Source organism: Serratia grimesii NBRC 13537 (assembly GCF_001590905.1).
Taxonomy (GTDB): Bacteria; Pseudomonadota; Gammaproteobacteria; order Enterobacterales; family Enterobacteriaceae; genus Serratia; species Serratia grimesii.
In genome coordinates this window covers 230,485-287,081 of the sequence record NZ_BCTT01000007.1, presented here as the reverse complement: position 1 = coordinate 287,081, position 56,597 = coordinate 230,485, and the positions used below count along the sequence as shown (strand labels likewise).

At 54.7% G+C, this 56,597-nt stretch carries 57 protein-coding genes and 3 tRNA genes (1 of these 60 running past the window's edge); 44 read left to right on the top strand and 16 right to left on the bottom strand.

The window, feature by feature from the left end; genetic code table 11:
- A protein-coding gene (gene aptA, locus SGR01S_RS10685) for an omega-aminotransferase AptA (protein ID WP_061807425.1) crosses the window boundary here: on the bottom strand, positions 1-549 show its start. Its footprint begins 792 nt before the window's first position; the window shows 549 of its 1,341 coding nt (coding positions 1-549); it begins with the start codon at positions 547-549; its stop codon lies off the left edge, out of view.
- 135 nt (positions 550-684) lie between these two features.
- Between aptA and SGR01S_RS10680 the strand changes: the two genes are divergently transcribed.
- The gene (locus SGR01S_RS10680; protein WP_061807424.1) at positions 685-1,614 is read left to right on the top strand and encodes a LysR family transcriptional regulator; all 930 of its coding nucleotides are present in this window, start codon (positions 685-687) and stop codon (positions 1,612-1,614) included.
- A 133-nt stretch (positions 1,615-1,747) separates the two neighbouring features.
- Here the strand turns inward: SGR01S_RS10680 and SGR01S_RS10675 are convergent, their stop codons facing one another.
- A complete protein-coding gene (locus SGR01S_RS10675) occupies positions 1,748-2,875 on the bottom strand; it encodes an iron-containing alcohol dehydrogenase (protein WP_061807423.1) in 1,128 nt (375 codons plus the stop codon).
- A gap of 265 nt (positions 2,876-3,140) precedes the next feature.
- Here SGR01S_RS10675 and SGR01S_RS10670 point away from each other — a divergent pair, with 265 nt between their 5' ends.
- From SGR01S_RS10670 to SGR01S_RS10660, 3 genes are all read left to right on the top strand, one after another.
- A complete protein-coding gene (locus SGR01S_RS10670) occupies positions 3,141-3,899 on the top strand; it encodes a helix-turn-helix transcriptional regulator (RefSeq protein ID WP_037424385.1) in 759 nt (252 codons plus the stop codon).
- Positions 3,900-4,000: 101 nt separating this feature from the next.
- On the top strand, positions 4,001-5,302 hold the full coding sequence (locus SGR01S_RS10665) for an NAD(P)/FAD-dependent oxidoreductase (protein ID WP_061807422.1): 1,302 nt from the start codon (positions 4,001-4,003) through the stop codon (positions 5,300-5,302).
- 21 nt (positions 5,303-5,323) lie between these two features.
- Positions 5,324-5,689, top strand: coding sequence for a cupin domain-containing protein (locus SGR01S_RS10660; RefSeq protein ID WP_037424379.1), 366 nt, complete (start codon positions 5,324-5,326; stop codon positions 5,687-5,689).
- A 38-nt stretch (positions 5,690-5,727) separates the two neighbouring features.
- Here SGR01S_RS10660 and SGR01S_RS10655 read toward each other — a convergent pair whose 3' ends face one another.
- The 4 genes from SGR01S_RS10655 to SGR01S_RS10640 form a co-directional block, all read right to left on the bottom strand.
- A complete protein-coding gene (locus tag SGR01S_RS10655) occupies positions 5,728-6,534 on the bottom strand; it encodes an alpha/beta hydrolase (RefSeq protein WP_061807421.1) in 807 nt (268 codons plus the stop codon).
- 97 nt (positions 6,535-6,631) lie between these two features.
- On the bottom strand, positions 6,632-7,744 hold the full coding sequence (locus SGR01S_RS10650) for a histone deacetylase-like amidohydrolase (RefSeq protein WP_061807420.1): 1,113 nt from the start codon (positions 7,742-7,744) through the stop codon (positions 6,632-6,634).
- A gap of 13 nt (positions 7,745-7,757) precedes the next feature.
- Positions 7,758-8,930, bottom strand: coding sequence for an MFS transporter (locus SGR01S_RS10645; protein ID WP_061807419.1), 1,173 nt, complete (start codon positions 8,928-8,930; stop codon positions 7,758-7,760).
- A gap of 147 nt (positions 8,931-9,077) precedes the next feature.
- Complete coding sequence (locus SGR01S_RS10640) at positions 9,078-9,725, bottom strand: response regulator transcription factor (protein ID WP_037424234.1); 648 nt, start codon at positions 9,723-9,725, stop codon at positions 9,078-9,080.
- A 568-nt stretch (positions 9,726-10,293) separates the two neighbouring features.
- Here SGR01S_RS10640 and SGR01S_RS10635 point away from each other — a divergent pair.
- The 7 genes from SGR01S_RS10635 to SGR01S_RS10605 all read left to right on the top strand — a co-directional run bounded on the left by SGR01S_RS10635 (position 10,294) and on the right by SGR01S_RS10605 (position 17,751).
- Positions 10,294-12,006, top strand: coding sequence for an arylsulfatase (locus SGR01S_RS10635; protein WP_061807448.1), 1,713 nt, complete (start codon positions 10,294-10,296; stop codon positions 12,004-12,006).
- Positions 12,003-13,187, top strand: a complete 1,185-nt coding sequence (locus tag SGR01S_RS10630) for an anaerobic sulfatase maturase (RefSeq protein WP_061807418.1) — start codon at positions 12,003-12,005, stop codon at positions 13,185-13,187. The genes SGR01S_RS10635 and SGR01S_RS10630 overlap by 4 nt, the downstream gene beginning before the upstream one ends.
- A 132-nt stretch (positions 13,188-13,319) precedes the next feature.
- Complete coding sequence (locus SGR01S_RS10625; RefSeq protein WP_037424229.1) at positions 13,320-14,813, top strand: APC family permease; 1,494 nt, start codon at positions 13,320-13,322, stop codon at positions 14,811-14,813.
- Positions 14,788-15,375, top strand: a complete 588-nt coding sequence (locus SGR01S_RS10620) for a DUF3156 family protein (RefSeq protein WP_061807417.1) — start codon at positions 14,788-14,790, stop codon at positions 15,373-15,375. The genes SGR01S_RS10625 and SGR01S_RS10620 overlap by 26 nt, the downstream gene beginning before the upstream one ends.
- The gene (locus SGR01S_RS10615) at positions 15,368-16,150 is read left to right on the top strand and encodes an SDR family NAD(P)-dependent oxidoreductase (protein WP_061807416.1); all 783 of its coding nucleotides are present in this window, start codon (positions 15,368-15,370) and stop codon (positions 16,148-16,150) included. Before SGR01S_RS10620 ends, SGR01S_RS10615 begins: the two co-directional genes overlap by 8 nt.
- A 10-nt stretch (positions 16,151-16,160) precedes the next feature.
- On the top strand, positions 16,161-16,958 hold the full coding sequence (locus SGR01S_RS10610; RefSeq protein WP_061807415.1) for a MoaF C-terminal domain-containing protein: 798 nt from the start codon (positions 16,161-16,163) through the stop codon (positions 16,956-16,958).
- A 4-nt stretch (positions 16,959-16,962) separates the two neighbouring features.
- Positions 16,963-17,751: an SDR family oxidoreductase gene (locus SGR01S_RS10605; protein ID WP_037424220.1), complete on the top strand. Its 789-nt coding sequence runs from the start codon at positions 16,963-16,965 to the stop codon at positions 17,749-17,751.
- Positions 17,752-17,826: 75 nt separating this feature from the next.
- On the opposite strand, the gene hpaR is transcribed toward SGR01S_RS10605, so the two are convergent.
- Positions 17,827-18,279 carry a homoprotocatechuate degradation operon regulator HpaR gene (hpaR, locus tag SGR01S_RS10600; RefSeq protein WP_061807414.1) on the bottom strand — a complete coding sequence of 151 codons (453 nt, stop codon included), beginning with the start codon at positions 18,277-18,279 and terminating at the stop codon, positions 17,827-17,829.
- Positions 18,280-18,604: 325 nt separating this feature from the next.
- On the opposite strand from hpaR, the gene SGR01S_RS10595 reads away from it, so the two are divergent.
- From SGR01S_RS10595 to hpaC, 11 genes are all read left to right on the top strand, one after another.
- Entirely contained in the window at positions 18,605-19,237 is a 633-nt protein-coding gene (locus SGR01S_RS10595) for a fumarylacetoacetate hydrolase family protein (protein ID WP_061807413.1), read from the top strand.
- Positions 19,234-19,998, top strand: coding sequence for a fumarylacetoacetate hydrolase family protein (locus tag SGR01S_RS10590; RefSeq protein WP_037424213.1), 765 nt, complete (start codon positions 19,234-19,236; stop codon positions 19,996-19,998). Before SGR01S_RS10595 ends, SGR01S_RS10590 begins: the two co-directional genes overlap by 4 nt.
- Positions 19,995-21,449 carry a 5-carboxymethyl-2-hydroxymuconate semialdehyde dehydrogenase gene (hpaE, locus tag SGR01S_RS10585; RefSeq protein ID WP_012005080.1) on the top strand — a complete coding sequence of 485 codons (1,455 nt, stop codon included), beginning with the start codon at positions 19,995-19,997 and terminating at the stop codon, positions 21,447-21,449. Before SGR01S_RS10590 ends, hpaE begins: the two co-directional genes overlap by 4 nt.
- Before the next feature lie 181 nt (positions 21,450-21,630).
- On the top strand, positions 21,631-22,488 hold the full coding sequence (hpaD, locus tag SGR01S_RS10580) for a 3,4-dihydroxyphenylacetate 2,3-dioxygenase (RefSeq protein ID WP_061807412.1): 858 nt from the start codon (positions 21,631-21,633) through the stop codon (positions 22,486-22,488).
- 9 nt (positions 22,489-22,497) lie between these two features.
- The gene (locus tag SGR01S_RS10575) at positions 22,498-22,884 is read left to right on the top strand and encodes a 5-carboxymethyl-2-hydroxymuconate Delta-isomerase (RefSeq protein WP_037424210.1); all 387 of its coding nucleotides are present in this window, start codon (positions 22,498-22,500) and stop codon (positions 22,882-22,884) included.
- 10 nt (positions 22,885-22,894) lie between these two features.
- A complete protein-coding gene (hpaH, locus tag SGR01S_RS10570) occupies positions 22,895-23,698 on the top strand; it encodes a 2-oxo-hept-4-ene-1,7-dioate hydratase (protein WP_037424207.1) in 804 nt (267 codons plus the stop codon).
- Between the two features lie 75 nt (positions 23,699-23,773).
- On the top strand, positions 23,774-24,568 hold the full coding sequence (gene hpaI, locus SGR01S_RS10565) for a 4-hydroxy-2-oxoheptanedioate aldolase (protein WP_037424204.1): 795 nt from the start codon (positions 23,774-23,776) through the stop codon (positions 24,566-24,568).
- A 16-nt stretch (positions 24,569-24,584) separates the two neighbouring features.
- On the top strand, positions 24,585-25,955 hold the full coding sequence (gene hpaX, locus SGR01S_RS10560) for a 4-hydroxyphenylacetate permease (RefSeq protein ID WP_037424201.1): 1,371 nt from the start codon (positions 24,585-24,587) through the stop codon (positions 25,953-25,955).
- A 142-nt stretch (positions 25,956-26,097) separates the two neighbouring features.
- The gene (gene hpaA / locus SGR01S_RS10555) at positions 26,098-26,994 is read left to right on the top strand and encodes a 4-hydroxyphenylacetate catabolism regulatory protein HpaA (RefSeq protein ID WP_037424197.1); all 897 of its coding nucleotides are present in this window, start codon (positions 26,098-26,100) and stop codon (positions 26,992-26,994) included.
- Positions 26,995-27,187: 193 nt separating this feature from the next.
- Complete coding sequence (hpaB, locus tag SGR01S_RS10550; RefSeq protein ID WP_037424195.1) at positions 27,188-28,750, top strand: 4-hydroxyphenylacetate 3-monooxygenase, oxygenase component; 1,563 nt, start codon at positions 27,188-27,190, stop codon at positions 28,748-28,750.
- A 17-nt stretch (positions 28,751-28,767) separates the two neighbouring features.
- Complete coding sequence (gene hpaC / locus SGR01S_RS10545; protein WP_037424192.1) at positions 28,768-29,280, top strand: 4-hydroxyphenylacetate 3-monooxygenase, reductase component; 513 nt, start codon at positions 28,768-28,770, stop codon at positions 29,278-29,280.
- Between the two features lie 38 nt (positions 29,281-29,318).
- On the opposite strand, the gene ampH is transcribed toward hpaC, so the two are convergent.
- Positions 29,319-30,461 carry a D-alanyl-D-alanine-carboxypeptidase/endopeptidase AmpH gene (ampH, locus tag SGR01S_RS10540; protein WP_037424189.1) on the bottom strand — a complete coding sequence of 381 codons (1,143 nt, stop codon included), beginning with the start codon at positions 30,459-30,461 and terminating at the stop codon, positions 29,319-29,321.
- 198 nt (positions 30,462-30,659) lie between these two features.
- Positions 30,660-31,418 (bottom strand): FadR/GntR family transcriptional regulator, encoded by a 759-nt coding sequence (locus SGR01S_RS10535; RefSeq protein WP_037424186.1) that lies wholly within the window; start codon positions 31,416-31,418, stop codon positions 30,660-30,662.
- Between the two features lie 235 nt (positions 31,419-31,653).
- On the opposite strand from SGR01S_RS10535, the gene SGR01S_RS10530 reads away from it, so the two are divergent.
- From SGR01S_RS10530 to fucP, 7 genes are read left to right on the top strand one after another with little or no spacing between them, the layout of a single operon-like run.
- Positions 31,654-32,394, top strand: coding sequence for an SDR family oxidoreductase (locus SGR01S_RS10530; protein ID WP_037424183.1), 741 nt, complete (start codon positions 31,654-31,656; stop codon positions 32,392-32,394).
- 59 nt (positions 32,395-32,453) lie between these two features.
- The gene (locus SGR01S_RS10525) at positions 32,454-33,299 is read left to right on the top strand and encodes a fumarylacetoacetate hydrolase family protein (RefSeq protein WP_037424180.1); all 846 of its coding nucleotides are present in this window, start codon (positions 32,454-32,456) and stop codon (positions 33,297-33,299) included.
- 14 nt (positions 33,300-33,313) lie between these two features.
- Positions 33,314-34,591: an L-fuconate dehydratase gene (locus SGR01S_RS10520; protein ID WP_061807411.1), complete on the top strand. Its 1,278-nt coding sequence runs from the start codon at positions 33,314-33,316 to the stop codon at positions 34,589-34,591.
- Between the two features lie 14 nt (positions 34,592-34,605).
- On the top strand, positions 34,606-35,469 hold the full coding sequence (locus SGR01S_RS10515) for an amidohydrolase family protein (RefSeq protein WP_061807410.1): 864 nt from the start codon (positions 34,606-34,608) through the stop codon (positions 35,467-35,469).
- Positions 35,447-36,223 carry an L-fucose dehydrogenase gene (locus SGR01S_RS10510; RefSeq protein WP_061807409.1) on the top strand — a complete coding sequence of 259 codons (777 nt, stop codon included), beginning with the start codon at positions 35,447-35,449 and terminating at the stop codon, positions 36,221-36,223. Before SGR01S_RS10515 ends, SGR01S_RS10510 begins: the two co-directional genes overlap by 23 nt.
- Positions 36,220-36,573: an L-rhamnose mutarotase gene (locus SGR01S_RS10505; RefSeq protein WP_061807408.1), complete on the top strand. Its 354-nt coding sequence runs from the start codon at positions 36,220-36,222 to the stop codon at positions 36,571-36,573. Before SGR01S_RS10510 ends, SGR01S_RS10505 begins: the two co-directional genes overlap by 4 nt.
- 23 nt (positions 36,574-36,596) lie before the next feature.
- On the top strand, positions 36,597-37,826 hold the full coding sequence (gene fucP / locus SGR01S_RS10500; protein WP_037424167.1) for an L-fucose:H+ symporter permease: 1,230 nt from the start codon (positions 36,597-36,599) through the stop codon (positions 37,824-37,826).
- Between the two features lie 17 nt (positions 37,827-37,843).
- Here fucP and SGR01S_RS10495 read toward each other — a convergent pair whose 3' ends face one another.
- Positions 37,844-38,917: a GGDEF domain-containing protein gene (locus SGR01S_RS10495; RefSeq protein WP_061807407.1), complete on the bottom strand. Its 1,074-nt coding sequence runs from the start codon at positions 38,915-38,917 to the stop codon at positions 37,844-37,846.
- A 263-nt stretch (positions 38,918-39,180) separates the two neighbouring features.
- On the opposite strand from SGR01S_RS10495, the gene SGR01S_RS10490 reads away from it, so the two are divergent.
- Positions 39,181-39,465 (top strand): DUF1435 domain-containing protein, encoded by a 285-nt coding sequence (locus SGR01S_RS10490; RefSeq protein WP_037424165.1) that lies wholly within the window; start codon positions 39,181-39,183, stop codon positions 39,463-39,465.
- Positions 39,466-39,547: 82 nt separating this feature from the next.
- Here the strand turns inward: SGR01S_RS10490 and SGR01S_RS10485 are convergent.
- The 4 genes from SGR01S_RS10485 to SGR01S_RS10470 form a co-directional block, all read right to left on the bottom strand.
- Positions 39,548-39,634, bottom strand: a tRNA-Leu gene (locus SGR01S_RS10485).
- Positions 39,635-39,677: 43 nt separating this feature from the next.
- A tRNA-Leu gene (locus SGR01S_RS10480) sits at positions 39,678-39,764 on the bottom strand.
- A gap of 34 nt (positions 39,765-39,798) precedes the next feature.
- Positions 39,799-39,885, bottom strand: a tRNA-Leu gene (locus tag SGR01S_RS10475).
- A gap of 72 nt (positions 39,886-39,957) precedes the next feature.
- A complete protein-coding gene (locus SGR01S_RS10470) occupies positions 39,958-40,902 on the bottom strand; it encodes a LysR family transcriptional regulator (RefSeq protein WP_061807406.1) in 945 nt (314 codons plus the stop codon).
- Positions 40,903-41,021: 119 nt separating this feature from the next.
- Between SGR01S_RS10470 and SGR01S_RS10465 the strand changes: the two genes are divergently transcribed.
- A complete protein-coding gene (locus SGR01S_RS10465; RefSeq protein WP_061807405.1) occupies positions 41,022-42,014 on the top strand; it encodes an aldo/keto reductase in 993 nt (330 codons plus the stop codon).
- 62 nt (positions 42,015-42,076) lie between these two features.
- On the opposite strand, the gene rsmC is transcribed toward SGR01S_RS10465, so the two are convergent.
- On the bottom strand, positions 42,077-43,120 hold the full coding sequence (rsmC, locus tag SGR01S_RS10460; RefSeq protein WP_061807404.1) for a 16S rRNA (guanine(1207)-N(2))-methyltransferase RsmC: 1,044 nt from the start codon (positions 43,118-43,120) through the stop codon (positions 42,077-42,079).
- 191 nt (positions 43,121-43,311) lie between these two features.
- Here rsmC and SGR01S_RS10455 point away from each other — a divergent pair, with 191 nt between their 5' ends.
- From SGR01S_RS10455 to deoD, 13 genes are all read left to right on the top strand, one after another.
- Entirely contained in the window at positions 43,312-43,749 is a 438-nt protein-coding gene (locus SGR01S_RS10455) for a DNA polymerase III subunit psi (RefSeq protein ID WP_037424156.1), read from the top strand.
- The gene (rimI, locus tag SGR01S_RS10450) at positions 43,694-44,137 is read left to right on the top strand and encodes a ribosomal protein S18-alanine N-acetyltransferase (RefSeq protein WP_037424153.1); all 444 of its coding nucleotides are present in this window, start codon (positions 43,694-43,696) and stop codon (positions 44,135-44,137) included. The genes SGR01S_RS10455 and rimI overlap by 56 nt, the downstream gene beginning before the upstream one ends.
- Before the next feature lie 170 nt (positions 44,138-44,307).
- Complete coding sequence (gene prfC, locus SGR01S_RS10445) at positions 44,308-45,897, top strand: peptide chain release factor 3 (protein ID WP_037424147.1); 1,590 nt, start codon at positions 44,308-44,310, stop codon at positions 45,895-45,897.
- A gap of 533 nt (positions 45,898-46,430) precedes the next feature.
- The gene (gene osmY, locus SGR01S_RS10440; RefSeq protein WP_061807403.1) at positions 46,431-47,045 is read left to right on the top strand and encodes a molecular chaperone OsmY; all 615 of its coding nucleotides are present in this window, start codon (positions 46,431-46,433) and stop codon (positions 47,043-47,045) included.
- A gap of 155 nt (positions 47,046-47,200) precedes the next feature.
- Entirely contained in the window at positions 47,201-47,362 is a 162-nt protein-coding gene (locus tag SGR01S_RS23715) for a DUF1328 domain-containing protein (RefSeq protein WP_004955572.1), read from the top strand.
- 58 nt (positions 47,363-47,420) lie between these two features.
- A complete protein-coding gene (locus SGR01S_RS10435; RefSeq protein WP_037424142.1) occupies positions 47,421-47,606 on the top strand; it encodes a CsbD family protein in 186 nt (61 codons plus the stop codon).
- 10 nt (positions 47,607-47,616) lie between these two features.
- The gene (locus SGR01S_RS10430) at positions 47,617-48,738 is read left to right on the top strand and encodes a patatin-like phospholipase family protein (RefSeq protein ID WP_037424137.1); all 1,122 of its coding nucleotides are present in this window, start codon (positions 47,617-47,619) and stop codon (positions 48,736-48,738) included.
- Positions 48,735-49,511 carry a TatD family hydrolase gene (locus SGR01S_RS10425; RefSeq protein WP_073963431.1) on the top strand — a complete coding sequence of 259 codons (777 nt, stop codon included), beginning with the start codon at positions 48,735-48,737 and terminating at the stop codon, positions 49,509-49,511. The genes SGR01S_RS10430 and SGR01S_RS10425 overlap by 4 nt, the downstream gene beginning before the upstream one ends.
- Positions 49,512-49,708: 197 nt before the next feature.
- Complete coding sequence (locus SGR01S_RS10420) at positions 49,709-50,986, top strand: NupC/NupG family nucleoside CNT transporter (RefSeq protein WP_037424132.1); 1,278 nt, start codon at positions 49,709-49,711, stop codon at positions 50,984-50,986.
- Between the two features lie 374 nt (positions 50,987-51,360).
- Positions 51,361-52,140: a deoxyribose-phosphate aldolase gene (gene deoC / locus SGR01S_RS10415; protein ID WP_037424129.1), complete on the top strand. Its 780-nt coding sequence runs from the start codon at positions 51,361-51,363 to the stop codon at positions 52,138-52,140.
- A 69-nt stretch (positions 52,141-52,209) separates the two neighbouring features.
- Positions 52,210-53,532, top strand: a complete 1,323-nt coding sequence (gene deoA / locus SGR01S_RS10410; protein ID WP_061807401.1) for a thymidine phosphorylase — start codon at positions 52,210-52,212, stop codon at positions 53,530-53,532.
- 69 nt (positions 53,533-53,601) lie between these two features.
- Positions 53,602-54,825 (top strand): phosphopentomutase, encoded by a 1,224-nt coding sequence (deoB, locus tag SGR01S_RS10405; protein ID WP_012005115.1) that lies wholly within the window; start codon positions 53,602-53,604, stop codon positions 54,823-54,825.
- A 175-nt stretch (positions 54,826-55,000) separates the two neighbouring features.
- Positions 55,001-55,732 carry a purine-nucleoside phosphorylase gene (gene deoD, locus SGR01S_RS10400; protein ID WP_061807400.1) on the top strand — a complete coding sequence of 244 codons (732 nt, stop codon included), beginning with the start codon at positions 55,001-55,003 and terminating at the stop codon, positions 55,730-55,732.
- Between the two features lie 90 nt (positions 55,733-55,822).
- On the opposite strand, the gene SGR01S_RS10395 is transcribed toward deoD, so the two are convergent.
- Positions 55,823-56,512, bottom strand: coding sequence for a YtjB family periplasmic protein (locus tag SGR01S_RS10395; protein WP_061807399.1), 690 nt, complete (start codon positions 56,510-56,512; stop codon positions 55,823-55,825).
- Positions 56,513-56,597 lie beyond the last annotated feature (85 nt).

Genomic DNA, 56,597 nt, shown 5'->3' with positions numbered 1-56,597 from the left:
ATGCGGCAGGTGATCAGCCTCGGCGCTGGTACCAAAGGCTTTGCGGTTACCGGCAATCCCACCCACGGCAATCCCACCAAAGTTAACACCGTGATAGCCCTTTTCGCGGCCGATAAAGCAGGTTTTTCCTGCCTGACCTTTGGCTCGCCAGTAGGCCCGCGCCATTTTTAATGAAGTGTCTGCCGCTTCGGAGCCGGATCCGGTGAAAAAGACATAATCCAGCCCGGCTGGTGTCATGGCTTTAATTTTATTCGCCAACTCGAACGATAAGGCATGGCCGAATTGGAATGCCGGGGAGTAATCCAATTGGGAAAGTTGTTTATGAGCCGCGTCGGCTATTTCTTTGCGGCCATGGCCTAAACCGCAGCACCATAGCCCTGATAAACCGTCAAATATTTTACGCCCGTCCTGGCTGGTATAATAAACGCCTTCAGCGTGGCTTATCATTCGCGGGTTAGCTTTAAAATTACGGTTACCGGTAAACGGCATCCAATGTGCTTCTAACCATTCACGTTCGGGTTTATTTTTAGGGTGATTTAAATCAGCCATTTTTCCCTCCGGGCGGGAGAATCGATGAGGTTAATTAAATAACCTGGCGTGTTAATGAATTGTTGCTTGAAATTGACTATGTTCTGCTTCTTCACTAATGTGAATAATCATATGTCGAAACTTACTTAAGGTTTTATGCAAGTAAAAAAGCGCGCACTTTTGGGGCAGTTATCGGATATGGACTTGCGGTTGCTGCGAGTGTTTAAGGCCGTGGTTGACTGTGGTGGCATGAGCGCCGCCGAATTGGAGTTGAATATCAGTCTGTCGACCATCAGCAAGCATATCAAAGATCTGGAACAGCGTTTGGGCCTGACACTGTGCCATCGCGGGCGTGAGGGGTTTGCGGTCACTGACGAAGGGCTGCTGATTTACCAGGAAACCATTAATCTCTTGGCGGCAACCGAGGCTTTCCGTCGTGGCGTGGATGATGTGCACCAGCGTTTGGGTGGACAACTGCATGTGGCGATATTTGATCATACCGTCAGTAATCCACAGGCACATATCGGGCGAGCTATTGCGTTATTTAGTGAACAGGCACCGGACGTGTCTTTGCAAATGTATGTGGAGCCGATAAATACCATTGAGCGCGGCGTTATTGATGGGCAATTTCAGGTTGGCATTATTCCCATGCACCGTAGTGCAGAAAGTTTATCTTATAGTTCGTTATTTAATGAGAGGATGTTCTTATATTGCGGTGCGCAGCATGAATTATTTTCTGCTAATCATGAAACGCTGAATTGGGATCTATTGCACAATTATGCCTTTGCTGGATTAGGTTACCATTCGCCGAATATGGAACTGAGCCTGCAACAGCATTTGCATCGCAAAGCGACGGGTTTTGCCCAAGAATCGATAGCGACATTAATCCTTTCCGGTAAGTACGTCGGTTTTCTCCCCGACCACTATGCGGCATTTTTTGTCGCGCAGAAGATGATGCGGGCGATCAAACCCTCGCTGTTCTGCTACCACTGTGAGTATTCCAGCGTATTACGGCGTTCACCCAGCCCGCAACGGGTCGTGAAGCTGTTCCACGAGTGCCTGCTGGCGGCTCATGGAACAGCATGATGTTACTGATCTTTCTTCTTGCCGAAAATCTTGATCAGCACGCCGACCAGTATGCCAATCGCGATGCCGGTGAAAATCCAGCTGATGATACCCATTTCCGATCTCCCGCTATTACTTTGATCTAATTATATAATCATTCGACGCGGAATGCGCCTTCGATCATCAGCTGCCGCTGCGGCGCACTGTAGTCGATCAGTGAGTTCTTGCTGTTGGATTTGGCCAGTGTGACGGCCAGTTCGTCGGCGGAAATGGGCAGATCGTCCTGCCAAAACGTGGCGATGGCGTTGCGGGTAATGAAGTCGATCAGATAGCGTTCCGGGCTGTCTTGTTGTTCGGGGAACAGGCGAGTGGCGAGTTCGGCCATCAGTGCCCGCTGTTGCGGTTGTTCACTCTGCGCTAGCAGCTCGAGAAAGGGCAGCAGCAGACGGCCACACACCTGTCCATGGTGGTAGTCGCGCAATGCGCCAATTTCACCTGCAATACCGTGGATCACACCTAACCCTGCGGCGCTCAGCGTCAGCCCACCAAGGTAGGAAGCTTGCATGATGTCCTCACGTGCCTGAGCACTGCGGTTGAGTGTCGGCCAGGCACGCAGGAAGTGGCGGATACCGGTCAGCGACATCTCACGTGTCATGGCATTGGCGGTTTTGGATAAGTAAGCTTCGAACAAATGGGTGAAGGCATCGATGGCGCAATAAGCCAGTACCTTGTCCGGTGCACCCTGTAGCAGTTGTGGATCCAGGATCGCGGTATGTGGCACAAAGTTGTTATGCCGCAGCGAGGCTTTTACCTTGCTGAAGTGAGTATCTGTGATTACCGCGTTCTGGGTCACTTCGCTGCCGGTGCCGGCAGTGGTCGGAATGGCAATCAGCGGCAAGGTGGCACCACTGATTTTAGTGTCGCCGACTTTTTCCATATAGCGTAGGGTCGGTAACGGGTGTTCAACCAGTGCGGCAAATGCCTTGGCGGCATCCAGTACGCTGCCACCGCCGATCGCGACTACGCGCTGGGCCTTTCCGCGCCAGCGCGCGACCCAGGCGTCGATCTCTTGCGGCGACGCCTCGTGACTGACTATTTCGGTACCGATCAGCAGCGGTGTCAGCGTGTCCGCCAGGGAAGAATACACCGCGCCATTGAGAAATGAGCGGCAGCTAAACAGCAGCGTCGGCTGCGGCTCTGCGGTCAGTAGCGGGATCAATTGGCTGATGCTGCCGTGGCCGAACCAGGTATGGCGGTTGGCGATCGTCAGGCTGGTGGTCATAGTCTCTCCTTGGCGCACGAAAACCACAGCATAAGCCAGCCTCTGCGGCTGAACCACTGCTTTTCGCTGCCTGAAAGACATTCCGTTAATATGTTAACCCAGCATGATTGCTTCAGGGTGCGATAATCTCGCGAAGGTGTGATTTGTTTAACATGTAAACAATTCAGGGATTGCATTTGGCGCTATTGAGTGTTTTCTATAACAAGCAGGCCAGAATGAAGCCGGAGCAAAGTGATTGTTAATTTATTAATGATGGCGGGCGAATATGACTATTCAGGTCGAACGATTATCAGCAGTGATCGACGCGGTGGCGACTCAACGCTTTTATCCTAGCTTGCTGGCCTGGCTGGAAGGCTTTTTCGCCTTTGATAATGCTATTGTCTACGCTTTTGAACGCGGCCAGGCACCACGTTGCCTGATAAAAACCGAGAAGGAAAACAGCGACGCGGTTAACCAACTCTACCAGCAGGGCGCTTATTTGCAGGATCCGTTTTATCAGGCGCTGAATGGCGGTGGGAGTGACGGAGTGTTAACGTTGCGCCAGCTCGCACCGTGCGGTTTTTACCATACTGATTATTACCGTAATTTTTACCGAAAAACCGGCTGGCACGATGAAGCTGGCGTACTGCTGCCCCTGACGACGGAACGCGGGCTGGGGGTGTTTTTCGGCTCGGCGCGTCAGTCTGTGGGAGTACGCTCTCCGCAACTGACAGAGTTGCGCGACGCGCTGACACTGTTGAAAAGTGTCGCTCGCCTGCATGGTGAAGTGATCGCGGCGCCCGCTGCGCCGGACAAGGTGACGGACCATGCCGTGCAGGCACGTTATCTGTTGACGCCACGTGAGCGTGAAATTGTGGATCTGATCCTTGAAGGCTCCGGTTCACAGCAGATCGCCGACCGGCTGTTTATCAGCCTGGGTACGGTGAAAAATCACCGCAAGAACATCTACAGCAAGCTGAATATCGGCTCACAGGCCGAGCTGTTCAGCCTGCTGTTGGCCACACCGCTGCGACGCAGTGCCTGAGTGTTAATTATTTGTTGCGAATGTCCCTAAGGGGACATAGCGACGACGACGTCGCTTGCTGATAATCCGATGATAGAGCCAAGGTCATCGGGAGTGCGGCAGTGAATAATAATATCGAATCGTTAACCTACTACGCGGCAACCAAGAAGTACGATCTGCGCTTCCCGACGCTGGAAGAAGATCTGGACGTTGACGTGGTCATCATCGGTGGTGGCTTCTCCGGCATTAATACCGCACTGGAGCTGGCGGAACGGGGCATCACCAATATTGCCATTCTTGAAGGACGCCACCTGGGCTACGGCGGCACTGGCCGCAACGGTGGACAGGTGATGGCGGGGATCGGCCATGATCTGGAAAAGATCAAACGTCATGTCGGTCCTGCCGGGCTAGAAACTATCTTTAAAATCAGCAACCTCGGTGCCGGGATTATTCGCGAGCGCATCAAAAAATACCACATCGATGCCGACTTCTGTTTTGGCTACGGCTATCTCGGCAGCAACGCGCGCCAGGAGAAAACCCTGCGCAGCTGGCTGAAGGAGTTTAAAGCGGTATCGCCGGATGAAGAGATCGAACTCTATACCGGTGCGGAAGTGAAGCAGGTGGTGGGTTCAGACGCTTATACCTGCGCATTGAAACACATGGGTGGCGGGCACGTGCATTCACTTAACCTGCTGTTAGGGGAAGCTCAGGCGCTGAGCGGCTATGGCGTGAAGATCTTTGAAAACAGCAGCGTGCTCGGCGTGGAATACGGTTCGCGTATTAAGGTACGTACCGCCATGGGATCGGTACGCGCCAACAAGATGCTGTGGGCCTGTAATGGTTTTCTCAACGGCATGGAACCGTTCATCTACAACAAAACCATCAATACCTATGCTTTCCAACTGGCGACCGAACCGCTGCCTGACGAACTGATCCGCCAGATCAGCCCGATTCGCGGTGCTTACAGCGACATCCGTCCGGTGATTGACTATTACCGTGTGACCAATGAAAACCGTTTGCTGTTCGGCAGCGCGACCCGACTGATCGAATACATTCCGGCGGATCTCAAAGCCTGGAACCGTAATCTGATGTTGAAGGTGTTCCCCTATCTGCATGACGTCAAGATCGACCTGGCCTGGGGCGGGCCGCTGTGCTGTAGCGCCAATCTGTTCCCGCAGATTGGCACCCTGCCACAGCACGATAACGTGTTCTACGTGCAGGGTTATTCCGGCTTTGGCGTCACGCCGAGCCATATCGTCTGCAAGGTGTTGGCGGAGGGCATGAGTGAAGGATCCGATCGTTACGATCTGATGAGTTCGATTCCGCACGTCAATATCTTCGGCAAGGACAAACTGCGGCGGGTGATGACCACTGCCGGCAAGGTTTGGCACCAGACATCCGGCTACTGGAAAGGCCGCCGTTAATTCTTATGAGAGGAGAGAGACATGAAACCATTACTGCTGAAGCAAGCGTTGCCTGAATTGCTGGAGATTGGCAGCGTCAGCAACCTCGGTGCCAAGGTAATCGCTGGTGAGCCAAACGTGGGCGTCGCGAGTATTTTTGGTGAGCCAACGGATAACCTGAATTGTGGCATCTTTAGCTGTACACGCGGTACCTTCGTGATGGAGTACCCGTTTGCTGAACACGCCACCGTGTGGGAAGGCACGGCAACGCTGACTGATGAGAACACCGGTAAATCCGTGCAATATCAGGCCGGTGACTCCTGGTTTGTCGAAAAGGGCACGCCGGTGCGCTGGGAAATCACCTCCGATCGTTTTGTAAAACACTACCTGGCGATAGTCGAAGGTTGATCTCGTACTTCCCCCTCTTCGCTGGAGAGGGGGATCCGCTACCCCAGCACCCGTTCAATAAAACTGCCGATCCGCCTCAAGATCTGATCTTTGTTCGTCTCGTTAAAGCTTTCATGACGCCCACCGGGGTTCACCATGGATTCAAAATCGTGGCCCTTCAGCACGTTGATGGCGGTTTGCGACTGCGCCATAAGCACCAGCCGGTCGTCATCACCATGTATCCATAACGTTGGCAATGCACCAAAGCCCGGCCCGGCGTTGATTTTGGCCAGCATTTGCTGCATGCCATGCAAGGTTGGGCGCTTGAATGGGCCGTGCCACACCAGCGGGTCGGCCTGATAGGCAGTGCCAACTGCCGGATCGCGCGACAGGGTGGCGGTATCAAGCGGATCGTCAGGGATCTTCGAGAGATTCAGCAGATCGGAAATTTGGGTTCTTTCGCCAATTAGTGGACCGGAAAGCACCAGCGCACGCACGTTATCACCATAACGCTGAACGTAGCGGGTGGCGATCATGCCGCCCATGGAATGACCAATGACCACCAGTGGTACCCCAGGGTGCAGTTGCTGGAAATGTGCCGCCACGCGGTGAACGTCGTCGACGACGGCGTCATAATCTTCAATTAATACGCGCTCACCCTGTGACAAGCCGTGGCCAACATGGTCGGGGCCAAACACGCGCGCACCTTGGGCTTCCAGCGTGCGTGCTACGTACTGATAGCGACCGAGATGCTCGCCGTAACCGTGTACCAGCAGCGCCAGAAAGCGCGGTCGGTCATGGCCCCAATCATGTACCGCGATATCGCCCTGGCCACCTTTGATAAAGCTAATCTTCTGTTCAGACATATTATTTTTCTCATCGGTAGGATAAACGGAAACCCTATTCAGCGTAGTGGCAAAGCGAGGAATTGGTAGGGGCGCAAGATGCTGCGCCCTGAGGTGATTAGTGAATGAACTGCTGTGCCAGTTGATCAATAGCCTGACGCTGGAACTGATTGAAGGCCTCGCGTGGTTGCTGCTGTTGGATAAACTCCAGTAGCGGATCCTGTACTTCGGTACGGATGCCGCTGAGTTCTTCCATCACTGCCAGACCGCAAAACGGTACGTAGGATTCGGCATAACCGCCTTCATGCACCATCACCAATTTGCCATCGCACAGGCGATCGGCGGCGTCCTGCACCAGGGCTGTCATGTGACGGAAACTGTCACTGTGTAATTGCATACGCGCCAGCGGATCGAGGGCGTTGGCATCGTAACCGCAAGCGACAATGATCATTTCCGGTTGGAATTGTTCCAGCGCCGGAATGACAATTTGGCGCATGGCGTGCAGGTAACCATCATCACCTGCCCCGGCCAGCAGCGGAATATTGATGTTATAGCCTTCGCCCGCACCGGCCCCGCGATCCTGCTCACCAGAGTATCCTGCCGGGAAGCAGCCATCCTGATGCAGTGACAGTGTTAGCACGTCGTCCCGCTGCCAGTAGATATGCTGAGTGCCATTGCCGTGATGGACGTCCCAGTCGAGCACCGCCACCTTGCCCAGACCGTATTTTGCCTTGGCACGTTCGATGGCGATGGGGATATTGGCCAAAAAGCAAAAACCCATCGATTGGTCCGGCAGGCAGTGGTGACCCGGCGGGCGTGACAGTGCATAGGCGTTGTCCAGATCGCCCTGCAGCACCGCCTCGACGGCTGCACAGGCTAATCCGGCGGACAACTTGGCTATCTCGTAACTGCCGGGGCCCAGTGGCGCTTCCTCGCCCAGCATGCCGCCGCCGTTGTCGCTTAACTGTTTGAAGCGTTGTAAATAGTGGGCCGGATGAATGCGTAGCAGGTCTTCATCCGATGCCAGTTCCGCGCTCAGCAGCGTGAGCTGGCGCGACAGACCGGACACGTCCATCAGGTTCTTCATGCGCCGTTTGGTTTCCGGCGATTCTGCATGTCCCGCCCCCGAAGGAGGTTGTACCCAGCCGCCGACCGGTAGCGTGGTGGCGTGCAGGCCGGTGCTGTGCCAGAAACAGCGTTCATCAAACAAGAAACCGGTTTTTCTTTTCACCTTTTTACTCCTGTTAAACGGCGCGGCGAACGCGCTGTGAAGCCAACAAAATCAACAGTAACGACAGCAGCGCACTACCCAGTGCGCCGACCAACAGTGCATCGAAGCCGCCGAAAGACTCAATCAGATAACCGGCCAGCGTTGGTCCAATCGCCATGCCACCGCCAATCACCAGATTGATGTTGTTCATGAGTTTGCCGTTGTTATCCAACCCGGCAACGCGGGCCAAAATAAACGGCAGTACAAAGGTCCAGGTGAACTTGAACAGCACTGCGGCGGCGGCGAAACGCAGCAGCAAGGGTTCCCTGAACAACAGCCCAATACCGGCGATCAATAAACCGTAACTCAGCCAAATCAGCGTGTTGCCGCCACGGCGTGCACTGATTAACGCGGCACCACCCGCGCCAACGATGCCAAACAGTGTGGCGGCGGCCAGTACCTGACCGCTGTTGACCGGCGAGAGACCCGCGGCGGCGGCGATGCTGCCGATAAAGGTCCAGACTGCGCTCAGGCTGATATAAAAGGTCAGTACGGACAGTACGGCGAAGGCTTTACGGATCCAGGGAGTTGCTGCGGTTTGGACTGCGGTATGCGCAGGGTGAAATCCAGTGGGGAAGGCGCGGATCAGTGGCAGGCAACACAGCATGATGGCTGCCAGAATCAGATAAACCGCCATAAGGCCAAAATGGGCAAACAACGGCGGCAGTACCAGCAGCCCGACGGTCCCCAGTACCAGTTGTCCCAGCACCCACAGAGCGTAGACTCGGCTCGGATTAGCGGTGCTGGCGGCGCAGGTGATACACAGGATCATCAGCGTGCCGCCCGCGAGCGAAGCGACAAAGCGTAGCCCCAGGAGCAGGCTGAAATCACTGACCAGTGCCGAGGCCAGATTTCCGGCAATAAATACCGCTGCCGCCAGCGCCGCGATTCGACGCCAGTTAACGCGCCCAATCCACCACCAGGCGGGCAGGGTCGCCAGGCTCATTGCGCCCAGTTCGGTGGAGAACAGGTGCCCGATTTGCGCAGGAGTGAGGTGCCATTGGCTGGCTAATTGTGCTGCTACCGCTGGGGCAGTCATCAGGATGCCCGGCGCAATGGCGGCAAAGATAATAATGGCAGTCAACAGCCGCGGCGGGCAGGGGAGAGCCGCCCCGGCAGCGGGCACAGAAACGGAATCACTGGACATAATAATTATCCCCGCAGGTTAAGCCTGAATCAGATATACCCGCGATGCCGTGTTTGGGGCAGGCGGACACCGCGCCATGGATGGCGAATAATTAACGCGTTGAATTAACAGCGCTATAACTCATTGTTATAAAAACAGTTTTATTAATTAGCCGTGGGCAATAAAGCTGCTGGCCACTAATTCGGTACGATTTACCACGTCGGTTTTGGCAAATATATTACGCATGTGGGTTTTCACCGTTGACAGTGAAATACCTAACTTCAGCGCAATACGTTTATTGCTCGCCCCTTCGCGCACCATATTCACGATTTCTTGCTCTTTGGCGGTCAGTAATTGGGCTTCCCCCTCAGGCAGCAGATCGCGGGTGGCCAGTTCGATCAACGGCATAACCGCCCGCAAGCGGCTACGTTCCAGCTCGGTAAAGGGGGTATCGCGGATCAACGACACGCCGGCGACGATGCGTTTGCGCTGGCGGATAAATATCTCGGTCATGTCGCGCATGTCATTGGGCAGCATAAAATCATGATAGTAATGACGATTATTGGCAATCGCCATCGGGCTCATACCGACCATATTGATATCCTGATGGTGGAAATTGGCCGGTTTGAGTGGGTCGATTTGCTGGAAATGATTCAAATACTGCTGATGGGTTTTATCGGAAATGCCATGCAAAATATAGTGATCCGGCCGCAGATCTGAATTCACCAAATAAAATACCCCAGCGGACACCGGGATCAGGTGTGCAATGGTGGTCAGACAGCTAGTGATAAAGGCATCAGGTGATGCAGTGTGCATGATTCATTTCCTCCCTTTACCCGTCGTCTTTAAAGCCGCAGCGTGATTAGCGGCAACGTTAAATTCATTGGGTATGTCATTCAGGTACTGGGACGGTACGTGTATCTGTATACAATATGAACGATACAAGCATAGTTGTAGCAATTTCGCAACACAATAAAAACATATTAACAACGTGAGCCTGATTGCAATAAAATACATAAATAACAAGATGACACTTGGCTCATCATCGCGGTCTTTACTCAATCTCCCGTCTGTTTCGTTAATACATTAATGAAATTTTTGTGACGTTTTCCCGCTGAATTTACAGCGGTTTCCCCTCTTCCCTCAGTGCGGACACCTTTGCGTTCTGCGTGCTACATCTCGGCTTCTTCATTCCGGCGCCTCGTTCTTAAGAACGATAGCCAGGCTTTTCCATTGCTTCCTACACTGCCAAAAACCGCTCAGGCCATGCTTTGAAGATAACGGCAGCCGACGGAAAAAGGATAAGACGAAAAAACTATGACCTTTCTCGGGCTGAGGTGTTTGGTTGTTCAACCCGAATGACAATGCAGGGGATGAGGTGATGATGAAGAAGAAAACACTCGCGGTGGCGCTGGGTAGCGCACTGTCGGGGATGGCTCATGCGGCAGACACTGGGCGTCCCAACGTGCTGATAATTCTGGTCGATGACATGGGCTATTCCGACATTAGCCCGTTCGGCAGTGAGATCCCCACGCCCAACCTGCAGGCACTGGCCGAGCGAGGGGTGCGCATGAGCCAGTATTATACTTCGCCGATGTCTGCCCCAGCACGTTCGATGTTGATGACTGGCAATACCAACCAACAGGCCGGTATGGGCGGCATGTGGTGGTACGAAAGCACGGCGGCGCAGCCGGGTTATGAAATGCGACTGACCGACCGGGTGACCACGATGCCTGAACGTTTCCGGGACGCTGGCTATGCCACCATGATGGCGGGTAAATGGCATCTGGGCTATGTCGACGGTGCTAAACCAACCGATCGCGGTTTCGAACGCGCTTTTGCCTTTATGGGGGGCGGTACCAGCCATTTCGACGATGCAAAACCGCTAGGCACTGTCGAAGCCTTTCATACCTTCTACACCCTGAATGGCAAACGCGTCTCGCTGCCGCAGGATTTCTATTCCAGCAAGGCCTACGCCACCCAGATGGAGCAGTGGATCAGCGATACGCCGAAGGATAAACCTATCTTCGCCTATCTGGCTTTCACCGCCCCGCACGATCCGTTGCAGGCACCGGATGACTGGATCGCAAAATTTGACGGCAAGTATGATGCCGGTTACCAGCAGGCCTATCAGCAACGTATTCAGCGGTTGAAGGCATTGGGGATCATTTCCGATAACACGCCGATGCCGACGCTGGCACTGGATAAAGCCTGGAAAGACATGACGCCGGAGCAACAGAAATACGCGGCGAAAACCATGCAGGTGTACGCAGCGATGATTGCCTATATGGACGATCAGGTCGGTGGGGTACTGAAGACGCTGAAACAAACTGGGCGTGATAAGAACACGGTGATCATCTTCGCCACCGACAACGGCGCCAACCCGGCCAGCGGCTTCTACTACGGATCGAAGCCGGAATATTGGCAGCAGTTTGACAACAGCTACGCGAATATTGGTCGTAAGGGGTCCTTTATCTCTTATGGGCCACACTGGGCTAACGTCAGCAATGCGCCTTACGCTAACTATCATAAAACCACCAGCGCGCAGGGTGGGATCAATACTGACTTCATCATTTCTGCACCGCAGCTGAAAGGACGCGGTGGCATCGATAAAACGCCCATGGCGGTGTATGACATCGCACCGACGCTCTACGACTACGCTGGTATTGATGCCAGTAAGCAACTGAAGGGAAAACCGACGCTGCCGATGGTTGGCGTCAGCTTCAGGCGGTATTTCAGCGGTGATATCGACACTGTACCGCGCTCGACCTACGGCGTTGAGCTGCACAATCAAGCTGCCTTCGTGGAGGGCATCTGGAAGCTGCGACGGCTGGTGAAAGCCGGACCGACGGCGCAAATGGCCGCTTGGGGGCTGTTCAACTTACAGAATGACCCCCTCGAAACACAGGATGTGGCTGCCGCCAACCCCGAGCGGGTTAAGCGGCTGAGTGAGGAATACCAGCAGTACGCTGATAAAGGCATGGTGATTGAAGCTAAAGGCGAAGCGATTGATTACCTTGGGGTGGACGCTAAATCCGGCAACTATATTGGTCTCGATCCAGTTACCCATAAGCCTTTACCTGAGGCAGCAGAATGAACCTGACTCAACTGCGTGCGCAGCAGATCCCGGTTGCCGTTGAACCACGTGCGGCGGTGCCGTTCCATCTGTTGGTCAAACCGATCGGGGCTGGCTGTAATCTGGCCTGCAACTATTGCTATTACCCGCAGCGGCAGGGCGAGCGAACGCAAAAAATGGACGACGGGCTGCTCGAGGATTTTATCCGTCGCTATATTGCCGCCCAACCGCGCTACAGCCGCGAGATTAACTTTGTTTGGCAGGGCGGTGAGCCACTGCTGGCAGGCATCGGTTTTTACAAACGGGCCCTGGCGTTGCAGCAAAAATATGCGCTTCCAGGCGTCAGGATCAGCAACAGCATACAGACCAATGGCACATTGCTGAATGCCGCATGGTGTCGGTTGTTCAAACAGCATGATTTCATCATCGGCGTCAGCCTTGACGGCGACCGACAGATCCAAGACGCGCACCGTCCGGATAAGCGTGGCGACAGTAGCTATGACGATGCTCTGCGCGGTATTGCGCTGCTGCATCGGTATCACATCGAGTTCAACCTGCTGGTGGTGGTACATGACGGTGTGGTGGAGCGGGCACAGGCGATGTACGACCATTTTGTCGCCCTCGGTGCACGTTACTTGCAGTTTCAGCCACTGATGCTGGAAGGTGACGCCCCGGATGCCGGGTACGGATTGAGCGCCGCCAACTGGGGGCGTTTTATGTTAGCGATTTACCGTCGTTGGCGTGGGCAGGGGCATTGGGGGAAGGTGTTTGTGATGAACATCGAACATGTTTACGCGCAGTACTTCACCCAAGTCAGCCCCAGTTGCGTGCATGCTGAACGCTGCGGCGGCAATTTGGTGATGGAGCCGGATGGTCGCCTCTACGCCTGCGATCATCTGATGGACGCACAGCATTATCTGGGGCATTTCGATCAGCACACGTCCTTCGCGGATTCTGTATCGGCGGCAACAGCCATGGCATTCGGTCAGGTCAAAAGTCTGCGTCGCGAATGCCAGAGTTGCAGCGTGAAAAGTGTCTGTCAGGGCGGCTGCCCGGCGCATATCGGTGCGGATCGCTACAACCGGCTGTGTGCGGGTTATTACGCCTTCTTTTCTGCACTGCTTGAGCCGTTGCGTGCTTACCCGCGTAGCCCGCAGGGCGCCATGCAATGGCGCATTGCTGTGAGCGGCAGCACAGCTTGAGTTCCTCTCGTCCTTAAGGACGATAGTCAGCATTTTCTATTCCTCTCTATAGTGATATTGCCGCCACTGGCGACGTAAAACCTGCAAATGCACCATCAGGGCAAAACGATAAAACTATAAGAGGAAATAACCATGAACCTGTCGTCGCGGCTTCACGCCCACCTTGAGCGGGGTAAGGTCGGATTCCCCACCACGCTGGCCAGTTCGGTCGGGGTGATTATGGCCAGTCCGGTGATCCTCACTGTCACCAGTGGTTTCGGTATCGGCGGCGACACCTTCGCGCTGGCGATGTTGATCGCTTTTATTATGATGCAGGCCCAGCTCACCACTTTCTCCGAGGCGGCGGCGATATTGCCGACCTCCGGCTCGGTGTACGACTACATTGCCTGTGGCATGGGGCGCTTTTTTGCCATCACCGGCGCGCTGTCAGCCTACTTGATCGTGCATATCTTTGCCGGTACCGCGGAAACCATTCTCTCCGGCATCATGGCGCTGGTGAATTTTGAACACCTCAATACCCTGATGGAAACCCACAATGCGTCCTGGATGGTCGGGGTCGGGCTGGTGATCGTATTCGGGTTACTTAACGCATTCGGTATTGAGGCGTTCGGCAAAGCGGAAATCGTGCTGACGTTCGCTATGTGGAGCACGCTGGTGATCTTTGGCATTGCTGGATTGCTGTCGCCGCATGCGGTTCCACTGGAAGGTTGGTTTGGCAGTACGTTGAGTCTGAGCGATCCGTTCGCTGTGTTTAGTCTGATTGGCATGGCGATGTTCATGTTCGTCGGCTGTGAGTTGGTTACGCCGATGGCGCCGGAGATCAAACGTTCCGCCAGTGTGATCCCGCGTGCGATGTCGCTGGGCTTGTGCGGCGTGGCGGTTTGCATGGCGCTATACGGTGCGGCACTCAGTCATCAGGTGGAAAACGTGGTAGTGGATGCTGCTAATGGCGTTCACCTGCTGGATACGCCGATGGCGATCCCGGCCTTTGCTGGTCAGGTTATGGGGGAGTTCGGCAAATATTGGCTGGGCGTCGGGCTGTTACTGGCCGGGGCGGCGACCATTAATACGCTAATGGCGGCCGTGCCACGTATTCTGTATGGCATGGCGTTGGATGGCGCGCTGCCACGTATCTTCGCTTATCTGCACCCGCGCTTTAAAACCCCGGTGGTGGGGATTTTGGTGGCGGTGCTGATCCCTTGCGTACATGCCTTTGCCATTCAGGGCAATCTCGATCGCATTATTCCGTTGGTGTTGGCGGCAGTCTGTGCCTGGGGCGTGGCCTACCTGCTGGTGACCTGTTCGGTAGTGATCCTGCGTATTCGTCGTCCAGACTTGCCGCGTGCTTATAAATCACCGTGGTTCCCACTGCCGCAAATCATTTCCAGTGTGGGCATCGTGCTGGCGATTATCTATATCACCCCGCCGGGCATGAACCCACGTGCCGTCTACATTCCTTTCAGCATCATGATCGGCCTGACCGCAGCCTATGCGCTGTTCTGGACCCTGTGTGTGCAGAAGGTCAACCCGTTCAAACCGGTGCCAGTTGAGCAGGTGCTGGAAACTGCCTTTGCGAAAGCAGAAAACGAGGAGGCGCAGTTTGATCGGCTTACTTCCCTCACTTAACCGCCTTTGGCAGCGCGCGCCAACCGGCTATCAGCCAGGGGTGACCCTCAGTCGCCTGGCAAGCAACCTGCAGCCTTATGCCTGCGAGCGGCTTTCGCCCTGTTTGCTGCGCCTGACGTTGCCACAGGGGCCAGTGATCGACATTAGTGAACAGGTTAGCGCGTTGTTTATGGCGCATATCGTCAGCCATCGTTTCCTATTGCAGGGCGACTGCTCGCTGAAAGCGCCCCTGACGCTACGCATTACCGCAGGCGGTTGGCTACGTCGACGCGGTGTGGTGTATCGCGCCCGTCGAGATGATGCCATAGCACAGCAGGTGATTGCTGCCCTACAGCGTTATCCGCAAATAGACCAAACGTTGGAGCAACTTGATTTCCGTCGTATTCAATTGACGGTGGTCGCCGGCCGTTGGCGGTTGGAGATAGAGCATTTTGCGGCATCCGAGGTGGTCAGTCGGTTGCCGGCGGGGCGCCGTTATCTGCGGTTGGAGCCGGAGCAGCGGCGGCTACTGTTGAGCAGTTTGCTGATGATCGGCCAATTGATGGAGAAACTCGATGAGTAGAGTCGTAGTGATTACCGGTGGTGGCACAGGTGTGGGTGCCGCTTGTGCCCGATTACTGGCGGATAACGGAGACCGTGTGTTTATCATCGGCCGACGCCGTGAACCCTTGACGGCGCTGGCGGACGAGATTGGTGTACAGGCTTTGGTGGGCGACGCGTCCAGCGGGGACAGTTGGAAATCCGTACTGTTACCGGCCATTTTACAGCAGGCTGGGCGCATCGACTGCCTGATAGGGAGCGCAGGTGGCATGGGATTGGGGCGCATTACCGAGATGAGTGATGACCACTGGCGGCAAGCGCTGGACAGCAATCTCAACAGCGCCTTCGCCAGCGCCCGTGCCTGCCTGCCGGAACTGGTTAAAACGGGCGGCAATCTGTTGTTTGTCGCGTCTATCGCGTCACTGGCTGCCGGGCCAGAGGTCTGCGGCTATGTCACCGCCAAACACGCTTTGATCGGGTTGATGCGCTCTATCGCCCGTGATTATGGCCCACAAGGCGTGCGTGCCAATGCCGTCTGTCCGGGTTGGGTCACAACCCCGATGGCGGATGAAGAGATGCTGCCGTTGATGGCTGCGCACCAACTTACGCTGGAACAGGCCTACCAACATGTCTGCCGTGACGTGCCGCTGCGCCGTCCTGCCAGCGCCGAAGAAATTGCCGGCATCTGTCGTTTTCTCTGTTCGCCGGAAGCGTCAATCATCACCGGCGCGGCGCTTGTAGCCGACGGCGGTTCAACCATTGTTGACGTACCGACATTGGCTTTCACTTCTCTATAAGGAGCATCACATGAGTTCAGAAGCGGTATTTATTCAGGTTGGCGCGTTGGCGGAAGGTTTTGCACCGCACAGCAATACACTGGAACAACAACACGGACTGAGCGGCAGTACGCTAGCATTGCGCTTTACCGATGGGGAAATGCTGAGCTGTCATTTTGTCGACGAGCAAACGCTGAGTTGGGGTGAATACCGGGGCATTGCTTATCGTGCCACCAGTATTCGTCCCGGCATTTTATTTATCGATTTTCTCGATCCCGCACAGGATAACGCCAGTATCACGCTGGTGTGCGATCGCAATCAGGGCAATTTTACTGCGGTGTATGGCCAATTGCCGGATGAGGAGCAAACCCGTTTGGACGCCTTTAGCCGCGTTGAGCAGGGGCTGCCGCTGACGGCCGTCAACGTCGAATTCCAATTCGGCACATTGGATGGTGCCACGGTTGCACCACCGCATTTCACCGACGAGTTGATCGGTATGCGCAATATGTACACCTACAGCCCGACAGAGCGTTACGAACATATCTACCTGAACGACAATTTCTACGCCTGGCAGTGTCTGGATGGTGTGGAGAAAGGGCTGGCGGATGTGGATCGTTGTCATTACGTGAAAGTGGCTGAAAAACTCTACCTGTTCGTCTGGCGCGAGAAGATCGTGCCGACGTTAGGGGTGGTGATGATCGATCTGCAAGGCATGCGGACTGACGGCAAGATCCTTGGTTATCAGGGCAGCGATTTCAGTGCGCTGAGCAATTTTGCGGTGGGCGCTCATGCGCAAGTGCTGAACACGACCCGCCATCCACGGGGATAAGCCGATGAAGACGACGTATGCGGCCGATGCCTTCAGCGGCAAGGTAGTGTTGGTGACTGGCGGTGCGCAGGGTATTGGGCTGGCGATTGTCAGCGCCTTTGCCCAACTGGGTGCGACGGTGGTGATGGCAGATCTGCAACTGCAAAAAGCGCAGGAAGCGGCCGAGACGCTGCAACAACAGGGTTGGCAGGTGCAAGCGATGGCCTGCGATCTGGCCGATCCAGGGCAGATTGCCGAATGGGTAGCGGCGGTGGGGCTACGTTATCAGCGGCTGGATGTTGTGGTCCACAATGCGGCTTATTTCCCGTTGACGCCGTTTGCCGAAATAGATGCTGTGCTGTTGCAACGTACGCTGAGCGTCAATCTGATGGCACCGTTCTTTCTGGCGCAGGCGGCGTTACCGTGGATGCAGCGCCAGGGCGGCGGTTGCATTCTGGTGACCTCATCGGTGACCGGACCACGGGTGGCTTATCCTGGGCTGGCGCACTATGCCGCCTCCAAAGCGGGGGTTAACGGTTTTATTCGCGCGGCAGCGTTGGAGCTGGCAGAGGCAGGCGTACGGGTTAACGGCGTAGAGCCAGGGATGATCCGCACACCGGCGATGGCCAACCTGGGGGGGACTGCGCTCAATCAGGCGATTGCCGCCGCAGTGCCGCTGGGACGGCTGGGAGAACCTGAAGACATCGCTGCTGCGATGGTGTTCCTGGCCTCACCGGCGGCGGCCTATATTACCGGGCAGACGCTGGTGGTGGATGGCGGCGCGTTGTTACCTGAAGCCCATCCTCTAACTTGAAGGTAGGGGACGAACATGTTCGTCCCGATTGATACGGGCGCAGCATGCAGCGCCCGTACGGAGGAAATGTTTGAATCACTTTTTTGTTGGATGGGCGGTCACGTTGGCGGGCAGTTTATCCCCCAGGGTGATCAGTTCGTCCAAGAGTGCCATTAGTTGGCCCATCTTCTGCTGCGAAAACGCAGCTTCAATCTCACCGTACCCCTGTTCTACCTGATGGCGAGCCACCTCATACAACTCCTGGCCTTGCTGGGTCAGTGAAACGTAGAGCTTGCGCTGATCGTTAACCGGCTTCAGGCGGAAAATAAGCTTATCGCGCTCCATGCGCGACAAGATGCCGGTCAGGCTGGGGCGCAAGATGCAGGTTTCTGCTGCCAATTCATGGAATTCAATAGAGCGGCTATTGGCCAGCACGCGAATGATACGCCACTGCTGTTCCGTCAGATTATGGCTTTTCAGGATCGGGCGGAAAAACCCCATGGCGGTTTCACGCGCCTGCAGCAGGGCAATAGTTAAGGATTCATGCATAGATTTAGCCTTTGCTATCAAGGTGTTTGTTATTCCGGCGTTGATCGCTGGGAACGCAATATGCTGCCTGGATTTATTAATAACTTAATAGTAGCCAAGTTTACCTTGCCGGATAAAGCGAAAATGCACCTGTGGGTGGAAAAATCGCCTGAAAATGATTAATACGTTGAATAATCACGCTAATGTTCACGGTTTGTGAATATTTTGTTATCACGATCACAAATCAACCCACCCGCGTTGCGTAAAAGCTGAACAGCGTATAAAAGTAATCATTAACATATTAATGAATGCCGGTTGTCATGTTCTGTCATTGAAAGGAGTTTGCATGAAAGGCACCGTATTTTCCGTCGCGTTAAACCACCGCAGCCAAATTGACGCCTGGGATCAGGCGTTCCATGAACTACCGTATAAAACCCCGCCGAAGACCCCGGTATGGTTTATCAAACCGCGTAATACCCACCTCGCCAATGGCGGGGCGATCCCGTTTCCTGCTGGTGAGCAGGTGCAGAGTGGTGCAACGCTGGCGGTAGTGATTGGCGACACCGCGCGTAAGGTGCCGGTTGAGCGTGTGGCTGATTATCTGGCCGGTTATGCACTGGCTAATGACATCAGCCTGCCGGAAAGCAGCTTCTATCGCCCGGCAATCAAAGCGAAATGCCGCGACGGTTTTTGTCCGTTAGGCGATATCGGCCAGTTAGCGACCTCTACCAAGCTGGAGATCATCACCGAAATCAATGGCGTAGAGCAGGATCGTTGGTCGACGGCCGATCTGGTGCGTTCGGTGCCGGAACTGATCGCGGCCATCAGCGATTTCATTACCTTGCAGCCGGGGGACGCGGTACTGATCGGCACGCCACACCAGCGTGTTGAGATCAAACCGGGGGATGAAGTGACGGTGCGCGCTGCCGGTTTGCCGACCCTGACCAACCGTGTGACGCAGGCAGGAGAAACAGCATGAGACACGCCCGAATTCGCCATCACGGCAAAGTTGTTAACGTCAGCGTTGATGAGCAACTGCGCGTTACCCTGCCGGACGGCAGCGTTCTGAACGAGTTGGACGCTGAGTGGTTACCGCCAGCACAGGGCACGGTGTTTGCCTTGGGTTTGAACTACGCTGATCACGCCAGCGAGTTGGAGTTCAAGGCACCGGAAGAACCTTTGGTATTCCTGAAAGCGCCAAACACCCTGACCGGACACCGTCAGGTATCAGTGCGCCCGGCCGACGTCGAGTATATGCACTATGAAGCCGAGCTGGTGGCGGTGATCGGCAAGACTGCGCGTAACGTCAGCCGAGAAAACGCCATGGACTATGTTGCGGGTTACACCCTGTGTAACGACTACGCCATTCGCGACTATTTGGAAAACTACTACCGCCCGAATCTGCGCGTGAAAAGCCGCGACACCTTGACCCCTATTGGGCCTTACATTGTGGATCGTGATGATATCGCCGATCCGCACCGTCTGGCGCTCAGTACTTACGTCAACGGTGAGTTACGCCAGCGCGGCAGCACTGCCGATATGATTTTCGATATTCCGTACCTGATCAGCTACCTGAGCGAATTCATGACGCTACAACCCGGCGACATGATCGCCACCGGCACGCCGAAAGGGCTGGCTGATGTGCTGCCGGGTGACGAAGTGGTGGTGGAGATCGAGGGCATTGGCCGTTTGGTTAACCACATCATCAGTGAAAAAGATTACGAGGAAAGCCTGCGATGAAAACCATCAACCATTGGATTAACGGTAAGAATGTAGCCAGCAAAGAGTATTTCACCACCACCAACCCGGCTAACGGTGAGGTGCTGGCGGAAGTGGCTTCAGGCGGACAGTTGGAGATCGATCAGGCAGTAGCCGCTGCTAAGGCGGCATTCCCTAAATGGGCCAATACGCCAATGAAAGAGCGTGCGCGCCTGATGCGTCGTCTGGGGGAATTGATCGATGAGAATGTCCCGCAGATCGCCGAGATGGAAACTGCCGATACTGGCCTGCCGATCCACCAAACCAAAAATGTGCTGATCCCACGTGCGTCGCACAACTTTGAGTTTTTCGCCGAGATCTGCCAACAGATGAATGGCCGTACTTATCCGGTGGACGACAAGATGCTCAACTACACGCTGATCCAGCCGGTGGGTGTGTGTGCGCTGGTGTCGCCGTGGAACGTGCCATTTATGACAGCCACCTGGAAAACGGCGCCTTGCCTGGCATTGGGTAACACCGCAGTGCTGAAAATGTCCGAGCTGTCGCCGCTGACCGCTGACCGCCTGGGTGAACTGGCGCTGGAAGCCGGTATCCCGGCAGGGGTACTCAATGTGGTACAGGGTTACGGTGCGACTGCCGGGGATGCATTGGTACGCCATAAAGATGTGCGTGCAGTGTCCTTTACCGGCGGTACCGCCACCGGCCGCCGCATTATTGAAAGCGCTGGGCTGAAGAAGTTTTCCATGGAACTGGGTGGGAAGTCGCCGGTACTGATTTTTGAAGATGCGGACATCGAACGTGCCTTGGATGCCGCGCTGTTTACCATTTTCTCTATCAATGGTGAACGCTGCACGGCCGGTTCGCGCATCTTCATTCAGGAGAGCATTTATCCGGAATTCGTTAAACGCTTTGCCGAGCGTGCCAACCGCCTGCGCGTGGGTGATCCGCAGGATCCCAACACCCAAGTGGGGGCGCTGATCAGCCCGCAGCACTGGGAAAAAGTCTCTGGCTATATCCGCCTTGGGCTGGAAGAAGGCGCCACTCTACTGGCGGGTGGTCCGGATAAACCGGCTGGCTTGAGCCACGGCAACTTCCTGCGCCCGACGGTGCTGGCGGATGTCGACAACCGTATGCGCATCGCGCAGGAGGAGATTTTTGGGCCAGTGGCCTGCCTGCTGCCGTTCAAATCAGAAGAAGACGGCCTGCGTATGGCCAACGACGTGGAATACGGCCTGGCGTCGTATATCTGGACGCAGGATGTGAGCAAGGTACTGCGTCTGGCCCGCAATATTGAAGCGGGCATGGTTTTCGTTAACACCCAAAACGTACGCGATCTGCGCCAGCCATTTGGCGGCGTGAAATCGTCCGGCACCGGCCGTGAAGGTGGGGAATACAGCTTCGAAGTGTTCGCCGAGATGAAGAACGTGTGTATTTCCATGGGTGATCACCCGATCCCACGCTGGGGCGTCTAAATCCGCTCCCTGTTTTATAACTAAAAAAGATATACCCAAAATCATTGGAGTGCATCAAGGCAGATGGTACGGGCGTTGCACGCTGCGCCCGTATTAGCCGGGGCGAATAATTCGCCCCCTAGGGTGAATGCTTGCAGTCAACACCGATGCAGCTTCAAGGATGCCGGGTATAGGAGGTTGTATGGGTAAGTTAGCTCTGGCCGCCAAGATTACGCATGTTCCATCGATGTACCTGTCGGAACTTCCAGGAAAAAACCACGGTTGTCGCCAGTCGGCGATCGACGGTCACAAAGAGATCAGTGCGCGCTGCCGTGAAATGGGCGTCGACACCATAATTGTGTTCGACACCCACTGGTTGGTGAACAGCGCCTATCACATCAATTGCAGCCCGCATTTCGAAGGGTTGTATACCAGCAATGAATTGCCGCACTTCATCCGCGACATGACCTACGAATATGACGGCAACCCGGCGTTAGGTCAGCTGATCGCCGCCGAGGCCTGCAAACTCGGGGTACGAGCCAAAGCGCATGAGATCCCAAGCCTGAAGCTGGAGTACGGCACGTTGGTGCCGATGCGTTACATGAACAGCGACAAGCATTTCAAGGTGATCTCAATTTCGGCGTTTTGCACCGTGCATGACTTTGCCGACAGCCGCCGTTTGGGTGAAGCGATAAAAACCGCGATTGAGAAATACGACGGTACGGTGGCGGTATTGGCCAGCGGTTCTCTTTCACACCGTTTCATCGACGACCAACGTGCTGAAGAAGGCATGAACAGCTACACACGTCAGTTCGACCAGCAGATGGACGAACGGGTGGTCAAGTTGTGGGAAGAAGGGCGTTTCCGTGAGTTTTGCGAAATGCTGCCGGAGTACGCCGATTATTGCTACGGCGAAGGCAACATGCATGACACCGTGATGCTGCTTGGCTTGCTGGGGTGGGATAAATATGACGGCAAAGTGGAGTTCATTACGCCGTTGTTCGCCAGTTCAGGCACCGGGCAGGTTAATGCCGTGTTCCCGTTGCCGGCTGAAGCCTGAGGAGTATCCATGCCCCATTTTTACGCTGAATGTACCGACAATATCCGCCTTGAGGCGGATTTGCCCACACTGTTCGCCAAGGTTAATCAGGCGCTGGCGGACACCGGCATTTTCCCGTTGGCCGGCGTACGCAGCCGCGCTATTTGGCTGGATACCTGGCAGATGGCCGACGGCAAGCAGGATTACGCCTTCGTGCATATGACGCTGAAGATTGGTCACGGCCGCAGTCTGGAGAGCCGTGAACAAGTGGGAGAAATGTTGTTCGCTCTGATCACCGAGCACTTCGCTGCGTTGATGGCCAGCCGCTATCTGGCGTTGTCCTTCACCATGGAAGAGCTGGATCCGGTGTTGAACTACAAACAAAACAATGTCCACGCGCTATTCCGCAAAGAGTAAGGGGCCGTCAATGTTGGATAAAGAGCTGGTTAGCCGTGCCGTGCAGCGTTTGCATCAGGCGGAGCAGAATCGTGAGCAGATCCGCGCGTTATCACTGGATCATCCCGAGATCACCATCGAAGACGCTTACGCCATTCAGCGGCAATGGGTGGCGCTAAAGATCGCCGAAGGCCGCACATTGAAGGGCCATAAGATCGGCCTGACATCGCGTGCTATGCAGGTCAGTTCGCAGATCACTGAACCGGATTTTGGCGCCTTACTTGATGACATGTTTTTCAATGACGGCAGCGACATTCCCATCGATCGTTTTATCGTGCCACGCGTTGAGGTTGAGTTGGCATTTGTGCTGGCCAAGCCATTGCGTGGGCCGAATTGCACACTGTTTGACGTCTACAACGCCACGGATTACATCATTCCGGCGCTGGAGATCATTGATGCACGTAGCCATAACGTCGATCCCGAAACGCAGCGTCCCCGCAAGGTGTTCGACACCATTTCCGATAACGCCGCCAACGCCGGTGTGGTGATGGGCGGTAGACCGATCAAACCGGATGCATTGGATCTACGTTGGATCAGTGCACTTCTGTACCGCAATGGCGTCATCGAAGAGTCTGGCGTGGCGGCGGCAGTGCTGAACCACCCGGCTAATGGTGTTGCCTGGTTGGCCAACAAGCTGTTCCCGTATGACGTGGAACTGGAGGCTGGTCAGGTGATCCTTGGCGGCTCCTTCACCCGGCCAGTTGCCGCTCGGCGCGGCGACACCTTCCATGCGGATTACGGCCCGATGGGCTGCATTAGCTGCCGGTTTGTGTAATCAGCCGGTTCGGTAGGCCGAACCTCAAGCGTGTCGGGGCGCTGCTGGCTGCGCCCGTTAATCAGGGAGAATGTGATGTTAACCAACTCTTTTAAGAAGGCGTTGCAGGAAAAGCGCCCGCAGATTGGCCTGTGGCTGGGTTTATGCAGCAGTTACAGCGCAGAACTGCTGGCCGGTTCCGGTTTCGATTGGCTGTTAATCGACGGTGAACACGCGCCTAACAACGTACAAACGGTGCTGGGCCAGTTGCAGGCTATCGCGCCTTACCCGAGCCATCCGGTGGTACGCCCGGCCTGGAATGACGCGGTGATGATTAAGCAATTGTTGGATATTGGTGCGCAAACGCTGCTGATCCCGATGATTCAGAACGCCGAACAGGCGCGTGATGCGGTGCGTGCCACCCGTTATCCGCCGAACGGTATACGCGGTGTCGGCAGTGCGTTGGCGCGGGCCTCTCGCTGGAATCGGGTACCGGATTATCTGCAACAGGCTGATGCACAGATGTGTGTATTGGTGCAGATCGAAACACGTGAGGCAGTGAAAAATCTGGACGAGATCCTGGAGGTGGAAGGCGTCGACGGGGTATTTATCGGTCCGGCGGATTTGAGCGCGGATATGGGGTTTGCCGGTAATCCGCAGCAACCGGAGGTGCAGCGCACTATCGACGATGCTATTGCGCGTATCAGCGCAGCCGGCAAAGCACCGGGCATTTTGACGGCTAATCCGGAACTGGCGCAGCATTACCTGGCGTCTGGTGCGCTGTTTGTTGCGGTGGGCGTGGATACCACTCTGCTGGCGCGAGCGGCGGAAACCCTGGCAAGCCGCTTTAAACAAGAGCAGCCACCTGTGCAATCCCCGAGCGTTTATTAGACTGAGAGAAGACACCATGAGCAACGTCGATTCGCTGCCGCCGGTCAATCCGGCGCAGCAACATAAAGCGTTAACCGCCGCCGAGCAATCGGTGATTAAAAAGTTATTTCGGCGACTGATTATTTTCCTGTTTGTGCTGTTTGTTTTCTCTTTTCTCGACCGCATCAATATCGGTTTCGCCGGGTTGACGATGGGTAAGGATCTCGGCCTCAGTTCGACCATGTTTGGCCTGGCAGCGACCTTGTTCTACGTCACCTATGTGATCTTTGGTATCCCGAGCAATATCATGCTGGGGATCGTGGGGGCACGACGCTGGATCGCGACCATCATGGTGTTGTGGGGGATCGCCTCAACCTGCACCCTATTTGCCACCGGGCCGACAAGTTTGTATGTGCTACGGATGATCGTCGGCATTACCGAAGCCGGTTTTCTGCCGGGCATTTTGGTGTACCTCACCTACTGGTTCCCAGCGTTTTACCGTGCCCGTGCCAATGCGTTATTTATGATTGCTATGCCAGTGACCATGGCGATCGGTTCGTTGGTATCCGGCTATATTTTGGCACTGGACGGCCTGATGAACCTCAAAGGCTGGCAATGGCTGTTCTTGGTGGAGGGGATTCCTTCGGTGCTGCTGGGTGTAGTGGTGTGGTTCTATCTGGACGATACCCCGGCCAAAGCCAAATGGCTGACCGATGAAGAAAAAAGCAGCCTGAAGGCGATGATGGATGCTGATAAGCTGCAACTGGTACAGCCCAATGGGCCGGGCAGCCATCGGGCGATGCAGCAGCGCAGCCTGTGGCGGGAAGTGTTCACGCCAATTGTGCTGATGTATACGCTGGCTTACTTCTGCCTGACCAATACGCTGAGCGCCATCAACATCTGGACGCCGCAGATCTTGCAGAGCTTCAATCAAGGCAGCAGCAACATTGTGATCGGTATTCTGGCGGCGATCCCGCAGATCTGTACCATTGCCGGGATGATTTGGTGGAGTAAACGATCGGATCGATTGCAGGAACGTAAACACCATACGGCGCTTCCGTACCTGTTTGCCGCAGCCGGGTGGTTGCTGGCTTCGGCGACCGACCACAGCATGATCCAATTGTTGGGGATCGTGATGGCATCGGTGGGGTCTTTCACGGCAATGGCGATCTTCTGGACCACACCGGATCAGTCGATCAGTCTGGAGGCTCGTGCAATTGGGATCGCGGTGATCAATGCCACAGGCAATATAGGATCGGCGGTTAGCCCGCTGTTGATCGGCTGGTTCAAGGACCTGACCGGCAGCTTTAACTCCGGACTGTATTTTGTTTCGGCATTGTTGATCATCGGCGCACTGATCGTGTGGCGTATTCCGATGCAAGGCTCGCGTCCACGGGCCACACCATAAGCTTGATATTAGCCATTTTGGCCTGGGACAGTGCTCGTAAACCTTACGGAATGGGTTCATGTGCGCTGTCCATGGCCAAACTGCCTGCGACAATGATGCCTAATAAGGCTTATCACTGATCTCATCGCTGAGGGAGGATGATGTGCAGAAAAGTACCGGTTTTATCGCCAATATCGATATATGCAAAGAATACGATGCGCGTTACGCCACGGATGAAGTGCACTACGAAACCTTCGCTGGGCTGGCGGCGTTTTTTGGCCGCGATATGCAGGTGCACTGGCATGACCGTTTCTTCCAGGTACATTTCCTGGAGACCGGCAAGATTGAGTTGCAGTTGGACAGCCAACACTATTCGGTGCAGGCCCCGTTATTTATCCTGACACCGCCCTCGGTACCACATGCCTTCTTCACTGAACCGGACAGCGATGGTCACGTATTGACGGTGCGTCAGGAGCTGATATGGCCGTTGCTGGAACGCTTGTACCCTGGCAGCAATTTGGCACTGGATATGCCAGGTATCTGTTTGTCGATGGCAGATGCGCCACACGAATTGACGGCGCTCAGCCATTATTGGGCGTTGATCCGCCGTGAGTTCAGCCAAGGGCTGGCCGGTCGCGAGCAGACGCTGGCGCTGTTGGCACAGGCGGTATTGACTCTGCTGTTACGCAATGCCGCACTGGAAGATTCTGCGACCAGCGGCGTGCGCGGTGAGCTGAAGTTGTTCCAGCGCTTTAACAAGATGGTGGATGAACGTTTCCGCGATCACCTGCCGGTACCGGACTATGCCCAGGCGCTGGGAGTGACCGAATCACGGCTCAATGACCTGTGTCGGCGTTTTGCCAATCAGCCTCCCAAACGACTGATATTCGATCGTGTGTTGCGTGAAGCCAAGCGTATGCTGCTGTTCAGTGCCTGCACGGTGCATGAAACCGCTTATAGCCTGGGTTTTAAGGATCCGGCCTATTTCGCCCGTTTTTTCAATCGGCTGGAAGGTTGCTCTCCCTCAAGCTACCGCGCCGCACAACATCCTCTTTCGTAAAAGCAGGACAGCACCTGGATCACACTTTGCCGCGAAAGCGGCAAACCCACCTGAAAAGTACCCGCGATTGCCGCAAAAGTCTCTTCTCGAAATCGGCGTTGAGAGCTTCAATTAAGCAACCAAAAGAAAACATTATTTTAACAAGTGGCCGAATACACGGCCCATAAAATGCCGATTACGAGGAAGACAACGAATGAAACCAGAAGACTTTCGTGCTGACAGCAAACGTCCGTTCACCGGGGCTGAGTATCTTAAAAGTTTGCAGGACGGCCGTGAAATCTACATCTACGGCGAGCGAGTGAAAGATGTGACCACTCACCCGGCGTTCCGTAACGCGGCGGCGTCAGTCGGCCAGTTGTATGACTCATTGCACGATCCGGTCAGCCAGGATCGTCTGTGCTGGAATACCGACACCGGCAACGGCGGTTACACTCACAAATTCTTCCGCTACGCCCGCAGCCCTGAAGAAATGCGTCAGCAGCGCGATGCCATCGCCGACTGGTCACGTCAGAGCTACGGTTGGATGGGACGTACCCCAGATTACAAAGCGGCGTTTGGTTGCGCACTGGGTGCCAATCCGGAGTTTTATGGCCAGTTCGCTGACAACGCGCGCCACTGGTACAAACGTATTCAGGAAACCGGCCTGTACTTTAACCACGCTATCGTCAACCCGCCCATTGATCGCCACAAGCCGGTTAACGAAGTGAAAGATGTGTTCATTAAGGTGGAAAAAGAGACGGATGCCGGCATCATCGTCAGCGGCGCTAAAGTGGTGGCGACCAACTCGGCGCTGACTCACTACAACTTTATCGGCTTTGGCTCGGCACAGGTGATGGGCGATAACCCGGACTTCGCACTAATGTTTGTCGCACCGATGGACGCCGAAGGAGTGAAACTGATCTCCCGTGCTTCTTATGAATTGGTCGCTGGTGCCACCGGATCGCCGTTTGATTACCCGCTATCGAGCCGTTTTGATGAAAACGATGCGATCCTGATCATGGATCATGTGTTGATCCCGTGGGAAAACGTCCTGATCTACCGTGATTTCGATCGTTGCCGTCGTTGGAGCACTGAAGGCGGATTTGCCCGGTTGTTCCCGTTACAGGCGTGCGTACGCCTGGCGGTGAAAATGGACTTTATTACCGCACTGCTGCAAAAAAGCCTGTCTTGTACTGGGGTGCTTGAATTCCGTGGCGTGCAGGCCGATCTCGGTGAAGTGGTCGCCTGGCGTAATCTGTTCTGGTCGTTGAGCGATGCAATGTGCGCTGAAGCCACCAAGTGGGAAAACGGTGCTTATCTGCCGGATTCCGCCGCGTTGCAGACGTATCGCGTGATGGCGCCGATGGCCTACGCCAAGGTGAAGAACATCATCGAAAAGAACGTCACCAGCGGTTTGATTTACCTGCCGTCGAGTGTGCGTGACATGAATAACCCAGAGATCGACAAGTATCTGTCTCGCTATGTGCGCGGATCTGACGGCATGGATCATGTCGAACGTATCAAGATCCTCAAATTGATGTGGGATGCGATCGGCAGTGAATTCGGCGGTCGTCACGAGTTGTATGAGATCAACTATGCCGGTAGCCAGGACGAGATCCGTCTACAATGTCTGCGTCATGCACAAGGATCTGGCACCATGGGCAAGATGATGGAAATGGTCGACAAATGCCTGTCCGATTACGATCAATATGGCTGGAAAGTACCGCATCTGCATAACAATGACGATATTAATCAACTGGATAAACTGCTTAAGTGATCCGGTAGGAGGTTTGTATGTCTCAGGAAAATGAACACCGTCTGCTGTTTCGCGACGCTATGGCCAGCCTGTCTGCGGCGGTGAATATCGTGACGACCGATGGCCCGGCGGGGCGCTGTGGTATTACCGCCACCGCAGTGTGCTCAGTGACGGATACGCCACCGACGTTACTGGTGTGTATCAACCGTAACAGCGCGATGAACCCGGTTTTCCAGGCGAATCAGCGACTGTGCGTCAACGTGTTGAACCATGAGCAAGAGCTGATGGCGCGCCACTTTGCCGGTATGACGGAGGTCAGCATGGAAGAGCGTTTCCGTCTGGATGAATGGCAAAACGGTGCGTTGGGCCAACCGGTGTTACGTAATACGCTGGCGAGTCTGGAAGGGGAGATTGAGCAGATCCAGAGTATTGGCACCCATCAGGTGTATCTGGTTCAGATCCGTCAGATTGTGGTGAGTGCGGCGGGCAACGGCTTGATCTACTTCAAGCGCAACTTCCATCCGGTGATACACGAGATGAGTTTAGCCTGAGATTAACGGGGTGCAGCGGCATGCTGCACCCCTTAACCTTAGCTTTTATTGGCGGCTAATTCGCCCACCAGCCGGTTAACTGGATCGCTCATATTGGTGAATTTGCTCAGTTCTGAGCGAGTAACGACCACAAATACCCCAACATTTTTCTGCGGAATCATTGCCATATAGGTAATAAAGCCGCCGCCACCACCCGTTTTCTGAATTATCCCGGGCAGCTCGCCGTTTGGCGCCATATATACCCATCCCAGACCCAGTGCGCTGGCTTCGCCCGGTACGTCCATGCCTTTCAACGAGACCAGATCGTTACGCTGGAAGTACATGGTCTGTTCGCTGGCAGCGGTCGATTTGCGTGAGCCTGAGACGTTAGAGGTAAGGAACTGTTGCATCCAACGTTGCATGTCGCGTGGGGTGGAGTAAACACCGCCACTGCCCCCGGCAGCCGTTGTGTCACGGCAGGCACTCGGTCCAGCCGAAGCCACCATCAGGCGTGAACACTGTTCGGCACTTGGAGTGAGGGTGGTGTCGACCATGCCGAGCGGTGCGGTGATTTTTTCCTTCAGCAGCGCGCTGTATGGTTTACCTGCTGCGCGTGACAGTGCATCTGCCAGCAGGTCATACGCCAGGTTGGAATAAGAAGCACGTACGCCCGGTGGTACGGTGACGTTGGCGTGTTCCAGCCATTGCCAGCGTTGCGCTTTGGTCGGCCAGGTAAATACTGGTGTCTTTGGCGGCTTCTTGCCTGGCTGTTCACGCGGCAGTGCGCTGGTGTGGGTTGCCAGGTTCAGCAGTGTGATGGGTTGGCGAGTGTTATAAGCCGGTACGTAAGCGCCCTGCGGGGCATATTTACGCAATGGGTCATTGAGCTTAACCCGACCTTCCGCCGCCATCTTAACCATTACCTCGCTGGTCATCAGCTTGGTGATGGAGGCGATGCGGATCAGTGAATCCGGGCGTGGGCGCAGGTTATTCCCGGGTTTGGTGTCACCAAAACTGCGGTTAACCACCTGATTACCGTCGATCACCACCAGCGCCATACCGGTGGCACCGCTGTTGTAGAAAATATGTTCGGCATACTGGTCGACGATTTGCGAAGCCAGTTGCGGGGCGGCGGCCTGCGCGGCCAGCGGTGCGGCACACAGGCACAGCGCCAGCAATGAAGCGGAGAAAGAGTTCTTCAACGGTCGTTATCCATTTTAAAGGGCAGTATGCAGCGCCACTACCTGACTTGAGGATGAGCGAGCTGGCCGCCTAGCTGCAACTTGAAAGCCATAGGGTACGGTCTGATGTCAGTGTAATGTGCCTGGGCCTTGGCTGCATGTGGAAAAAAGAGCGTTTTGATAAAAAATTTTCCACCGCCCAAGTGAAGCCCGATTGACCTACTGTGCGCGGGTGAAAATGGCGATCACTTCATCCAAATGGGCTTTCATCGCCTTGCGCGCGCCGCGTACGTCACGTGCTTCAATTGCCGCCAGAATCTCCCGGTGTTCTTGCTCGGAACGGTGTGGCATATCGTCAGGCGTATAGTGGCGTTGCAGTACACGGAACATGCTGCCATAACGGTGGCCGAGCAGATGGCCGATGATAAATGCATAGGCCGGGTTACCGCTGGCCTGGGCGATGCGGATATGAAACAGCCGATCGCCGGGGTGGGTTGCTGAGCCCGCGCGGTTATCGCGGCAGTTTTGCTCATAAGCTTCACGAATGCCGACCAGTTCCAGATCTGTGGCATGACGTGCGGCCAGGGCGGCGGTTTCCGGTTCGATCAACAGGCGAGTTTGCAGCAGTGAGAAAGGCGGCAGCTCGGCGTTAAAATCCAGCTCGATATTCAGTTCATCATCGATTTCTGCCCACTGATCACGCCCGGCCTGCGTCATTACCGGTTCCTGCGAGGCCAACACCGGCGTCTGTGCGCGGACGATCACCCCGTTGCCCACTTTGACATCCACCAATCCGATCACTTCCAGCGCAATCAGCGCCTCACGGACGGAAGCACGGCTAACTTGTAGCTGCTGAGCCAGATCTCGCTCGGACGGCAGGCGGCTGCCCGGAGGAAATTCATTATTATCGATAAGCCGTTTCAGTTGGTCAGCTATCTGTCTGTAAATCCTTGGGTTTTCCAGTCGAGTGATCGGCATATGTTACCTTAGGCTGTTCGGGTAAAAGTGATTCAGCGCACAATTATTAGTCAAGCTGCTTGAGTAATAGTTATTCAAGTGTAAAAAATTGGTTAACCAAAATGCTGTTTTAACTGTGTCTTATAACATTATCACCAAACCATAACGCGAACAGCGTCTTTTGTCATGTTAAAGGCCTGACCTTTAACCGCCCTTAGTGGCCTGACCATTAGACCTTTGAGCCAGGGGAGCGAAAATGAATTTAACCGGAAAACGCGTGCTGATTACTGCGGCTGGGCAGGGGATTGGCTTCAGCACCGCCAGGCTTTTTGCCGATGCAGGCGCGGATGTCATTGCCACCGATATCAACACTGAACAACTGCGGGGATTGCCCGGCATTCAGCCGATGACGCTGAACGTGACCGATCCCGTGGCGATCGCCGCAGCGGCAGAAACGCTTGGACCGATCGACGTGTTATTCAACTGTGCGGGCGTGGTGCACAGCGGTTCGATCCTGGAATGCAGTGAGGATCAATGGGCTTTCGCCGTCGATCTTAATGTGACCGCGATGTTCCGCATGATCCGCGCCTTCCTGCCCGGCATGTTGGCGCGCAAAAACGGTTCGATTATCAACATGTCTTCAGTTGCCTCCAGTGTGAAAGGGGTACCGAACCGCTTTGCCTACAGCGCCACCAAAGCCGCAGTGATCGGCCTGACACGTTCTGTCGCGGCGGATTACGTCACGCAAGGCATTCGTTGCAATGCCATTTGCCCCGGCACGGTGGAGTCACCGTCGTTGCGTCAACGTATTGCTGAGCAGGCGCGTGAACAGGGGCGAAGTGAAGAAGAGGTGTATCAGGCGTTCGTTGCCCGTCAGCCAATTGGTCGCATCGGCACCACCGGTGAAATAGCCCAGTTGGCGCTGTATCTGGCGTCCGATGCCAGCTCTTACACCACCGGTACGGTGCAGATTATTGATGGCGGTTGGAGCAATTGAGGAATGGGGTATCAGATTGCTGATCCCTTCCTCCGACATACTTTTTCAGAGAGGACTGCATGAAACTTTTACGCTATGGCGCACCTGGGCAAGAACGCCCCGGAATTCTCGATGATAACGGTCAAATCCGTGACCTTTCGCAGCATATCGCCGATCTGAGTGGTGACGCACTGTTGCCCGCCGCATTGGATCAACTGCGCGCGCTGGATATCGCCAGTCTGCCGTTGGTGCAGGGCCAGCCGCGGCTTGGCCCTTGCGTCGGCAGTATCGGTAAATTTATCTGCATTGGTCTGAATTACGCCGATCACGCAGCGGAAACCGGCGCAGCGATCCCGCCTGAACCCGTGGTGTTCAGCAAGTGGACCAGCGCCGTGGTCGGGCCGAACGACGAGGTGCAGATCCCACGTGACTCGGTCAAGACCGACTGGGAAGTGGAACTAGGGGTGATCATTGGTCAGGGCGGACGTTATATCAGCGAGCAGGATGCAATGCGTCACGTCGCCGGTTACTGCGTGATTAACGACGTCTCCGAGCGTGAATTCCAGATCGAACGCGGTGGCACCTGGGACAAAGGCAAAGGGTGCGATACTTTTGGCCCGACAGGCCCCTGGCTGGTCACGGCCGACGAAATCGCCGATCCCCACAGCCTGAATCTGTGGCTGGAAGTGGACGGCAAACGCTATCAGGACGGCAACACCAGCACCATGATCTTCCGCATTCCGCACATCATCAGCTATCTGAGTCGTTTCATGAGTCTGCAACCGGGCGATGTGATCTCCACCGGCACACCGCCGGGCGTCGGCATGGGACAGAAACCGCAGCCAATCTACCTGAAGGCCGGACAGACAATGCGTCTGGGCATTGAAGGACTGGGTGAACAGCGTCAAACAACCGTACAAGCCTGATGAGGAGCATTGCCATGACGACGATTACCGCACTGCGGGTTGAAGATATTCGCTTCCCGACCTCGCTGGCGCTGGACGGTTCCGACGCAATGAACCCGGATCCAGACTACTCTGCCGCTTATGTGATCCTGGAGACCGACCACGAAGATCTCACCGGCCACGGGCTGACCTTTACCATCGGCCGTGGCAATGAGATCTGCTGCGCGGCGATCCGGGCACTGGAGCACCAGATCGTCGGGGTTCAACTCGAGGAGATCACTGCCGATATGGGGGCCTTCTGGCGGCGCTTCACCGGCGACAGCCAGTTACGTTGGATTGGGCCGGACAAGGGCGCGATTCACCTGGCGACCGGCGCCGTGATCAATGCGGTATGGGATATGTGGGCCAAAGCAGTGGGTAAGCCAGTGTGGCGACTGGTGGCAGAGATGACGCCAGAGGAACTGGTACGTTGTATCGATTTTCGTTACATCACCGACTGCATTACACCGCAAGAGGCACTCAGCTTGCTCAAACAGCGGGCAGAAGGCAAAGCACAGCGTCTGGAGCGCCTACTGGAAGAAGGCTACCCCTGTTACACCACGTCCGCTGGCTGGTTGGGTTACCCGGACGACAAACTGCGTCGGTTGTGTCAGGAAGCGGTCGACGCGGGTTTCTCCTATCTGAAGCTCAAGGTGGGTCGCGATCTGGAAGACGATATCCGTCGGGTGCGTATCGCTCGCGAGGTCATCGGTCCTGATCGTCAACTGATGATTGATGCGAACCAGGTATGGGAAGTTAACGACGCCATTCCCTGGGTGAAACATCTGGCATTCGCCAAACCCTGGTTTATCGAGGAGCCTACCAGTCCGGACGATGTGGAAGGACACCGCCGCATCCGCGAGGGCGTTTACCCGGTTAAGGTTGCCACCGGCGAGATGTGTCAAAACCGTATCCTGTTCAAGCAGTTCATCATGCGTGAAGCGATTGATGTGGTGCAGATCGACGCGTGTCGTCTTGGCGGCGTTAATGAAGTCTTGGCAGTGATGTTGATGGCCGCCAAATACAACCTGCCGGTATGCCCGCATGCGGGCGGTGTAGGTCTGTGCGAATACGTCCAGCATCTGTCGATGATTGATTACCTGTGCATTGCAGGTACCCACGACGGTCGGGTCATTGAATACGTCGATCATCTGCATGAACATTTTGTCCACCCTTGTGACATCAAGGGAGCGGCCTACATGCCACCGCTCAATCCCGGTTATTCGATCGAAATGCATGCATCGTCGCTCGAGCAGTATCGGTTCCGCGGTTGAACGGGAAACAGCCCATGCTGCGTATCGACGCCCATCAACATTACTGGCATTACCATCCGCAACGCTATCCGTGGATCAGCGAACAGATGGCGGTACTACGGCAAGATTTTGGCCCGGCAGAACTGGCCCCCTTGCTGAAATGCCACGGTTTTGACGGTGCGCTGGTGGTGCAGGCCCGCCACTGCGAGCAGGAAACCCAGATGCTACTGACGCAGGTACAGCAGAGCAGGGGCGTATGTGGCGTGGTGGGTTGGCTGGACATTACCGCACCGCAACTGGCGCAGCGGCTTGATGAGCTGCGCCAACAACCTTTGCTACGGGGTTTGCGTCATCAAGTGCAGGACGAACCAGAGCCGGGCGCCTGGTTGGCACGTTCAGAAGTGCGACGTGGCATGCAGGCGTTGCAGCGACAGGGTTATACCTACGACATTTTAGTCACCCACCGGCATTTGGCCGCGGCAGCACAGTTTGCTGCTGAGCACGACGATTATTGGTTGGTGCTGGATCATCTCGGCAAACCGGATATCGCGCAGGGGGCCGAACACTGGGCGCAGCAAATCAAACCGCTGGCGGCGTTAGGGCATGTGGTTTGCAAACTGTCCGGGTTGATCACTGAAGTGCCCAATGGGCAGTGGCAAACGTCTCAGTTGTTACCGTTTTTTGAGGCGGCGCTGGAGGCATTCGGCCCACAGCGACTGATGTTCGGATCTGACTGGCCGGTGTGCCTGCTGGCGGGTGAGTACAGCCAGGTTTATCAACTGAGTGAGCAGGCGATCGCCTCGCTGAGTCCTTCGCAGCAGGCGGAGATTTGGGGCGGCACTGCCTGCCGAATTTATGGGTTAACGGAGTCTGGTTATGGATCTGTATCTGAAAGATAAGGTGGTGATTGTTACCGGTGGTGGTTCTGGCATCGGCGCAGCCATCTCACAGCTGTTGGCGGAAGAAGGGGCAATCCCGGTGATTGTCACTAACGCCATGCCAGAGACCGAGTTTCTGGCGCAGCTGCATCGCTTGCAGCCACAGAGCACGGTGATCATCACCGATTTGTGTGCAGAACAAGAGTGTCGGCGGGCAGTGGCACAGACGCAGGAAACCTTTGGTCGTATCGATGCAGTGGTCAATAACGCGGGTGTTAACGATGGCGTAGGGTTGGATGCCGGGCGTGAAGCCTTTGTCGGATCGCTGGAGAAAAACCTGATTCATTACTACTTGATGGCGCACCTGTGCCAGCAAGCCTTGCAAAAGAGTAAAGGGGCCATCGTTAACATTGCGTCCAAGACTGCACTCAGTGGGCAGGGTGGCACCAGCGGCTATACCGCCGCCAAAGGTGCGGTGCTGGCGTTGACACGCGAATGGGCGGTATCGCTGCGCCATGAAGGTGTACGGGTGAATGCGGTGGTACCGGCAGAAGTGATCACGCCACAGTATCAGCGCTGGATTAATACCTTCGCGCAGCCTGAACAGCAACTGGCCGCGATCACCGCGCGTATTCCTTTAGAACAACGGATGACCACACCGCAGGAAATTGCCAATACCGTGGTGTTTTTGATCTCATCGCGGTCGTCACACACCACCGGGCAATGGCTGTCGGTGGACGGCGGTTACCTGCATCTTGATCGGGCGATTACATGAACGGCGGGACGGGGCAGCGCTTTTGCCAGGCGCTCGACTTGGTCGATTCACCGGCGCTGATCGAGGAATACCTGAGTTATCACCAGCAGATCTGGCCAGAAATTGCTGCTCATCTGCGTGAGCACGGCATCCTGGATATGGAGATTTATCGGCTGGGTACCCGGCTGTTCATGATCGTTGACGTCAGTGCCGAGTTCGATGCTGTGCGGTTTGATGCCGCCAGCCTGAGCAATCCCCACGTGCAGCGCTGGGAAGCCCTGATGTGGCACTACCAGGTCGCCACCCCCTGGACGCTGCAGGGCGATAAATGGGTGGTGATGGAGCGGATATTCTCTTTGAAACAACAATAACTTACCCTACCGAGGATATATCAATGCTTGCTGAAAAAACTGTGGCCCCACCTCAGGCGGGCGCCAGGGCGACTGCCAATCTGCGTTGGGCGTTTATCTTGGTCACCAGTCTGTTCTTTATGTGGGGACTGTCGTATGGCCTGTTAGACGTATTGAATAAACATTTTCAAGAAACGTTGCACGTTACCAAGGCGCAATCAGGATTATTACAGGCCGCGTATTTCGGTGCCTATTTCCTGGTGGCGCTGCCTGCCGGCTATTTTATGGATAAAAAAGGCTACAAGGCCGGTATCCTGATAGGACTGTGTTTGTATGCGCTGGGGGCATTGCTGTTTGTGCCCGCCGCGTCGGCGAACAGCTTCGGTATGTTCCTGTTCGCGCTGTTTGTCATTGCCTGTGGGTTGGGGTGCTTGGAAACGGCTGCTAACCCCTATGCAACGGTGTTGGGGGACGCGCAGGGCGCTGAACGGCGACTGAATCTTTCCCAGTCGTTTAACGGTCTGGGGCAGTTTATCGGTCCGATGATTGGCGGTACGCTGTTTTTCTCCGCCACCCAGGGCACCAGTAGCGGTGACCAGAGTGCAGTGAAGATGACCTACGTGGCGATCGCCGTGTTGGTGCTGTTGATTGCCTTTTTGTTCAGTCGTACTCGGCTGCCGGATATCCGTGAAGAAGAACAGCCTGAGCACGGTGAAATCGCTCAAGGGCTGTGGCAACACAAACACTTTGTCGGCGGGGTGATTACCCAGTTCTTCTATGTGGCGGCTCAGGTTGGGGTTGGCGCGTTCTTTATTAACTATGCTACCGAACACTGGCGTGATGTTTCCAACCAAAGCGCGTCCTACTTGCTTTCTATCGCCATGATTTGCTTTATGGTGGGGCGCTTCTTCAGTACCTGGCTGATGGGCAGAATCAAACCTGCCACGTTGTTGATGTTTTACTCGCTGATTAACATTGTGTTGTGCGGCGTAGTGATGCTCAGCATAGAGGGGGTTTCGGTGGTGGCGTTGATCGCCGTGTTCTTCTTTATGTCGATTATGTTCCCAACCATTTTTGCCCTGGGTGTGAAAAACATGGGCAAACACACCAAGCGTGCCAGTTCCTTTATGATCATGGCGATCGTCGGGGGAGCCATCATGCCTTACTTCATGGGGGCGCTGGCGGATCGCTACAGTACAGCGTGGTCGTATCTGTTGCCGCTGTTGTGCTTTGCCGTGGTATTTGTTTACGGCTTGCAGCAACGTCGCCGCTAATTTTATCGCCCGCCGGCTCAGACAGCGGCGGGCTGCGTGTTTTGCGCCAACTGAATATTATTACGACCGCTGTTTTTCGCGTGATATAACGCAGCGTCTGCTGCACGAATAGCCGACGATACATCCAGTTTGTCCAACGCGGAGATCCCGGCGCTGAGCGTGACTGTGGTGACTTCTAATTGGTTAAACCGGTGAGGGATTTTTAATTCCTGCACACGTTGCCGCACTTGTTCAGCCAGCTGAGTTGCGTAATCTTCACTCACGTTGGTCAGCAGCACCAAAAACTCTTCCCCACCGTAGCGCACCACAATATCACGTGAACGTACCGAATCCCGGATAGCGATGGCTACCTGCACCAGCGCTTGGTCGCCCATGGTATGACCATAGTTATCGTTATAGGCTTTGAAATGGTCGATATCGAGTAACACCACGAAATGACAGCCGGACGGGGGAGCCGTTAGCATATTGATTTTATTTTCCAGGCCACGGCGGTTATAAAGCCCGGTTAGCGGATCGATCATGCTTAAATTGCTAAACCTGTCACGTTCGTTATACAGATTAGCCACCAGTGCTTGGGTAAAGAGCTCACTGCGTTTGAGCATCAGGTGATGGATAGAGAAAGCGATAATCGGCAATACCGTGGTGAATACGATCCGCATCGTATTGTGCATACCATCCAAAAATAGAATGACCAATGCAGAAGGCACGGCATGCAGACAGAAAGCGATAAAGTTATCCGTTAGGGCAATAGCACTTATAAAAAACATACTGAACAGACTAATTAATAGAAAACTTTGGTTGTTCGGCGCACAGTACTGACTTTTAAGGTAAATATGTGCCGCCCACAGCAGGCCGATAACAAAGGAAAATAGATTCAATTTTCTGACGTATAACCGTGGAGACTGCAAGGTAAATAACAGTGCTACCAGACAAAATAGCGGTATACCTAATAACGGTAGGGTAAAAGCAGGTTTATCTTTAAATGGGACCAATAATGTAAATAAGGAAGACGCAGTGTTCATCAACAAAAATAAAAATAATGATAAGCGGTGCTTGCTGTTCAGCAGTTCCTGATAAGAACGCGCGTTCATACGGGATTCACTCTTTACAATATCGATCTGTCGAAAAATTAAGGTTGCGAAAAATTCTTCCGGTATGAATTAAACACCCGCATTGTATGGTTGTTGATTGTGATTATTAACATGCGAATAAGACTAAGAATTTTCTTATGGCAAACTATCATTTTTCCACCGTTGTGTCATCCGCGTTTGGTCGTCGGGGTGAAAATGATGCGCAGTGAAAAAAAGTGTTATATGATATTGGTTATCATTATCACTTGAAAGGTAGGGTTATCATGATTGCAGCCATGATTACCGCGTGTGGGTTGTGGGGCGTCAGTTGGTGCCTGGGCAACCGTCTGGCCAGCGCCTGGGGCGTTTTGCTGCCATGCGCTCTAATGCCGTTACTGGCATTGATCAACCTGGATATGATGCAACTGCGTACACTCATCGTGATCGCGATGCTGGCCACATTGGTGATGTTGTTTAACAGTCGCTGGCGTCACTACTTGCTGCTGCCGTCTTGCATGGCGTTGGCAGGGGGCTTGGCGGCAATCGGTTTGAACTTCAACCTGGGCTGAAAACGCAAAACCACGCTTTCGCGTGTTCTTTATCGTTTCAATGGGGAGTTTCTTTGGGGATGTTACCGGAAGAGTTATCGATTGGTGCGAAGAGAGGGACTTGAACCCTCACGTCCGTAAGAACACTAACACCTGAAGCTAGCGCGTCTACCAATTCCGCCACCTTCGCACAGTCGATACTGTCATTTTGCTTTCGATTTATATCACCAGCTTGGTGCGAAGAGAGGGACTTGAACCCTCACGTCCGTAAGAACACTAACACCTGAAGCTAGCGCGTCTACCAATTCCGCCACCTTCGCATTGATGCTGTGCAATATAAATCATGTGGTTATTTGGTGCGAAGAGAGGGACTTGAACCCTCACGTCCGTAAGGACACTAACACCTGAAGCTAGCGCGTCTACCAATTCCGCCACCTTCGCATACCAGAAACATTACCGGAGTAACGCTACCACGGAGGCGAATTCTAGAGATTTTGGCGGGTACGTCAATAGTTATTTCCCCTGTTTGCTGGCGTTTGCTGGAAATATAGCCATATCACTGCTTTTGTCGTTCTCAAACAGCCAAATCAGCCAGTCAATCAACACCCTGACCCGTGGCGCAAGGAAACGACCGGGAGGATACATGATGTAAATGGGCATCGGCGGGGGCGGTGTTTCCGCCAATACTTCCACTAATTCCCCCTTTTGCAGCCAAGGTGCCAACGAATAACGAGACGCTTGTATGAGTCCCAGGCCGGCGCGACAACCGCAGGTGTAGGCATCAGCGCCACTGACGTTTAACCTGGTGGGTAGTTCGCGTAGTTCCACTTTGCCATTACGACAAAACTCCAAGGGGTAATTACGGTTGCTGGTGAGGGAAAAGTAGCCCACGGCCTGATGCTGTTGTAATTGATCAATCGACTGCGGCACGCCAAACGTCGCCAGATAGCCGGGAGACGCACAGGTTAACTGCGGCATCATGGCAATGCGACGTGCCACCAGGCTGTCGTCCTCGGTTTCCCAGGCGCGCAGTACGCAATCCACACCCTCACGCAGTAAGTCTACATGGGTGTCGTTGGCTCCCAGCGACAGAGTGAGTTCTGGATAGCGCTGATAAAAGTCGCCCAATGCCGGAATAACGATTTCCCGTGCCAACGAGTGGGGCATATCAATGCGTATATTGCCGGATGGCTTGAGCTTATGGTGGCTAAACAGAGTGTCCGCCTCTTCCAATGCCCCCAGCAACTGCACACAGCGTTGGTAATAAAGCGTGCCTTCGCTGGTCACTTGTACCTGACGGGTTGTGCGGATCAGCAGGCGTACGCCGAGGCGTTGTTCCAGTCGCTTGAGCGCATTACTGACCGTGGCTCGTGGCAATTGCAGACGCTCGGCCGCCCGACTGAAGCTGCCCAATTCGACGATACGGGTGAAAATGCGCATGGCCTGGATCTGATCCATCGGTTTCTCCGTATTGTTAGCGATTTATGAACAGTGATGAGCAATTCGCATTATTTATCTTTGCAGGGTAAACAACCAGACTTTGTTGCGATATCAATCCACGGTATGAGGGCAATACAATGCAACAACGTCAATTAGGCCCCAATGGCCCGACTGTTTCTGCTCTGGGTTTGGGCTGCATGGGGATGAGTGATTTCTATTCGACCGCGCAGGACGAAAAAGAGGCCATCGCCACACTGCACCGGGCATTGGAGCTGGGGGTCACACTGCTGGATACCGCCGACATGTACGGCCCACACACGAACGAGCAACTGGTGGGGCAGGCGATCAAGGGCAAACGGCAGCAGGTATTTTTAGCGACGAAGTTCGGCATCCTGCGCGATCCCACCGATCCTGCCGCACGCGGCGTCAGCAGCAGGCCGGAATACATTCGTCGTTCGGTTGAAGGCAGTCTGAAGCGGTTGGGGGTCGATGAAATTGACCTTTATTACCAGCACCGGGTCGATCCGCAGGTGCCCATTGAGGATGTTGTGGGCACCATGGCGGATCTGATCCGTGAAGGGAAGATCCGTCACATTGGGCTTAGCGAAGCTTCGGTTACTACGCTTGAGCGAGCACACAAGGTGCATCCGATCACCGCGTTGCAAACCGAGTATTCACTGTGGACGCGTGATGCCGAGCAAGGCGTATTGGCGGCCTGCGAGCGTCTGGGCATCGGTTTCGTTCCTTACAGTCCGCTGGGGAGAGGTTTCCTGACTGGGGCGATCCAGCGGCCTGAAGATTTGGATGCCGATGATTTCCGCCGTAGCAATCCGCGCTTCCAGGGGGATAACTTTGCCCGTAACCTGGCTTTGGTGGCGAAAGTGACCGAGCTGGCGAAACAAAAAGGTGTGGCGCCATCGCAATTGGCGTTGGCCTGGGTATTGGCACAGGGCGAGCATATTGTGCCGATTCCGGGCACCAAACGTCGCCGTTATCTGGAAGAGAACATCGCAGCAGCGGAACTGGCGCTTAGCCAGGCTGAACTGGCGGCAATTGAGGCTGTGTTCCCGGCAGAGGCGGTCGCGGGCAACCGCTACGGTGCGGAGTCGATGACGTATATTAACGGCTAAATAAAAAGGGCGCGGCGTGTGAACGCTGCGCCCTGATTCCCGGAATGAGCGGGCAATCTGACTTATTTTTTCTTCTTGGTATCGCGTGGCGCACGGGCTACGGTCGCCTGATAAACCTTGAAGCGGCCGTTTTGTGCCAGCACTTCATGGCTGCCAAAGGTGGCGTCCAGAATGTCCGGATACGGCAGGAAGGCGTTGGCCACGATGCGCAGACGACCACCAATCGGCAGGTGTTTTAACGCACCGCGGATCAGCGTTTCGGCCGCAGTCAGGCTGGTTTGCAGGCCATCATGGAACGGCGGGTTGGAGATAATCAGATCGAAACGGCCGGTAATGTCGGAATAGACGTTACTGACGATCACTTCACCTTCAATGCCGTTGGCGGCCAGGGTTGCACGGCTGGATTCAATGGCGGCCGCATTGACGTCGCTGAGGGTCAGCTTCATCTTTGGTGACATCTTGGACAACACGGAAGCCATGACACCGGCACCACAACCTACGTCCAGCACTTTGCCTTTCATGTGTTTATCCAGTGTAGACAGCAGCAGTGAACTCCCGACGTCCAAGCCATCACGGCTGAACACGCCCGGCAGTGTTTTCACTTCCAGATCGTGTAATTGATAGCTTTCCCACCAGTCTTCCAGTGCGAACTCGGTCTGAGTATCCAGACGACCGTGATACAGGCCACAGCGGCGAGCGCTGTCGATTTTAACCAGTGTGATGTTGTCTTCCACCATCTGATCTGCGCTGCGTACGCCGCTGCGGTTCTCACCGACCACGAACACGTCAGCGCCGACTGGCAGTAACGCCAGAATGTTGCACAACTGGAATTGCGCTTCCTGTTTGCTCTTCGGCCAGTAGTAGATCAGCGTATCGCACTCGGCGACGAACGCGGCGTCCACGGTCAGACCAAACTGCACGTTGTCGCCCATCGCCCGGTTCAGTAACTGCCAGTGATGGTATTGTTGGGTATGGACACGCACATCCGCGGCCTCGAATTGGGCCGGCAGGGTATCCTGCAGGTCACCGGCAAACAGAACGCGGCGTTCAATAAACTCATCACTGTGGCGCAGCATAACTTCACTGGCGGGGGTTAATGCAGACATCAGGTTTTGGCTCCTAGAAATTAGACCGGGGATTATAGAGCTTTGTGGCGATATGTTCGACGGGTTTATATACCCGATGCCGTTGACGAAAGATGAAGGGATGTTGGCGCAGGCCGTGCGGGTTTGTTAGCATAGCGCGGCGCATGGCAGGCATGGCGCACCACAACAGGTAGATCCTGACAGGAATCGGCATGGCATCAAAACGCGACTGGCTGTTACAACAACTGGGTATTACGCAGTGGACATTGCGCCGCCCGGGCGTGTTGCAGGGCGAAGTAGCGGTCAGCCTGCCACCTGAGGTGCGTTTGTTGGTCGTAGCGCAGACCTTGCCTGAGCATAACGATCCGCTATTTTGCGACGTGCTGCGCAGCCTGGGATTGACCCCGGCGCAAACCTACGGCCTGACACCGGACCAGGTGGCCATGCTGCCTGAGGATACCGAATGCAACAGTTGGCGGTTGGGCGTTGCGGAGCCGCTTGCGGTGGCCGGCGCGCAGCTCTATAGCCCGGCTCTGGCCGAGCTTTCTCTCGATGCGAGTGCCAAACGCGCACTCTGGCAGCAGATTTGTCATCATGAACACTATTTCTACCCTGAACGCGGCCGATCTGGCCACAGCCTTCAAGATTGAGCAAGCCAGCCACGCCTTTCCCTGGACACAAGCTACCTTTGCCAGTAATCAGGGCGATCGTTACCTGAATCTGAAACTGGAAGTTGACGGGCAGATGGCAGGTTTTGCCATTACCCAGATCGTGCTGGATGAAGCCACGCTGTTCAACATCGCCATTCATCCAGACTGGCAGCGCCGTGGCTTTGGCCGCCAACTGCTCGAAGCGCTAATTGCACAATTGGAACCCCGTGGCGTGTTTACGCTGTGGCTTGAAGTGCGTGCCTCTAACCGTGCCGCCATCGCGCTGTACGAAGATCTCGGCTTTAATGAAGTGACCATCCGCCGTAACTACTACCCTGCTGCCAATGGGCGTGAAGACGCGATAGTGATGGCGCTGCCGCTGGCTTAGCGGGTGTCGCGTTTCTAACTTCTCCGCTGGGAAAAGCATTGATTGTCACCGGTTGACAAATCAGCGAAAATACCCGGCTATTATCTTTTATTTACCGCTTTGCCTGGCGCCACGATCGGCGTGTTCTGATGTGCTTTCGCAGGGCGGACTAACTGTAGAATCTGAAAAACATGTCTCCTAGTGAATTTGCCCGCGAAGTCTCGAAAAGAAGAACTTTCGCCATCATCTCGCACCCCGATGCCGGTAAAACAACCATTACCGAAAAGGTGTTGTTATTCGGACAGGCTATCCAGACCGCTGGTACGGTAAAAGGCCGCGGCTCAAACCAGCATGCCAAATCCGACTGGATGGAGATGGAAAAACAACGTGGTATCTCCATTACTACTTCGGTGATGCAGTTCCCGTATCGCGAATGCCTGGTTAACCTGCTGGATACCCCAGGGCACGAAGACTTCTCCGAAGATACGTACCGTACCCTGACCGCTGTTGACTGCTGTTTGATGGTGATCGACGCGGCGAAAGGGGTTGAGGATCGTACCCGTAAACTGATGGAAGTTACCCGTCTGCGCGATACACCGATCCTGACCTTTATGAACAAACTGGACCGTGATATCCGCGATCCAATGGAAGTGATGGACGAAGTTGAGCGTGAGCTGAAAATCGCCTGTTCACCGATCACCTGGCCTATCGGCTGCGGCAAACTGTTTAAAGGGGTTTATCATCTTTACAAGGATGAAACCTACCTCTATCAGACCGGTAAAGGTCACACCATCCAGGAAGTGCGTATTGTCAAAGGGTTGGATAACCCGGAGCTGGACGCTGCCGTCGGTGAAGATCTGGCTGCGCAGTTGCGTGAAGAGCTGGAGCTGGTGCAGGGGGCATCTCACGAGTTTGATCACGACGCTTTCCTGAGCGGTGATTTGACGCCGGTATTCTTCGGTACCGCACTGGGTAACTTCGGTGTGGACCATATGCTTGACGGTCTGGTGGCTTGGGCCCCAGCACCTATGCCACGTCAAAGCAGCACCCGTGAAGTGGTCGCGGCGGAAGAGAAGTTCACCGGTTTTGTCTTTAAGATTCAGGCCAACATGGATCCTAAACACCGTGACCGCGTTGCCTTTATGCGTGTAGTCTCCGGCCGTTATGAAAAAGGCATGAAACTGCGTCAGGTGCGTACTGGTAAAGACGTGGTGATCTCCGATGCATTGACCTTCATGGCGGGCGACCGTTCGCATGTGGAGGAAGCTTATCCGGGCGATATCATTGGTCTGCATAACCACGGCACGATTCAGATTGGTGATACCTTCACCCAGGGTGAAGATATGAAGTTCACTGGTATTCCGAACTTCGCACCGGAACTGTTCCGTCGCATTCGCCTGCGTGATCCACTGAAGCAAAAACAATTGCTGAAAGGCCTGGTTCAGCTGTCCGAAGAAGGGGCGGTACAGGTCTTCCGTCCGATTGCCAACAACGATTTGATTGTTGGTGCGGTCGGTGTGCTGCAGTTCGACGTGGTGGTTGCGCGTCTGAAAAGCGAATACAACGTGGAAGCCTTGTACGAGTCGGTCAACGTATCGACCGCGCGCTGGGTTGAATGCAGCGACGTGAAGAAGTTTGAAGAATTTAAACGTAAGTGTGAGCTCAACCTGGCATTGGACGGCGGAGACAACCTGTCTTACATCGCACCAACCATGGTGAACCTGAACATCACACAGGAACGTTATCCTGAAGTGGTGTTCCGCAAAACGCGCGAGCACTAACAGAACAGTAGGGCGCCTTAGGGCGCCCTACTGTTATTGAATCCCCACCACAGCCTGCTAATTAGTAAATCCCTCTCATCAGTTTTCTCTTTCTCATCACCATCAGTATTTTCTCGGGCCCACCTGCTTTTTTTGCCATATGGTCTATATTTAACAGGGCACTGCCAGCCGGGTAAGCGTAATTCACTGTATTTGTTCATAACCGCAGCGAGTTATTCGGTACTGTTGCCAATTAGAGACAGTGTGATGTCATAAATATCAATAACATAGCTATAACATCGATTTTACTGACTGATGTTGTCGTCAATAGGCGACAGTTTTTAGTTTGAAAAGTAAGCTTATTTTGTTTTGTTATTGATTTTTAAGTTAATTTTAAAATTGGCACAGCCGTTGCAATGGTCCTGGTGTGGCAACAATCGTTTTACGTGAATGTCTGATCGTATAGAAATCGTGAAGTATTTACTGAGTGGGCCGCGTTATGGCGGCTGAAGAATCCGTCACCATTTTGGATTCACAACCAAAGGAAGAGATCGATGAAAAATACTAAATTTGCACAATCACTGATGGCTGTTGTTTTGGGTTCCGTTCTGGTTAGTGGCAGCGCGCTGGCTGAAGATACAATGCTCAATAAAGCGTCAAGTGCCGCTGATAGCGCGGGTGCTAAAATCGATAGCTCCATGAAAAAAGTCGACGGCTACATGGATGACAGCGCAACAACGGCTAAAGTTAAAAGTGCGCTGGTCGATGACAAAGCCATCACAAGTACGGATATTTCGGTGAAAACCGAGAAAGGTACCGTAACCCTGAGCGGGTTTGTCGGTAGCCAGGCGCAGGCCGAGCACGCGGTAGAAGTGGCCGGTAAGGTTGAAGGCGTTAAATCCGTCAGCGACAAGCTGCACGTGAAAGATGAAAGCAAGCAGTCCATGAAAGCGTATGCCGGTGATACTGCGACCACCAGCGAACTGAAAGCTAAGCTGCTGGCCGATGACATCGTGCCTTCACGTAATGTGAAAGTGGAAACCACCGACGGTGTGGTGCAGCTTTCCGGTGAAGTAAAAACCCAGGCGCAGTCTGAGCGTGCAGAGAGCATCGCCAAAGCTATCGACGGCGTGAAAAGCGTCAAGAACGACCTGGTTGTTAAACCATAAATTTTAGAACACGTAACAACAAGCACCAAATCCTGGGTTGACCGCGAGGTTAACTCAGGATGCACCATCAAAAAAAGAAACTGACCTGCAACCTGGGAAAGCCTGAGAAGGGCACAGGTTGCGATGTGTTTTTTCACTATGGTAAGGAGAAGCTTATGTTTCGTTGGGGCATTATCTTTTTAGTTATCGCACTGATTGCTGCTGCGTTAGGTTTCGGGACCTTGGCAGGTACCGCCGCTTGGGCTGCAAAAATCGTCTTCGTCGTGGGCATCATTCTGTTCCTGGTCAGCCTGTTTACCGGCCGCCGACGTCCTTAGCTTTTCTCTCAAAGTGTAACAAAGCTTAATTCCTTTTCTCACCGCAGGGAGGTCAGTCATGAATAGCGACATCATCCTCGGACGCTGGAAACAGTTGAAGGGCCGGGTGTGTCAGGCATTGGCGGAGTGGTCCGACAATGACTGCATCTGGCTGATGGGAAGCAATGACTGCCTCTCTGGTGTACTGCAAGAGGATTACGGAAGAGAGCAAGACGAGGTATCCTCGGGTAAAACGTCTCACTGAGGATGCAGGGTTGGGATACAGAATACCCATCACGCTCGGCAATATAGAACCGCTGGCGTATAAACCTTACCGGCCCGGTAAAATGGCGCTGGTATGTGAAGGAGGCGGGCAGCGCGGCATTTTTACCGCCGGCGTGCTGGACGAGTTTCAGCGTGCCCGCTTTAATCCTTTTGATCTGATGATCGGCACTTCTGCCGGCGCACAAAACCTCTCGGCTTTTATTTGTGGCCAGATGGGCTACGCGCGGCGGGTGATCACCCGCTACACCACTTCCGCTGAATTCTTTAACCCATTGCGCTTTGTGCGCGGCGGGCATCTGATCGATCTTGACTGGTTACTCGATACCACTACGCAACAACTGCCGCTGGCGATGGATGTTGCGGAAAAAAGCCTGATTGATGGCCGTGAATTCCTGATGTGTGCCTGCCGCAGTGATGACTTCGAGCCGACCTACCTGCCGGCGCAGCGCGAAAGCTGGCTGCCGGCCATCAAAGCATCCAGCGCTATCCCCGGTTTTTACCGTATGGGTGTGGAGCTGGACGGCGTTAGCTATCAGGATGGTGGCATCAGTGACGCGATCCCGGTTGAAGAAGCCTATCGCCGTGGCGCAGATACTATTGTGGTGATCCGCACCGTGCCATCACAGATGTATTACACGCCGCAGTGGATGAAGCGTATGGAGCATTGGCTGAGTGAAAGTAGCCTGCAACAGATGGTGCGCATCCTGCAACACCATGAGCAAAGCTATCACCGTATTCAGCAGTTTATTGAGAAACCGCCCGGCAAGCTGCGCATCTTTGAGATTTTCCCACCGAAACCGTTGGCCAGTAATGCCTTGGGTAGCCGTGTGACGTCGCTTAATCAGGACTATCACTTGGGCCGCAAGTGCGGGCGTTACTTCCTGGCGACCGTGGGTCACTGGTTGGTAGAGCAGGACAAACTGGACGGGATGAAGGTGAAAAAGGCGCTGTCGCGTCGTTTGATCCAACCGGAAAATGTCATTATGCCTTCACCGATTATTACTGATGTCAGCCACCCGCGTGAGCTTGCCAACCCGTCAGAAGCCAAGCTGGCGGCAATGGACATTATTTTGCCGGGCGAAGTGCCACCGGGTGAGGGTGGCCTGCTGTGATGTACGACTTCACCGACACCCACTGTCATTTCGATTTCCCGCCGTTCAGTGGTCATGAGCAAGAAAGCCTGGCGCTGGCCGAACAGGCAGGCGTGCAACGGATCATTGTGCCGACGGTGACCGCCGATCGCTTTGCGCGGGTACTGAAGCTGGCACGAGAATATCCACCGCTGTTTGCCGCTCTGGGTCTACACCCGTTGTATATCGCTCAACACCAAGAGTCTGAACTCGAGCAGTTGGCGGCATTCCTTGCCAGCCGCCCGCCGAAGCTAGTGGCCGTGGGGGAAATTGGCCTCGATCTGTATATGGAAAACCCACAGTTTGAACGACAGCAGCGTGTACTGACGGCCCAATTGGCGCTGGCTAAACAATACGATTTGCCGGTGATTCTGCATTCTCGCCGTAGCCATGATCAGTTGGCTGCGATGCTACGCCGCACTCCAGTACCGCGTCGTGGCGTGGTGCATGGCTTTGCTGGCAGCTTGTCGCAAGCGCAGGCGTTTATTCGTCTGGGGTATTACATTGGCGTTGGGGGCACCATCAGTTATGAGCGGGCGCAGAAAACCCGCAACGTCATGGCCCAACTGCCACTGACAGCGTTGTTGTTGGAAACTGATGCGCCAGATATGCCGCTAGCCGGTTATCAAGGCCAACCCAACCGTCCTGAGCGTGCTGCTGAGGTCTTTAAGGTGTTATGCCAACTACGTTCTGAATCTCCCGACGATATTGCGGCTCATCTGCAACACAACACTCACGCCCTGTTTACGCTCTGAGGTGTAAACCCATCATAAATGTGATGCACGTCACGTTATAAGATTTTCATTTGCTTCCTGTTGTATACATTTGTGACATAAATCGGTGCGGGTATCGTCTCGCTCCGTATAATCGCACCCCGAAATCACTCATAAGCAACCCTCGCGGTATAACCGGACAGGGATGCATTTCTTCTTTCGCAACAGGGATACTTTGCATGCAACTCATCATGAGCCTGGTCGGCATGGCGGTGCTGATCGCCATCGCCGTGCTGCTCTCCAGCAACCGCCGTGCGATTAAGTTTCGCACCGTTGGCTGGGCATTCGTTCTTCAGGTCGCCATCGGCGCGCTGGTGCTGTATGTCCCGGTAGGCCGTGCCATTCTTGGCGGCATGTCGGCTGGCGTGGCTAACGTGATTGCCTATGGTAATCAGGGGATCTCATTTATCTTCGGCGGTCTGGTTTCCGACAAGATGTTTGAAGTCTTTGGCGGCGGCGGCTTCGTTTTTGCGCTGCGCGTCCTGCCGGTGATCGTGTTCTTCTCCTCGCTGATTGCGGTGCTTTACTACCTCGGCATCATGCAACTGGTGATCCGCGTGCTGGGCGGCGGAGTGCAAAAATTGCTGGGCACTTCACGTACCGAATCGCTGTCTGCAACCGCCAACATCTTCGTTGGCCAGACCGAAGCTCCGCTGGTGGTGCGCCCGTATATCGCTACCATGACCCAGTCTGAGTTGTTCACCGTAATGTGTGGTGGCCTGGCTTCCGTCGCCGGTTCGGTGCTGGCGGGCTATGCCCAGATGGGTGTACCACTGGAATACTTGATTGCTGCTTCATTCATGGCCGCACCGGGTGGCCTGCTGTTTGCCAAGCTGATGGTGCCGGAAACCGAAAAAACCCACGACAAAGACGATGCGACGAAGTTGATCGCAGAAGAAGACCGCCCGGCTAACGTGATCGATGCAGCGGCTTCCGGTGCGGCTTCGGGCATGCAGCTGGCGCTGAACGTCGGTGCGATGTTGTTGGCGTTTATCGCATTGATTGCGTTGTTGAACGGCATTCTTGGCGGTATTGGCGGTTGGTTCGACTATCCGCAACTGTCGCTGGAACTGATACTGGGTTGGGTGTTCTCACCGATCGCCTTCCTGATCGGTGTACCATGGCATGAAGCGATGACAGCCGGTTCGTTTATCGGTCAGAAAATTATCGTGAATGAATTTGTTGCCTATATGAACTTCGGCGCTTACCTGCGTCCGGACGATGTGGTGGCGGCAGACGGGCTGCAAGTGCTCTCAACGCATACCAAGGCGATTATCTCCTTTGCCCTGTGCGGTTTTGCCAACTTGTCATCGGTAGCGATCCTGCTCGGTGGTCTGGGCAGCATGGCACCGAACCGTCGTCATGACATCGCACGCTTCGGTCTGAAAGCCGTGGCGGCGGGGACGCTCTCCAACCTGATGAGCGCGACTATTGCCGGGTTCTTCCTGGCGCTGTAAACCCTGGGCTGTCCTGCCATAGTGCGCATGCCCTATTGCAGGACTCCGCCTATACTCTAAGACGGGCACAGGAATGCTGTGCCCGTTGTATTTGTCCGTTTCTTTAGCGAATTTGTGAACGATATCGCGTTATTTTGTGATGCTCTTCACATATAATTCCAGCCTGTTACAGTGTTATTTCATATAGTGTGACTGTGAACGCGAATTGCCCCGGGCGATCGTGTTCAAATAGCTATTACTGACCCTGCGCGAAGCGAAGGGTTATGTGCGGTGAGAAGGATCTCAGTTGCCGCCGTGGGAACCCTGTTCCCCAGCGCTATCTTCAAGGAACCAAGTCCGCTCGCCAACACCCAGGTTCTCAGTTGGAGAGTTTTATGACCGAATTAACCGCAGCAGCGCAACGTGCGCTGACCTTAATGGATTTAACCACGCTGAACGATGATGACACCGACGAGAAAGTGATCGCGCTGTGTCGTCAGGCGAACAGCCCAGCTGGCCATACGGCAGCCATCTGTATTTACCCGCGTTTTATCCCTGTGGCGCGTAAGACGCTGCGTGAACAAGGGACGCCGGACATCCGTATCGCGACCGTGACCAACTTCCCGCATGGCAACGACGATATCGATATCGCGTTGGCGGAAACCCGTGCGGCTATCGCCTACGGTGCTGATGAAGTGGACGTGGTATTCCCCTATCGCGCGTTGATCGCCGGGAATGAGCAGGTGGGATTTGAACTGGTAAAACAGTGCAAACAGGTCTGTCAGGCGGCTAACGTCCTGTTGAAAGTGATCATCGAAACCGGTGAGCTTAAGCAGGCAAACCTGATTCGCAAAGCGTCGGAGATTGCCATCAAGGCCGGTGCTGACTTTATCAAAACCTCTACCGGTAAAGTGCCCGTCAACGCGACGCTGGAAAGCGCTGAGCTGATGATGTCGGTGATCCGCGATATGAATGTCGCCAAAACTGTAGGCTTTAAGCCTGCCGGTGGTGTACGTACGGCGGAAGATGCACTGCATTATCTGCAACTTGCCGATCGTATTCTGGGTGAAGGCTGGGCCGATGCGCGTCATTTCCGCTTCGGGGCTTCCAGCTTGTTAGCCAGCCTGCTGACGACGCTGGGCCATAGTGCCGAGACGTCCGGCAGCGGTTACTGATCGATTACGTCGGTAAGGCGCGATACGGCGCCTGCCTGCACCCTACATTCGCTAAAACAGGGGGATGCCTTGTTCCTGGCACAAGAAATTATTCGTAAGAAACGTGACGGCCAGCCGTTGAGCGAAGCGGAAATCCGCTTTTTCATCAATGGCATTCGTGACAATGTGGTTTCCGAAGGTCAGATCGCCGCACTGGCAATGACCATTTATTTCCACGATATGACCATGCCGGAGCGCGTAGCGCTCACCATGGCAATGCGTGATTCTGGCACCGTGCTGGACTGGAAAAGCCTGTCGCTGAATGGACCCTTGGTCGACAAGCATTCCACGGGCGGTGTGGGCGATGTGACTTCACTGATGCTGGGCCCAATGGTGGCCGCATGTGGTGGTTATGTGCCGATGATTTCCGGCCGTGGTTTGGGTCATACCGGTGGGACGCTGGACAAGCTGGAAGCGATCCCGGGTTTTAATATTTTCCCGGACGACAATGCCTTCCGTAAGATTATTCAGGACGTAGGTGTAGCGATTATCGGCCAAACCAGCTCGCTGGCACCGGCGGACAAGCGTTTCTACGCGACCCGTGATATCACCGCGACCGTGGATTCTATTCCGCTGATCACCGCCTCGATTCTGGCGAAAAAGCTGGCAGAAGGCCTGGATGCGTTGGTGATGGACGTTAAGGTCGGTTCCGGTGCCTTTATGCCAACCTACGCATTGTCGGCTGATTTGGCACAGGCGATTGTGGGCGTGGCCAACGGTGCGGGCTGCAAAACTACCGCGCTGCTGACTGACATGAACCAGGTACTGGCTTCGAGCGCAGGTAATGCTGTGGAAGTGCGTGAAGCGGTACGTTTCCTTACTGGCGAATACCGTAACCCGCGCTTGCTGGAAGTGACCATGGCGTTGTGCGTGGAAATGTTGCTTTCCGGTGGGCTGGCGACAGACGACGCCGATGCGCGTGCCAAACTCCAGGCGGTATTGGACAATGGTAAGGCGGCGGAAGTGTTTGGTCGTATGGTGGCTGCGCAACAAGGCCCAACTGATTTCGTTGAGCGTTACGACAGCTATCTGCCTGCAGCAACCCTGAGCAAACCCGTTTATGCCGAGAAACAGGGCATTATCAGCGCGATGGATACCCGCGCGCTGGGCATGGCAGTCGTGTCACTGGGCGGTGGTCGTCGTCGTGCGACCGACAGTATTGATTACAGCGTTGGCCTGACCGGCATGGCGCGTCTGGGCGATAAAGTCGATACCCAGCAGCCGCTGGCGGTGATCCACGCTAACGACGAAGAAAGCTGGCAGCAGGCGGCCGAAGCGGTACGCAATGCGATGGTGCTGAGTGACAAAGCGCCGGAAGTGACGCCAGTAGTTTATAAGCGTATCACCGAATAATTAACGAATCAGGAGTGGCAGCGGCGTTTTCGCTGTCACCCACAGCGTGAGAACACGCAGGAGAGCATGATGAAACGCACATTTATTATGGTATTAGACTCATTCGGTATTGGCGCAAGCGAAGATGCGGCTAAATTTGGCGATCAGGGTTCCGATACGCTGGGGCATATTGCCGAGGTTTGCGCGCGCGGTGAAGCTAACGTTGGCCGTCAGGGCCCGTTGACGTTGCCTAACCTGAGCCGTCTGGGCCTGGGCAAAGCGGCGGAAGAGTCCACCGGTACTTTCCCGCAGGGGCTGGATCGCAATGCAGACATCATTGGCGCCTATGCTCACGCCAGCGAGCTTTCTTCCGGTAAAGATACGCCGTCAGGTCACTGGGAAATTGCCGGCGTGCCGGTGTTGTTCGACTGGGGCTATTTCAGCGATGAGCACAACAGCTTCCCGCAGGAACTGCTGGATAAACTGGTTGAGCGTGCCAATTTGCCGGGTTACCTCGGCAACTGCCACTCATCCGGCACCGTGATCCTCGACCAACTGGGTGAAGAGCACATGAAAACCGGCAAGCCGATTTTCTACACCTCTGCCGACTCGGTCTTCCAGATCGCCTGTCACGAAGAGACCTTCGGCCTGGACCGTCTGTATGAGCTGTGTGAAATCGCCCGTGAAGAACTGACCGAAGGCGGTTATAACATTGGCCGCGTGATCGCGCGTCCGTTCCTGGGCGACAAGCCAGGCAACTTCCAGCGTACCGGTAACCGCCATGACCTGGCAGTAGAGCCACCGGCGCCTACCGTGCTGAAAAAGCTGGTGGACGAGAAGGGCGGCGAAGTGGTGTCTATCGGTAAAATCGCCGATATCTACGCTAACGTGGGCATCACCAAAAAGGTCAAGGCGACCGGTATCGACGCGCTGTTCGACGCCACCCTGATCGAAATGGAAAAAGCCGGCGATAACACCATCGTGTTCACCAACTTCGTTGATTTTGACTCTTCTTACGGTCACCGCCGTGACGTTGCCGGCTATGCCGCCGCACTGGAGCTGTTCGACCGCCGCCTGCCGGAGCTGCTGAAACTGGTTAAAGATGAAGACATCATTATCTTCACCGCTGACCACGGCTGTGACCCAACCTGGCCGGGCACCGACCACACCCGCGAACACATCCCGGTGTTGGTTTACGGCCCGAAAGTAAAACCAGGCTCGCTGGGCCACCGTGAAACTTTCGCCGACATCGGCCAGACGGTTGCCAGCTATTTTGGCGTGTCGCCGATGGATTACGGCAAATCGATGTTCTAAGCCACGCCTTTCAAGGTGCAGCGTTGTTAGCTTCACGAGCAAACCCCAGTCACTTACTCAAGTAAGCTCCTGGGGATTCACTCGCTAGCTGCCTAGCTGCAACTCGAAATCCAATGGCTTAGATGTTTGGCGTTTTTATTAAATACTTAAATACGATTTCTAAAGGAAGACAATTATGGCTACGCCGCATATTAATGCTGAAATGGGTGATTTCGCTGACGTAGTACTGATGCCGGGCGATCCGCTGCGTGCAAAATACATCGCGGAAACTTTCCTGGAAGGCGCGGTGGAAGTGAACAACGTGCGTGGCATGCTGGGTTTCACCGGGACTTACAAAGGTCGCAAAATCTCTGTAATGGGCCACGGTATGGGGATCCCATCTTGCTCCATTTATGCGCGTGAACTGATTGCCGAGTTCGGCGTGAAGAAAATCATCCGTGTGGGTTCCTGCGGCGCAGTACGTGACGATGTCAAACTGCGTGACGTAGTGATCGGTATGGGTGCTTGCACCGATTCCAAAGTGAACCGTATGCGTTTCAAAGACCATGACTACGCGGCAATTGCCGACTTTGACATGGTGCGTAACGCGGTGGATGCAGCGGCAGCGCAGGGTATCCCAGCGCGCGTGGGTAACATCTTCTCTGCTGATTTGTTCTACACGCCAGATCCAGACATGTTCCAGGTGATGAAGAAGTACGGCATCCTGGGTGTGGAAATGGAAGCCGCCGGCATCTACGGTGTGGCTGCGGAGATGTACGAAGAGTTTGGTTGTAAAGCACTGACCATTTGTACCGTTTCAGACCACATTCTGCGTCATGAAGCGACCACTGCGGCAGAACGTCAGACCACCTTTAACGAAATGATCGTTATCGCGCTGGAATCTGTACTGCTGGGTGACAAAGCATAATACCTTGCGGGCGCAGCAGCATGCTGCGCCCCAATGCGGTTCTATTGACTGAGCTTCACGTTATTCAATTCACGCATCTGCATGCGGCCTTCAGTGTTTTTTCTCTTCTTCTTTTTTCTCTATCGGTTGTTCGTCATCGTCATTTTCCACCGTGTTACCCTCATCCAATGGTGTATTGGCGGTCAGGAGATAGGGTGACTGTTGCCAGCGGCTACGACGGTGTTGCAGCAGGGTTCGGGCCAAAATAATGCCGATCGCCAACGCCAGCAGGATCATCAGACGTAGCAGGTTGGTGGTGTTGTCGACCTGTTTGGATTCAGTTGCCAGCACGTGGGTATCCAGCGTGATGCGGATAAAGCCAATCGGACCGTCTTTGCTCTGGATGGATTCAACCAGTTGGTGGTTGAAGTAACTACCGGCGCGTTTACCGTCAAGCGACAGACGATCGCGTATACTTATTTGTTCACCGGCGTGGGAAATCAATGTGCCGTCAAGCTGATAGACGCTGGCGTCCAGAATACGGCTATGATCGGTGAGTTGTTTGAGGATGGCATCGATGCGTTGATTGTCGACATCGTTGTCGTCATCCATCAGGGGGGCGAGACTTGACGCGACCTGTTTGGTCAGCGTTTGTGCCAGTTCTTCCACCTGTTCGGATCGCGCCAACTGGTGACTCAGGCTAAAATAGGACGCGCCCTGCATCAATAAAACCAGTAAAGCCAGACAAATCAGGATAATAGCAGTGCGGTGCAGGCGGAATTTTAGTTTAGCGCGAGCCATGCAGGTTCCTTGGGCATCTTGGACACTTTATGTTGCCAGAAGCAATGGCGATAGGATAGCTTGATGCGTCGTTTTATCATGCAGT

Excerpts from the sequence above, each read along its gene's own strand:
- osmY (WP_061807403.1), top strand. The coding sequence starts at position 46,431 with ATGAAAAATACTAAATTTGCACAATCACTGATGGCTGTTGTTTTGGGT.
- rsmC (WP_061807404.1), bottom strand. The coding sequence starts at position 43,120 with ATGTCTGCATTAACCCCCGCCAGTGAAGTTATGCTGCGCCACAGTGAT.
- SGR01S_RS10525 (WP_037424180.1), top strand. The coding sequence starts at position 32,454 with ATGAAACTTTTACGCTATGGCGCACCTGGGCAAGAACGCCCCGGAATT.
- SGR01S_RS10660 (WP_037424379.1), top strand. The coding sequence starts at position 5,324 with ATGAAACCATTACTGCTGAAGCAAGCGTTGCCTGAATTGCTGGAGATT.
- SGR01S_RS10615 (WP_061807416.1), top strand. The coding sequence starts at position 15,368 with ATGAGTAGAGTCGTAGTGATTACCGGTGGTGGCACAGGTGTGGGTGCC.
- SGR01S_RS10455 (WP_037424156.1), top strand. The coding sequence starts at position 43,312 with ATGGCATCAAAACGCGACTGGCTGTTACAACAACTGGGTATTACGCAG.
- SGR01S_RS10490 (WP_037424165.1), top strand. The coding sequence starts at position 39,181 with ATGATTGCAGCCATGATTACCGCGTGTGGGTTGTGGGGCGTCAGTTGG.
- SGR01S_RS10610 (WP_061807415.1), top strand. The coding sequence starts at position 16,161 with ATGAGTTCAGAAGCGGTATTTATTCAGGTTGGCGCGTTGGCGGAAGGT.
- hpaI (WP_037424204.1), top strand. The coding sequence starts at position 23,774 with ATGTTAACCAACTCTTTTAAGAAGGCGTTGCAGGAAAAGCGCCCGCAG.
- SGR01S_RS10680 (WP_061807424.1), top strand. The coding sequence starts at position 685 with ATGCAAGTAAAAAAGCGCGCACTTTTGGGGCAGTTATCGGATATGGAC.
- SGR01S_RS10595 (WP_061807413.1), top strand. The coding sequence starts at position 18,605 with ATGAAAGGCACCGTATTTTCCGTCGCGTTAAACCACCGCAGCCAAATT.
- hpaB (WP_037424195.1), top strand. The coding sequence starts at position 27,188 with ATGAAACCAGAAGACTTTCGTGCTGACAGCAAACGTCCGTTCACCGGG.
- deoB (WP_012005115.1), top strand. The coding sequence starts at position 53,602 with ATGAAACGCACATTTATTATGGTATTAGACTCATTCGGTATTGGCGCA.
- SGR01S_RS10625 (WP_037424229.1), top strand. The coding sequence starts at position 13,320 with ATGAACCTGTCGTCGCGGCTTCACGCCCACCTTGAGCGGGGTAAGGTC.
- SGR01S_RS10510 (WP_061807409.1), top strand. The coding sequence starts at position 35,447 with ATGGATCTGTATCTGAAAGATAAGGTGGTGATTGTTACCGGTGGTGGT.
- SGR01S_RS10470 (WP_061807406.1), bottom strand. The coding sequence starts at position 40,902 with ATGGATCAGATCCAGGCCATGCGCATTTTCACCCGTATCGTCGAATTG.
- SGR01S_RS10420 (WP_037424132.1), top strand. The coding sequence starts at position 49,709 with ATGCAACTCATCATGAGCCTGGTCGGCATGGCGGTGCTGATCGCCATC.
- SGR01S_RS10530 (WP_037424183.1), top strand. The coding sequence starts at position 31,654 with ATGAATTTAACCGGAAAACGCGTGCTGATTACTGCGGCTGGGCAGGGG.
- deoC (WP_037424129.1), top strand. The coding sequence starts at position 51,361 with ATGACCGAATTAACCGCAGCAGCGCAACGTGCGCTGACCTTAATGGAT.
- SGR01S_RS10670 (WP_037424385.1), top strand. The coding sequence starts at position 3,141 with ATGACTATTCAGGTCGAACGATTATCAGCAGTGATCGACGCGGTGGCG.
- SGR01S_RS10630 (WP_061807418.1), top strand. The coding sequence starts at position 12,003 with ATGAACCTGACTCAACTGCGTGCGCAGCAGATCCCGGTTGCCGTTGAA.
- SGR01S_RS23715 (WP_004955572.1), top strand. The coding sequence starts at position 47,201 with ATGTTTCGTTGGGGCATTATCTTTTTAGTTATCGCACTGATTGCTGCT.
- SGR01S_RS10675 (WP_061807423.1), bottom strand. The coding sequence starts at position 2,875 with ATGACCACCAGCCTGACGATCGCCAACCGCCATACCTGGTTCGGCCAC.
- SGR01S_RS10640 (WP_037424234.1), bottom strand. The coding sequence starts at position 9,725 with ATGCACACTGCATCACCTGATGCCTTTATCACTAGCTGTCTGACCACC.
- SGR01S_RS10535 (WP_037424186.1), bottom strand. The coding sequence starts at position 31,418 with ATGCCGATCACTCGACTGGAAAACCCAAGGATTTACAGACAGATAGCT.
- SGR01S_RS10635 (WP_061807448.1), top strand. The coding sequence starts at position 10,294 with ATGAAGAAGAAAACACTCGCGGTGGCGCTGGGTAGCGCACTGTCGGGG.
- SGR01S_RS10520 (WP_061807411.1), top strand. The coding sequence starts at position 33,314 with ATGACGACGATTACCGCACTGCGGGTTGAAGATATTCGCTTCCCGACC.
- SGR01S_RS10505 (WP_061807408.1), top strand. The coding sequence starts at position 36,220 with ATGAACGGCGGGACGGGGCAGCGCTTTTGCCAGGCGCTCGACTTGGTC.
- SGR01S_RS10435 (WP_037424142.1), top strand. The coding sequence starts at position 47,421 with ATGAATAGCGACATCATCCTCGGACGCTGGAAACAGTTGAAGGGCCGG.
- hpaC (WP_037424192.1), top strand. The coding sequence starts at position 28,768 with ATGTCTCAGGAAAATGAACACCGTCTGCTGTTTCGCGACGCTATGGCC.
- SGR01S_RS10655 (WP_061807421.1), bottom strand. The coding sequence starts at position 6,534 with ATGTCTGAACAGAAGATTAGCTTTATCAAAGGTGGCCAGGGCGATATC.
- SGR01S_RS10515 (WP_061807410.1), top strand. The coding sequence starts at position 34,606 with ATGCTGCGTATCGACGCCCATCAACATTACTGGCATTACCATCCGCAA.
- SGR01S_RS10395 (WP_061807399.1), bottom strand. The coding sequence starts at position 56,512 with ATGGCTCGCGCTAAACTAAAATTCCGCCTGCACCGCACTGCTATTATC.
- SGR01S_RS10575 (WP_037424210.1), top strand. The coding sequence starts at position 22,498 with ATGCCCCATTTTTACGCTGAATGTACCGACAATATCCGCCTTGAGGCG.
- SGR01S_RS10645 (WP_061807419.1), bottom strand. The coding sequence starts at position 8,930 with ATGTCCAGTGATTCCGTTTCTGTGCCCGCTGCCGGGGCGGCTCTCCCC.
- hpaD (WP_061807412.1), top strand. The coding sequence starts at position 21,631 with ATGGGTAAGTTAGCTCTGGCCGCCAAGATTACGCATGTTCCATCGATG.
- deoD (WP_061807400.1), top strand. The coding sequence starts at position 55,001 with ATGGCTACGCCGCATATTAATGCTGAAATGGGTGATTTCGCTGACGTA.
- hpaH (WP_037424207.1), top strand. The coding sequence starts at position 22,895 with ATGTTGGATAAAGAGCTGGTTAGCCGTGCCGTGCAGCGTTTGCATCAG.
- SGR01S_RS10605 (WP_037424220.1), top strand. The coding sequence starts at position 16,963 with ATGAAGACGACGTATGCGGCCGATGCCTTCAGCGGCAAGGTAGTGTTG.
- SGR01S_RS10590 (WP_037424213.1), top strand. The coding sequence starts at position 19,234 with ATGAGACACGCCCGAATTCGCCATCACGGCAAAGTTGTTAACGTCAGC.
- prfC (WP_037424147.1), top strand. The coding sequence starts at position 44,308 with ATGTCTCCTAGTGAATTTGCCCGCGAAGTCTCGAAAAGAAGAACTTTC.
- hpaX (WP_037424201.1), top strand. The coding sequence starts at position 24,585 with ATGAGCAACGTCGATTCGCTGCCGCCGGTCAATCCGGCGCAGCAACAT.
- SGR01S_RS10465 (WP_061807405.1), top strand. The coding sequence starts at position 41,022 with ATGCAACAACGTCAATTAGGCCCCAATGGCCCGACTGTTTCTGCTCTG.
- SGR01S_RS10495 (WP_061807407.1), bottom strand. The coding sequence starts at position 38,917 with ATGAACGCGCGTTCTTATCAGGAACTGCTGAACAGCAAGCACCGCTTA.
- rimI (WP_037424153.1), top strand. The coding sequence starts at position 43,694 with ATGAACACTATTTCTACCCTGAACGCGGCCGATCTGGCCACAGCCTTC.
- fucP (WP_037424167.1), top strand. The coding sequence starts at position 36,597 with ATGCTTGCTGAAAAAACTGTGGCCCCACCTCAGGCGGGCGCCAGGGCG.
- hpaR (WP_061807414.1), bottom strand. The coding sequence starts at position 18,279 with ATGCATGAATCCTTAACTATTGCCCTGCTGCAGGCGCGTGAAACCGCC.
- hpaE (WP_012005080.1), top strand. The coding sequence starts at position 19,995 with ATGAAAACCATCAACCATTGGATTAACGGTAAGAATGTAGCCAGCAAA.